Here is a 57,671-nt window from a genome sequence, read left to right on the forward strand (position 1 = left end):
TACAACTGGTAAGCTATCTACTTCATAGTACACCATCATTTTAGCTGCGTCATAAACACTCTTATCTGCTGTAATAGTGTATACCTTGGGTTGCCTTGTCATTACAAGCTGGACCGGCATTGATGTCGCTTGTGAATTCCCTAAAGTTACCTTTAGCAAGTCTTTCCGAGAGACGATCCCTTGCAAATAGTGGTTTTCATCGACAACGATTAATGATCCTACATCATCTAAAAAAAGAGAGATCACCGCGTCATTAACTGTTGTGGTCCTTTGAATCGTGACTGCAAGCCCCTGAACATCTTTCACCAAAGTTTGCTTCCATACATTTTGATTATTTGTTTCATCCTTTGTTTTCGATAAAAAATAACCGACTTTAGGTTTTGCCTCGATATGTCCGGTCATTACTAATACTGCTAGATCAGAACGAAGGGTACCCTTACTTACCCCAAGCATCTCAGCAATTTGTTCAGCAGTAATTGGTTCGTGTTTTTTTAAAATTGTCATAATTTCTGATTGCCGTTTCGTGAACTCGATCATTTTCTTCCTCCTGATATAAAACCAAAACCTACCTGTTAATAATTCAATCATAACACATTTTTGAACAGTACAAATAAAATATTATGTTAACTCATTGTATCTTTTAATTAATAATGCCTAAGCTACACATCAAATAGGAGTGTAGCTTAGGCATTACGTCCCATTGATAGGAAATAATAACATCTTTTGCTAAATCTATTTTACTTTTCCAAAAATCATCTGTTATTATTTGCACTTGTTTTAGTGGTATGGTTTTCATCTGTGTCTGATTCATATTATAACCCCTTGTCGAAATCGCTTCCTCTTGAGTTTAATATATTCATATTTTTGAATCTATTATTTCGAATCACAAAGCATTACAAAAGTATACTTTTACGGTATGATGATAAATAACGTTTTCACAAGGAGAATCATACATATGAATTTAAAACCAAAAACGAATTATTTCTTACTTTTATTTGTTATCTTTGGGGGCTTTCTAATCTTTGGAGTTTCTGAAAATATTAAAGGGCCAGCGATACCTGATATGCAAAATGAATTATCCCTTAGTGATGGGACGCTTGGTGTATTATTAGCTATCAATGCATTCGGGTTTTTACTGGCATGTACGTATACATCTTGGTTGATCTCAAAAATCGGAGCCAAAGCAACGAGTATATTAACTTTTTTATTAATGGCGGTATCTGGAGTATTTATCTATTTTTCTACTAATTTTGCTTCCTTAGTTGGGGCTTACTTTTTATTATACATTGGGAATGGAATGCTCGAAATAGGCTTAGCTATTATTGCAGCTCGATTATTTACAAAAAATACTGGAACAATGCTTAATTTATCCCATTTCTTTTACGGACTTGGTTCAACGGTTGCACCAATTGTTGCGGCTCAAATGATGGGGTGGGAAATCTCATCAACTGTACTTGGCTGGCGTGGAATGTATATGATTATGCTATCATTATCGATCTTACCAATTATTCCTGTTGTATTAAGTCGTTTTCCAAAAGATGAAGGTGCGGAAGAGGAAGACCGAACTTCTATAAAAAAATTGACGCGAGATCCGATTGCATGGCTCGTTGTATTTGCATTAACAATGGGTGTAACAGCGGAGCTTGGAATCGCAGCATGGCTCGTGAACTATCTGGTAAAAGTAAGTGAATGGTCGATTGCTGAAGCTTCTGGAATGTTATCGATCTTTTTCTTTTCATTTATGTTAGCAAGACTTTTATTAGGCCCTGTCACAGATAAATTTGGCTATGCTATCTCAATTATAGTATTTTCAATATTTGCCGGGGTATTAAGTATGATTCCAATTTTCACAGGTGATCAATATGCCATTCTATTTGCCATCGCTGGTTTTGGAATTGGTCCGATTTATCCAACAATGATGGCGCTAATTGCTAAAAAGTACACCAAAGGTACAGATACAGCGATTACCTTTACAGTAGTGTTAATTGGGATTGGTGGTGTGGTAACGAATTTATTAATTGGATATATTATCGAATGGGTTACCAATCTATCTTTTGGCACTACATTTGAAGAAAGTAATAGAATCGGTATGCAAGCTGGTTATTTCTTTATCGCACTTACCGCTATTCTATGTGCCATTGCTACCTGGGAGATATATCGGAGATTAAAAAAAGAGGGAAATATCTTATAGTAATCAGAAACGGCGAACTTGTAACCAGTTGGAGAGTCCCTTCACTGGATATGTAGTTTTGTAGACAGGATAATCGATTGTCTTAACAGGATATAGTTATCTCTTCACGGGATAAGTCAACTTATCCTGCCAAGATAACCAAGTATCCCGTTAAGAACAGGAGATATCCTGTGAAGAACATCTTCATAGGCTTGAATAACTGCTCACTTCATTCCCTTTAAAAAAGCATGGAATTATCCATGCTTTTTCATTATTGTGTTAACCCTTCAATTTTTATTTCTTCGACTGTAGCTGTACCGTTGTCTAAAGTTTGAACTTCTGCTCTGATGGTATCTCCTTTTTCTAAAAAGATCGATAGTGGTGATGTGCTAGCATTAACCGTATAAATAGTTGAATCACCAGTTAATAAGAACTGGACAACTTGCCCTTGTTCAGTTGATGTTACCAACACTCGATCAATATTACCAGACTTTGTCTCTAAATCTGCATCATCCGTAGCACCAACATTACCAGGTCTTTGCAATAATGCCATTCGGTACGCGTCTAATGTCTGGTTTGCAGTGTCTCCAAATACGACAAAGTCAGAATCATTTGCTTTAATGTATGCATATTGTTTGTGTAATCCATTTGGATCTAACACATTTACGACCCAAGTCGGGTTGCCATCAATATTGTATAATACAGGCATGTATCCTTCCCATTTCTTCTCAGGAAACTCTTTATTTACAATCTGCTTAGCACCCTCACTATCCATGATTCCATTATTTTTTTCTCCACTGTAATAGGTTAGTTCTCCAGTACGGGCGTGGATTAAGGTGTAACCTAGGGCAGAATCAATATTTTCTTTAGGTGATGTCAAATCTGTAAAATAGAACATCTCGCCATTCTCATCAAAAATTGGAGTAACTTCGGACTCTGAACCAGATGCATTTGGAATTTTTACATCTCTTTTTCCAAAAACACTGTTTAACCAACCATGTATATACTTACCAAAATAATTATTTTCTGTTGTAGCCATTTCTGAACTTACCGATCCTTCGATAAAATCTGGCGCTTGATCGGTTTCAAACATCTCCATTTCACCTGAAGTTGGATCGATTACAACAACTTTTAAAGCTTCTAGATTTGGTTTATTCGTTACATGCATAGGGCGATAAATGGTTTGGACATACCATGGCTTTCCATCATCGTCAATTTCAATTTGGGCTTCACCACTTTGAATGTATTGTGGATATTCATTATAGATCACCCGTTTTACATATTTATGAAAATAGCTGGAGTTAGTATATTGCATTGCACTCTCATGAAATTCAGGTTGTGCATTTACATTTGTTGCAGAAATCGTAAAGTATCCTGGTGTTTCTTTTCCACGAACAAACTTCCAGAAACCTGCAAATTCCACTGGTGCTACGTAAACAATTTCTTGATCGACTTTTTGTACTTGCAACTTACCTAAATCATAAAATTGTGGATTTGGTACAACACTCATTGCTTTCTGAATTTTATTTCGTGCAAACTCTGGTGCCACTGTAATTGGTGTTTCATCTTTCGTTAATGGTTTTGCTTCTTCTTCCTCTGTCACTGAAATCGATCGATGTGCTTCATCTAAGGTAGTAAAACCTAACACAATTACGACGATTACTGCGATAAGAGCAAGACTAAAAAAGCCAGTGACTGGTTTCATTACCCTTGTCTCTACTTTTTTCCCTGGCTGAATCACATAAAGAAATAGCGGTAAAAAGATTACAGATACGATCAGATTAGCAATTAACATGTTCGGTACCGTTATTGCTGGTAAAGCAAAATAAAATATAATTCCAGTCATTATGTAACCAATTAAAAATATAAACAAACCATGCTTCATTACGCGATTAGCATTTAGTTTAGAAATGCTTACGGTTAAAATTACACCTACTACATATAAAATCATTGCGATTAATGTTGCAATTAATACACCTAACATATTTTATCCCCCTTGTATTCTCTACTAATGCTTACGGATGAAGATTAAAAAGGTTTCAATTATTTGATTTCATCTTCTGTTAAACGAGTAATATGTACCTTATTTCCACCACCTGAACCTGATCCGTTACCTGAAGTACGGTTGTCAATGGATAACATTTGATCTTGCTTGTCATAAGGAACCCATCCAACATTTAATTCTTGTGGTTGTGACTGAAAATCAAACATTTCATTTGTACTCGTTGGTTCATGTGATTGGAATTGAAGAATTACTTGATCCCAAACGGAAGGTAATGGCTCCATACCATATACTTCTTTTGATACATTAAGTTTTTTTCGTCATATCAATTTCTGGATGATAAAAATCATTTCCATTTGTGATGCCATATTCTCTCTGCCGTTATCCTAATAACTCTTCATATTCCAAACTATCTTCCGGCTTACTGAAGATAATTTTGATCTATGAAGGATGGATACTAATGCGATAAGATCTATGTGAAACTGCACGCTTATCACTCCTCTTATAACGGTGTCGATCACTTGAATGACACATATCCGGTGCGATCCACTATTTCTTGACCTTGTTTTGTTTGAATCCAATTGATTAACTTTTCAACATTTTCGCTTGTTGTACTTCTAGTTACTGCGTAAAACTCCGCTATCACTGGATATTTTTCATTTTGGATATTTTCTTTTGTTGGTTCAATCCCATTAATCGCAATATGTTTAATCTCACCATTCTCCACCATCTCTTGTGAGAAAAAGCGAAACGAAAAACCTATCGCGTTTTTATGATTTTGGTAATTAGAAGTTTCTCTAATAATTCCACCCATGCCAGAAACAATTTCGTCAGCAGGTGGTTCCATTAATTCTCTGTTATCCATAAATCGAATTAATGCCGATTGGCTACCGCTACCTTCTGGACGCTGAAAAGCACGAATTTCTTCATTATTTCCTCCAACATCTTGCCAATTTGTAACTTCACCCGAATAAATTGCTTGAATTTGCTCTATTGTTAAAGATTCTACTGGATTGTTTTTGTTAACAAAAAAGACAAAAGCTTCCTTCCCAATCGGGGTTAATTCTATATCCACGTTTAGCGAGTCAGCAAATTCATATTGTTTTTCTGAAGGTTCTGCCATAAAAGCTATATCGGCATCACTATGTATTACATTTTTAAATGCATTGGATGTTTGACTTGAAATTACTTCACTCTCATCTAAATTATAAGTTTTTTCAGGATAGACAGCCTGAGCAAATCCTGCATATACTGGATATAAAGCCGTAGCACCATCTAATTGTGGTAAGTCATCTGTTAATTGTAGTGTCGACTCTTCTTCTAAGCTAATTGCCCTCGTATCTTTTTGAAAAGGTTGGTATTCGGACAAGTCGACGTCTTGAGTGCTTACAATTTCAAGACTTTTCAAATAATATTGATAGCCTTCATAAGTAGCTACTGTTACGGTTGCCACTACTAAAAAAGATATACTGACTACCTTGACAGCCTTCTTTTTCCATTTATCGTAGATTGCTAGAATGATGATCACGATTAGTCCTAAGCTCAAAATCGGAATATATGTACCGTAAAATTGCTGATCTTTTCCAAATAGTGTAATAATCCATAAAAATAGTCCCGCAAAGCCAATCCCTAAAACTATGAGTATACTTGCCAATAACCTCATTTATTTCACCTCAATAATTGGAATAGTTCTAATGACATATTACCACAAACAAAGAATATGTTTGAAGTTATTTCCATATGAAAAACTCGTCAATTGCCTAGTAAGACCATCCAAATAAATCCTTGCATCGTGAACCCTAAACCTAACACTCCACCTAATCACATGCTTGCCGAGAAGAACGTAAAACCTAACATAACGACAAACATTTTCCAAAAACCATTTCTGTGTGTTTTAGGTACTGCCTGTAATGAAAATTCTTTATTTCTCTTTTGTCTGTTTGACTGGCATCTGTTGAGCAAGTCACTTTATTGTATGTAGATCTGACCGAATCTCCTACTTAGATTGTAAGAATATCTATTAACCAATATTCTAAGCAATAAAAAAACTCCTTGCCCAACTGTGACAAGAAGTTTCAGACAAAAGGGTACAAATCATCCATAGACGTATCCCTTTTGCAAATCCGTTGTCCTTGTCAGCCTCACGGGACTGAATTAAATGTACTGATATTTAATAGAAATTATTATCTCAAGATTGAAAGAGTTTAGTCTATATTTCTTATGTTGTTTAAAAGTAATTCACTTTTCATGCAATTACTGCTTTTTCCATGAATTCGCCTCGTGTCTCTGTTCACTTTTCATGCTATTTCTTCTTTATCCATGAAATCTCCTCTTGCTCCTGTCCACTTTTCATGCAATCACTACTTTTTCCATGAAATCTTCTCGTGCTTCTGTCCACTTTTCATGCAATCACTACTTTTTCCATGAAATCTTCTCGTGCTCCTGTCCACTTTTCATGCAATCTCTGCTTTTTCTATGAAAAGAATATTATTCTATCGGTATATAATAAGCTCCCTTTGTATTGCCTTCTAAACTAAGATACTTTTTTAAAATGTAACGCATCCTTTGGTTGGATATAGGTAAATTACACCATTCCTGCATCTTCTCTATTGTTATTCGTTCTTTCGGAAAAAGAAGCATGTATTCTTTAAGATTACGTAACACACTATCATTAACGAATTCACGATTGTTACAAGAATGACAAAATGTTTGCTTTCCTTTCACTACATTTAAAAATTGGCGACATAAAATATAGGGTATACCTTTTTTCAGCTGACTATAATTATAATTAATGATATTCCTATATGGTGATTGTTTTAATTGGATGGATGTTAGCTTTTTTGCTAATTGGGGAAATTTATGATTTAGAGAAACATGTGGTTGAAACTGTTTGAAATAGCGATTTATTTGTGTAGGTAAAAGAATATTGGTATTTCTGGGAGCCTGATAAATAGTACATTCGGAATTGATGAAGACAACCTTAGATTCAAGATGATAGTGGTAGCCTAGAGACTTTAGTAATTGTCTTAAAAGTGACTCGCTTCTTTTCAGTTGGATTAGAGGATCATCGATCTCCTGTCCTGTTTCCTTATATAACTTTTCGTTTTCGTAATAGAAATCTCCAGAATAGTTTTTCACTTCGAACATATATATGCAGTCTTTGTAAAACAATAGATGATCCAGTTGGAATATTCGGTTGTTTTTAGAGAGCCAAACATCGCGGAGGACTATAGAATCGCATGATAATTCCTCAAGATATGAGTCAAACAGAACTTCACCTTGATAACCCCGCCATAAATTTTTATAGGTAAGCAATTCTTGTTGCGTAAGGGTTTTGCGGTTTAATAAATACTCAAACAAGAGCAGTTCAGTTGGCTTTTTTCGTTTATTCAAATACATCACTCCTTTTTTTACAACTATATTTTACCCTACTAAAAGTAACTTGGCTAGAAAAGGCTTCCATCCTTGTGCTGAAAGCCTAATATATTTCTTTCAACCAATTTTGTAAAGAATTAATCTTCCTTATATCTTCAACTTCTTTTTGCTCAATAACTTGACCATCTTTCAAAACGATAACCTCATCCAAGATAGCTTCTACTTCTAGTAGTTCATGGGTTGTAATGATTAAAGATTGTTTATCTAAATCAACAAATCGAATAAGCCCATTAATGATTTTTTCTTTTACTAAAGGATCAAGACCTGCTAAAGGTTCATCCAATACTAAAAAAGGTGTATTTCTTGCAATTGTAACTGCGATTTTCACTCTAGTCTTTTGCCCTTTGGATAAGTATGTTATTTTCTGTTTAGGATCTAATTCGAAAAAGTCTATTAGGGCTTTAGCACGTTCAAGATCAAAATCATTGAATTGAGAGTTATAAAAATCAATTAACTGTTCGATTTTAAAATAGTCATAAAAGTACTCTTGATCAGGACTATAAGAGATTTGATGACTTCGATTCTTTTCAAGATTGATATCGCCCTTGCTAGGATGTAATACTCCAGCCAAAATTTTTAAAAGCGTTGTTTTTCCACTTCCATTTTCACCAATGATTCCTACTATTTTCCCAGTTTCAATCGAAAAGGAACAATCTTTTAACATGGTTCGTAACATTCGCTTTTTACTTATATGTTTTACTTCAAGCATCTTGATCTCCCTCTCTCAAACTCTTGATAATTTCATCTTGCGAAAAACCTAAAGCAGCCATGTCTTCTATAAATGTAGTAAGATATTGCTTTTTTAACGATTCTCTTACTTCAGCTATTAACTTTTTATCTTCGGTCACGAATGTACCCTGGCCTCTTTTGGTCACGGTTATTTGCCTTTGGTCCAGCTCACGATATACCCGTTGAATGGTATTAGGGTTTACTCCTGATTCAACCGCTAAATCACGTACAGAAGGTAATTTCTCTCCCTTTTGTCTAGTCTCACTTACGATTTCCTGGATGATTTGATCGGCAACCTGGAGATATATTGGTTTATCTCTCTCGAATTGTAGGGGCATATCCTACACCTCTACTTTCTTTTTAAAGAGCCAAGATGTCAGCCAAAAGACAAGCGAGTATAACAAAGTAAAAAAAAGTAGCATACTAATCGATAACTGATCATTTACAAAAAACGCATCCAATAATGGCACATACATCCTCTCGCTAATATTCCAAACCCACCAAGATTTCATAAATGTAACATTAGCCATTATTATTCCTATACCACCCAAAAATACCCAATAAAGAATAATCAAAGTACTGATTATGGACAAAGCAAAACCTAATTTTGGTTTCAGCCATTGATGGAAAACCCATCCAATATACACTGTTATTGATAAAGCTAACCCGATTGGCAAGACCGTAATAAATAAACTAAAAATTAATTTGACTATTTCACTCCAGCCCGTTGTCCAAAATTTCATCAGTGCTAATAAGGTACCAAACAAAAACGTATATAAATAAAACCCCACCATTAACATGAGCCCATGCAGTATTTTGATAATCATTTGTTTAATAAATACATTTTTGTTAAATAAAATTTGATTTAGTTGCAACGTTTCCATATTTAGGCTGAATAATAGCGTTGCTGGAATGATAATAAAGCCAATGCTTGCTACATCAATTATATATGAATAAACTTGCCCTCCTTCCTTTAGAATCGCATAAAGAGAGTAAAACATTAAACAAAAGATAACGACGACAAAACTAATCTGAAATCCCCGCATCATCGACATTTCCTTTTTCCATAGCCCTCTATAAATTGACATACAATCGCTCCTTGTATTAGTGTACTATTTATATAGTACACTAATACATAAAAAGTTACAATAAAAAAACTACCTCGGTTTGAGGTAGCTTCCCTATTCATATCTCGTTACATCCACTTGATCCAATATCATGTCGTTCAATTTTTCATTAACAACTAATTGAAACCTATGCAGTTGTTCCCGTTGTTGTGCATTGGCACTATGCATGACTCGATCAATACTCTGTGATAACTTTTCCAATTCTAAATGGGCATTTGTATAGTCTTCATTTAGTGTAAACTGACTACGATTGGACATATCTAACTGCTCTTCTGCTTGTTGAATAATATGTTGACCTTCGATAAGTAAGTTTTCAATCGAATCTCTAGTGGTCATAATCATCACCTCATGCATAGTGTGAAACAAGCAAAGAAATTCATACACATTCGCATAATAATTTGCTAAAATAATTTTTGATTATAAGCTATTTAAGGAGCCATACTGAAATGAAATCAATTATTGCATTTTCACATCAATTATTAAAAGATATAATTCAAAATGGTGATGTTGTCATAGATGCAACCTGTGGAAATGGAAATGATACGACCTTTTTAAGTAGATTAGTTGGAAAAACCGGAAAAGTATATGCCTTTGATATTCAAAAACAGGCCATTGAAAAGACACAAGTATTATTAGAGAAAAGTAACATAGAAAATGTCGAATTGATCCATGATGGCCATGAAAAGGTTCCACATTATTTACAAGATCAGAAGGTCGCAGGTGCGATATTTAATTTAGGGTATTTACCACATGGTGATCCTTCGATCATTACTGTGCCGGAAACAACGATTCATGCTATTTCATCCATGTTAGCTTTATTAAAAAAACGTGGACGCATTGTTATCGTCATTTATCATGGTCATACAGGTGGGACAACAGAGAAAAATGAAGTATTAACTTATTGTGCACGGTTAAATCAAGACACGTATCAGGTGTTACAATATCAATATATCAATAAAACCAATAAGCCACCGTTTGTTGTAGCTATTGAAAAGAAATAACGACCAGATCGACAGTTTGTTATTTCTTTTCAATCAGAGTTTTCTTTGATTATGTGATATTGTCAAACTGAATTCACCTGTTTATCCCTCTACCATAGCCTGATAAACGAGTATTTCACCATCTTTTTCTACTAAAACTATAAATGGTGTAGCATCTTTTTCGTATTCTTGTCTTTCTCTTATATATATTGCTGTTCCCTTTGGTAAGATCGTAGCAAAATAATCACGATAGAACCATTTCCGCTTTGTTTGTTTTTTTATTTCGCCTATTTTATCACCTAATAGATACTCTTGCTCTTTTATCCACTCATTATCTGTCACATTGGAGTAAATTAAACCATCTAATTGTATAATATCAGCATCTGTATTAGCTTTTAGTACTTCTCTTGCAGTTGGATTACCTATCGCACTGGAATTTGCCGACGCGATTAGTACAATGTCCAAATATACAATGGACGAAAAGATAAATAGCTTTACTTTCATAGTTCACTCTCTCCTGTAATTTAGTTAATCTCTATAATGTAGACGTGTATCCATTCTAAAAGTTACAGTACACCTATTTAGACTGAATCATTTATTAATGATAAGCTAAGTACATAACCTTTATGGGAGGGTGAAAAGCGATGAGCAATGTTACTTCAACACTTTCAATGCAAAAAGCTTACTTCGCTACCGGAGCAACGAAAGATATTTCTTTTCGAAAACAAGCATTAACAAATGTAAGAAAAGCGATCCAGAAAAACGAGAAAAAGATTATAGATGCTCTTCACCATGATTTAAACAAATCTGAGGCTGAGGCTTTCTCAACAGAGATAGGCATCTTATATAGTGAAATTGATTTTATTCTTAAACATATAGATGAATGGGCAAAAAAGAAAAAAGTGAAAACTGCGGTGACACATGTCGGTTCCAGCAGCTATATTTATCCACAACCGTATGGAGTAGCTCTGATCATTTCCCCATGGAATTATCCTTTTCAACTAGCGATTGCACCATTGATTGGAGCAATTGCTGCAGGTAATTGTGCAGTCATTAAACCATCTGAACTTACACCGGAAACATCTGCAACAGTAAAACAATTAATATCAGAAACCTTTGATGAAGATTATATAACTGTAATCGAAGGTGCAGTTGAAACAAACCAAGCACTGCTAGCGGAAAACTTTGATTATATTTTTTTCACTGGAAGTGTACCGGTCGGCAAGATAGTCATGGAAGCAGCTGCAAAACATCTTACCCCTGTTACATTAGAACTCGGCGGTAAAAGCCCAGCGATCGTTGACAAAGATGCCAATTTAGAATTAGCAGCTAAGCGGATTGCTTGGGGAAAATTTACGAATGCAGGACAAACCTGTGTAGCGCCTGACTATTTATATGTTCACAGTGATATTAAAGCAAGCTTTCTCTCTGCACTAAAACAAGAGGTTCAGACCATGTATGGGGAACATCCTATAGAGAATAAGGACTTTGTAAAAATTGTGAATGAAAAACATTTTGACAGGTTATCGCCATTCTTATCAAATGGCGATACAAAATCAGGTGGTAAATTAGATCGACAACTATTAAAAATAGAGCCGACTTTACTTACTAACATAAGTTGGAATGACCCTGTCATGGAAGGCGAAATCTTCGGACCAATTTTGCCAATCTTGGAATATCAAGACATAGAAGAAGTCATAACAGGTATTCAAAATCATCCTAATCCATTGGCATTTTACTTTTTCTCTGAAAATGATCATTTAGCAGAAAAGATGATCGAAGAACTTTCTTTTGGTGGCGGGTGTATTAATGACACCTTATATCACTTGGCCTCTCCTTATTTACCTTTTGGTGGTGTTGGAAACAGTGGAATGGGTGCCTATCATGGCAAAGATAGCTTTCTTACCTTTTCTCATCAAGAGAGTGTTTTAAAACAAACAACTAAATTTGATATTCCTATCCGCTATCCTCATGTGAAAAATGCCTTAAAATTAATGAAACGTTTTTTGAAGTAACTACAAACCCCCGATCGAATCTTAACTTAGATTCAATCGGGGGTGTCTTTATTCTAGGAGTATTCGTAACTTTCTCCTTGGTTACTATCAACTTTTTTATTTTACTGGCAACTCCCTGCGTTTTACTGGCAACTCCACCGTAAATCAATAGCGACCGGCTAATCGGTTGTAGACCTTGATGTTCCAATGGAAAAATTGCGCTTTTCGACCACTTGCTTTAATCAACCTTTTAACAGTTGATTTGAATTGGCGCATTTTTCGCACTTTAGGATCGGCCAAATATAATCCGATTAAACCATGCTGAATCATCTCATGGAATTTTCTATTCGGTAATGTTTGGACATGCTTATTTGTTTGCTCGACAAAATAAAGCAGACGTTTTTCTAATACTAGTTCATCTTGATAATAGTTACAGAAATTCAAGTCGCCTTCTGTTTCATCCTCATCTTGATCAATAAAGTAATCCAGCATAATATGTAAGCCCTGCAAGAAAGGAAAATAGCTTTCAAATACGTTATCTGCTAGTTCGGTAGTCATCTGATTATTTAATCCATAGGAAACCATGCAAAAAATACCTAGCGTCGAACCAGTACAAGCAGAAAATTCATACCATTCAAGCATTGGCCATTGTCGATGATGTTCTTTAAACCATTTTTCTAATCTTGGTATCCGTTCACTATGTGTGACATGTTTGTGTACTTGTAAATCACTATACAAGTTCTCTAATTGAATCATATGTTCTTGGAAAAGGGAGTAATTTGTAATATCACGAAGCACGTCTTGACATGTTCGGACTAGGTCTGTTAAATATCTTTCATCAGCCTGTTCTTCCCGATATTGATAATAGTTTTTCACTTCATTTTCAGGCGATAACGCATCCTCCATAGATTGATGAAGCATGCTAAAATCAGTCGGATCCAAAGAGGTACTGCGGTCACATAAATTATCCAAATAATCACTGATGGTCTGATAGGCAACAATGAAACGAATCGCCTTTTTCCATTCTTCACCGGCTAAGAGACTATATACACTGCCACCTTGACAGTGAAATTTTTTATCTTGAATACTAGCTAAGGCTTGAGTACGTAATTCTTCATTCGTAATCTGTGATGCACGTTTTTTCCAATAATTCAGCTCTATCTTCACTTGTGGAAATATTTTTTGGTATACATTTTTCATTAATAATGGTGCATTTGTTGGGACTTGTAGTGTCACCTTTTTTCCCTCACTTTATTTTCTTATGGTATCATAAAGATAACTAGATACTAGGAGGTTAACATAGATGATATATGAATATAAAGGAAAAACCCCTGCGATTGATCAAGCTGCTTTTATCGCACCAGATACTGTGATCACAGGCGATGTCGAAATTGGTGCTTATAGCAGTGTCTGGTTTAAAACGGTAATTCGTGGTGATGTCGCTCCAGTTAAAATTGGTTCTTACTCGAATATTCAGGATTTATCACTTTTACATCAAAGCCCTAATTTACCATTAATCGTTGAGGATTATGTTACAGTGGGACACCAAGTCACGCTTCATTCAGCGATCATTCGCAAAAATTCCTTAGTTGGCATGGGTTCCATTATTCTAGATGGAGCAGAAGTTGGCGAAGGTGCTTTCGTTGGTGCAGGAAGCCTAGTACCTCCAGGAAAAAAAATCCCCCCACACACACTTGCTTTCGGGCGTCCTGCAAAAGTAGTTCGCGATTTAACAGAAGAAGATATAGCAGAAATGAAACGAATCCAACAAGACTATGTTGATAAAGGACAAGCATACAAAGCAAGACTATGATCGGTGGGTATCTTCCCCCACCGACCATTAGCATATTAAAAAATACATACAAACTTAGAAAATCTATTATATTTAGAATTATAGTATTAGTGAATATAAGCAGGATTAAGCGACACTATTGCAGTGGTAATTATGAGATATTATATGTGTGTAGCAACCGCTCCGGATTGGCCGCTTCCCTTTCCGCGGGTTTTCCCTGAAGATCCACTTTTTCATGCGGTTTTTGCTTGAAAAAGTTAGCTGAAGGGAAAACCCCACTGCATAGAAAACACTACGAAAGCTTGCTTGAGTAGATGTTGCACTTGTGCCCGTGGAAAAGGGAAGTGGGCAAGCCGAAGCGGATACTACCCACATTTAATATCCCATAATGACCACCAGAGTTATGTCGTATAATCCTTCTTTTGTTCAGTAAAAGATTTATTTCTTATCAACACATTTCAGTACCAATCTTTCTAAAATATAGTGAAAAAGCAAGCTTGTTAGGAAACATCTACAAGCTTGCTTTCTGTCTTATCTTCTGACTGAAGTTCCGCAATATCAAACTTATTTTCCATGTATATTTGATGCCATAGCATAAACATGAGAACGGTCCATAACTTCCGACTGTTATCCCTTTTGTCCATACAGTGATCCTCTAACAGATCAAAAACTACCTCTTTATCCAATATATGCGCAGTTTGACTTTCCTGAATTAAGTTCAATGCCCAACTGTATAATTCATTTTTCAGCCAATGTCGGATAGGAACCGGAAATCCCAGTTTTTTACGATTTAAAACATGATCAGGTACGATTCCTTGAGCAGCCTGGCGTAAAATGTGTTTCGTAGTTCCATTTGCTATTTTTTTGTTTACTGGGATTTCTCTAGCCAGTTGAAACACTTCTTTATCTAAAAAAGGTACGCGCAATTCTAATGAATGTGCCATTGACATTTTATCTGCTTTTAATAAAATGTCCCCACGAAGCCATGTGTGTAAATCGATATATTGCATTTGATGAACAGCAGGCTCATTTCCTATCTTATCATAAAGCGGTGCTGTTACATTTTGATAGTAATAATCTTGATGATACGTTTTTAATAAACTATTTTTCTCTTTTTCTTCAAACATTTTCGCATTTCCGATATACCGTTGCCTTAATGGTGTAGTTCCTCTAGTTAAAAAACTTTTTCCTTTGACACCTTCAGGTAACACACTTGCTACTCGTGCTAATAAATTTTTTACCGGTGTTGGAATCGATTCAAAAACGCGTAATGAATCTGGTTCGTGATATATATTATAGCCACCGAATAACTCATCTGCGCCTTCACCTGATAGTACAACAGTGACATGTTTTTTTGCTTCTTTTGCAACAAAATATAGGGGTACACATGCAGGATCTGCAAGTGGATCATCTAGATGCCAGATGATTTTGGGCAGCTTTTCCACAAAATCCTCTGGTGAAATGATATAGGAATAGTTTTCAACCCCTAATTTATCCGCCGTTTCTTTTGCTACGTCTATTTCTGAATAGCCATCTTGTTCAAATCCCACGGAAAAAGTTTTTAGATTTGGATGATACTGTTTGGCTAATGCCACAATGAAGGAAGAATCGATTCCACCTGACAAAAGGGAACCGATAGGTACATCACTACGCATATGCATCTGAACCGATTGATCTAAAGTAGATTGAATTTTATCTACCCACTGGTTATCGGTATTTTCTTTGCTATGAAAGCTTAGCTGAAAATAACGAAAATGTGTTATCGGTCTGTTATATTGTTTGATAAAATAACTTCCAGGTTCTAAACGATGAACTTTTTGATTCATCGTCATTGGTTCTGGTACATATTGAAAAGTGAAATAATGTTGTAAACCTTGTTGGTCTATTTGTTCAGAATCGGATAATAAGCTTTTCTTCTCCGAAGCAAAAAAGGTGCCTTGTTCTGTTTCTTTATAATAGAATGGCTTAATCCCAAAAGGATCTCTTGCCCCATATAAACATTGTGCTTGTTTATCCCAAATTAAAATGGAAAACATACCACGAAGTTGCTTGAAACAATCGACACCTTGTTTAGAAAACAGCGCAATAATCACTTCTGTATCCGATTCAGTCATAAAGTCGATACCCTCTCGTTGTAAATATTCTTTTAATTCAAGGTAATTATAAATCTCACCATTAAACACCATCCAATAACGATCATCTTCATAAGCAAATGGCTGATGACCGCTCACTTCATCTATAATACTTAGTCTTTTAAATCCAAATATTATAGTTTCATCTTCATAATAACCTTGATCGACTGGACCTCTGTAATCAATGATGTTAAGCCGGTTTTCGAATTCTTTTCGCTCTGTAGCGCCTAACATTTCTGTTTCTGCTTTTAATAGTCCAATAAAACCGCACATCATGCTTCCTCTTTTCTATTCAAAAATTTTTATTCGCTTATTTGACGATGAGTTTCACTTATTGTTACACTTTTTTAAGATTTCAAGCACAAAAAAAGCCAAGTACCTAGTTTAGTACTTGACTTCTGTATTACTTATTTCTTTTTTATTTTAAGCTTTTGACAAAAACTTTTTTAATTCATCCACTTTATCTGTATTTTCCCAAGAGAAGTTGGTGTCAGTACGACCAAAGTGACCGTATGCCGCTGTATTACGATAGATTGGTCTTCTTAAATCTAACATTTTTATAATTCCCGCTGGACGCAGATCAAAGTTGACTCTCACCGCGTTTACTAAATCTTCCTCTGAATATTTTCCAGTACCGAACGTATTAATAGAAATGGAAACAGGCTGAGCTACACCGATCGCATAGGCAAATTGCACTTCACAAGCCTCTGCTAATTCAGCTGCTACAATGTTTTTTGCTACATAACGTGCGGCATATGCAGCAGATCGGTCTACTTTTGTAGCGTCTTTACCACTAAACGCACCGCCACCATGACGCGCGTATCCTCCGTACGTATCCACAATAATTTTACGTCCTGTTAGGCCAGCATCGCCTTGAGGCCCACCAATCACAAATCTTCCGGTTGGATTGATGAAATACTTTGTCTCCGCATCTAATAATTCAGTAGGAACCACAGGTTTAATTACATGCTCTTTTAGATCCTCTTGAATTTGTTCTAACGTAATATCTTGATGGTGTTGAGTAGAAATAACGATTGTATCGATTCGCACAGGCTTATCATTTTCATCATACTCTACAGTCACTTGAGTTTTACCATCAGGGCGCAGGTATGCTAATGTTTTATTGTTTCTTACATCTGACAACTGTTTAGCTAGTTTATGCGCTAGACTAATCGGAAGTGGCATTAATTCTGGTGTTTCATTATTGGCATAGCCAAACATAAGTCCTTGATCGCCAGCTCCAATTGCTTCAATTTCATCATCTGTCATTTGTCCTTCTCTTGCTTCTAATGCTTCATCCACACCACCTGCAATATCTGCTGATTGTTCATCGATGGCAGTTATTACACCGCATGTTTCTGCATCAAATCCATATTTAGCTCTCGTATAACCAATTTCTTTGATTGTATTTCTAACGATTTTTGGAATATCTACATATGTAGAAGTAGTGATTTCACCAGACACCAGTACTAATCCTGTTGTAACTGTTGTCTCACAAGCAACTCTTGCATTAGGATCTTTTGATAATATTTCATCTAATATCGCATCAGAAATTTGATCACATATTTTATCAGGATGTCCTTCCGTAACAGATTCTGATGTAAATAAACGTCTATTTTTAGCCATGTTTTTAAAAATCCTCCCTCTTCGTTTCTATCAAGACTTTCCTCACTATCTTTTTTGATAGAAAACTGGAATTCCTCTTTTTACGTCTATCTATCTTAGTGTTAAAAGTCTATATTTGTTTATATTTGTTTCATTTTCTACATGTTCCACTATACAACGTTTCGGACAAAAATGCACGGATCATTTTCACTTATTAATCCGATCTAAATACTATGGATTAATCGTAAATTTTATCGTATCGAATTGAGCCATGAAAGTCAACTTATTGATATTTGGAACACTTGGAATACTCTTCATATTTTAGTGAATATCGAGGTCTTCTTATACTATGTGTAATAGTACTTCGGAGAGCTACTCCAAACCCTTAAGTTATATGCTTTCATAATGCACAATAAAATATAGCTAACCTTCAGATTAGCTATACGATAGTTCCTCGTTATTTTTGATATAATTTAAGCTATATGTTAATACTTCATCCTTCATTATAAAACTGTAAGACCTATTAGTTTTTATATTCCTTGGTAATAGCTCTAATAAAACAGGTCCGTCTGTTTCATAATAATTATTTTTCTCCTGAAGTTTTTTTATGGTTGCGAAGTATATATTTTTTGCAAGTTGTTCTCTTTTGCCTGATACAAAATATTGTCCCAAATATTTAATTTGTTCTACCTCGCCTCCAGTCTCTTCTAATACTTCTCGAATTGCAGCTTGTTTTGGAGTTTCATTTTTTTCTACTTTTCCGCCGGGAAATTCTAGTCCTCGATTTTTATGTTTGGTGAGTAGCCACTTTTGTTTGTATCTGCAAATTACCCAAACATGCTTTGGATCAGGATCAAATGGCTGACTATCAAAAGATAATTGTACTTTGTTATTATAGTAATCATAAAAAGTTTTCATAATACTATACTACCTTTTATTTTTACTCATGGCTAATATTTACTATCTTCCATGTTTCATCAACTTTTTCGAATGTGAGAACAATTGTATATTTACCATAAAGTGCATTTTCATTTGTTTGGGTGACTTCTATTTTTCTATCTTTTTGTTCCTTCTCATATTCAGCATCCTTTACAAACCATGCTGGTGTTTCGGTTGGAACAATATATAGACCATCTTCTTTTTCTTGATAATAAAATTCAATGTACGGTTGTACTGCTTCTTTTTTTACGTATGGTTCAAATGCTTGTATAAGTTCTTGTTTTGTATTAAATTTTTCTACTTTATAATGATCATCAATATCCTGTACTAATAATTCCATAAACTTATCAGTTAAAGCTACAATTTGCTCATGTGATAGGTCTGCTTCTTGTTGTGTCACCTGTTTAATATCATCAAAGTTCAATAACTTTTCTGTATTATTTTTACTTGCATGTACTTTAGTTGTTTCTTGTGCCTGTGTTTGATCCATTTGTGGTTGACTAACCATCATAATTGCAAATAAAAAAAGGACTATAACTGTTGCCGTCGTGATGATTTTTTTCATGATTTTATACCTCCTATTGTCCCTTTATCTATCTATTCCTTTTTTATGTCTTCTTAAACACGTATTTATAAAATTAGACGTATTTTCCTATTCATTTGTTTCATTATTCTTCATTTTTTTTCTGTCCAATATTAGCTTCCTCCATTGCTAACTTAGTTTCTGGACTAGCTAATTGATAGATCATTTGAAACGCATCTTGTAGGTCTCTATCGTATTCGTCATTGTCACGGTCGTCATGATATTGGACAAAAGGGATATGTGCTCGAATATAAGTACCGAAATCATCATCATGTATTTCACTGAATTTTTCCCTCAATAAAAATACTTCCTCATCTGTCGCCTCAATCGTATATTCCGTATTTGTTCCATAAGGAATCTGAGAAATTTCCTGTGACGCTATATTTACATAGTATGTTCTCTTTTCCATGTTCACTCACCTCTTCACACATATTGTATGTAAAACAGATGGAAACATGCATCGTTATCCTTCCGATAAAAATCCCAACATTCCTTTGCCATGCGCATAAGAAGGACAATGCGACATAATCTGATGGTAATTTTGACATTATATATGAGTGTGGTATCCGCTCCGGCTTGCCCACTTCGCTTTCCAGGGGGCGCGTCTTCAGCTAACTTTTTAAGCGACCTTTGCTTAAAAAGTTAGCTGAAGAGAAAAACCCGCGGAAAGGGAAGCGGACAAGCTGGAGCGATTGCGAAGCACATATAATATCTCATAATTACCACCAAGGTTATGTCGCGTAATCCTTCTTATGTGCCGCTGTATTCATTATTATTGCAGAGTTTTATAAGTTGTTTTATGCTATCGTGACAAGGGGTATGCTTTGCTCAAGTATACAAAAAACCCTGTATTCTTTATCGAATACAGGGTTTTTCTTAACTGCTTAATTGTTGTTGTTTTGACTCTTCTACGGCTTCTTTTATGAGACATCGACCTCTGCCGTGTGGGATACACATTGGGGTACCGAACATTGGGTCATACATCACATCTGCCTTCATCTGGAAGACATCGTGGACAAGGCCACAGCTGATAATTTCTTCCGGTTTACCTTGTGCATATACTTTCTTATCTTTAATGGCTACAATGTGATGCGCATAGCGACAAGCTAAATTCAAATCATGTAACACCATCACAATTGTGCTTCCACGTCGTTCGTTTAATTCAAAAAGTAAATCAAGGATTTCTATTTGATGTGTCATATCTAAATAGGTAGTCGGTTCGTCTAAAAGAATCGTGTCCGTTCCCTGTGCTAACGTCATCGCAATCCATGCTCGCTGACGCTGACCACCTGATAAAGAATCAACCGCACGATCTTTTAACGCGGTCATATTTGTTGCATCCAATGCTTCATTAACAGCCTTTTCGTCATCTGTAGACCACCGTTTAAACATTGTTTTATAGGGATGTCTACCTTGCTTTACTAAGTCTTCTACTGTTAAACCTTCTGGACTAATCGGACTTTGAGGCAAAATCGCTAATTGTTTAGCAACATCCTTTGTCGGAACCTTGGCAATATCTTCACCATTCAACACGACATCCCCTTGTTTTGGTTTCAATAAACGCGCTAAGGAACGTAACAATGTCGATTTCCCACAACCATTTCCACCAATAAATACCGTGATTTCACCTTTTGGAATAGTAATATCTAGATCATCTATAATTATCTCATCGCCATAACCTAGCGTTAAGTCTTTCGTTACTAGTGTTTCCATTCGGAACATCTCCCTTATGTGCGCTATGTAAAAGCTGGGCATTTTTTATCTTTTATTCGAACTATTTCTCTTCCTCTAGTTTATTAGCTTTCGTAAAGAAAGTCAATGAGTTTGATAATCCTTCTCATTTATTTACTATATTTTAACACTTTTCTTTTTTTGTTTTCTCGGCTATAATAAATACATAAGAACAAACGTTCGTTAGAGAGGTTAAACTGATGGATTATCGAACTTTTCCCAGACATAATGTACTTTGTATCGATATGCGTTCCTTTTATGCTAGCATCGAGTGTGTTAAACGTGGATTAAATCCAATGACATCCATGTTAGCGGTAGTTGGTGATAAAAATCGTTCAGGTAGTATTATTCTCGCTGCCTCTCCTGCACTAAAGCAGCGACATGGTGTTAAAAATGTAAGCAGATATTTCGAATTGCCGAATGATCCGGCGATTCATGTCGTAGAAGCTAAAATGGGAGACTATGTAAATGTATCTGTTGCCATTACACGCTTATTGCACCACTATGTACCAAAAGAAGCAATACACCCCTACTCTGTCGATGAAATGTGGATTACAGTCGATGGGTTAGAACCTTTATATGGAAATGCAGAACAAATAGCACAAATGATAAAAGAAGAAATATATGAGACCATGGGATTGACTTGCGCAATTGGAATTGGAGACAATAAATTTTTAGCTAAAGTTGTAATGGATTTATATGCTAAAAAAACAGGTATTGCCACATGCCGCTATCAAGATGTTGAACGATTATTATGGCCTGTCTCTATTGAAAAGATATGGGGAATTGGCCGGCGTTTAACGGTTCATTTAAATCGGATGGGAATTATTTATTTAGGACAATTGGCGAATTACCGTCTAGACCGGCTAAAGAAACGTTTTGGTGTGATTGGTGAACAATTATATTGGCATGCATGGGGTGTGGACCTAAGTCCAGTATATGATTCTTATGGCAAAAAAGAAGAACAAAAGGGATTCGGCCATGGCATTACCTTGTTAAGAGATTACACAGCTGAAGAGACATTAACGTGTATTCTTGATTTAACGGAAGAAGTCTGTCGTCGAGCACGAGCCCACAAAAGAGCAGGGAGAACGATCCACCTGGGTATAGCTTACGCTGATCATAGTGGAGGATTTCATCGCTCTTCTTCTCTCCATTTACCCACTAATGTAACGATGGATATTTATCGTGTATGTTTACAGTTATTTCATCAATTTTATAATCATCACAGTAAAATCAGGCGTGTATCGGTATCTTTAAACAATCTTTATGATGATGTGGAAACCCAATTAAATTTATTTGATGATCAACCAAAGAAAAAAGATGTCGGCTATGTAATGGATGCTATTCGCACTAAATATGGTTCTACCTCTCTTTTACGTGCGAGTAGTTATACAGAAGCTGGGATCACAAGAGAAAGAAGTAAAAAAATCGGCGGACATTACGCTTAAAACGGGCAATTTTTCGACAATATTGAGATAAGGTTGACGTGAAAGACATTTGGAGCTAGACTGGAGCATAACATTCTCTCCGCTTCCAAAACGCACGATGCAATTATATAGTGTTGCGCAATAGCAAGGAGCTACACTATATAATGAATGATGTGTTATCGTCTTCTTGACCTCTTAAAAATAAATTAACTCAGGGAACCATACAAATATGAAACATATAATAAAACATGAACCTAAAACTATCATAGTGTACCTTTTTATCCTTTTATCGAGCGAATCAATATCATATCTAAATAAAATGGGTATGAAAGCCGTTCCTATAATAGAAGAAAGCAGGATACCAAAGCTTATAATTCCATATGTCATTCCTTCCCAACCGTTACTGGTAAACCACAAACCATAACCGGTAAAAAGTATCGCTAACAAAAAGACAATTATGGGTGGTATGAAAAGAAACTTTGATATATTAATTTTCACATAGCTATAGAAAAGAATATTTAACCCTAGAAAAAAACCGAATAGAATATAAATAAATAGCATTCAAGTAACCTCCTTACGTTAATTATGTTACAAAATGACTCGTTTCTCTTTGATGAGAATGAGGAAACATTGGTACCAGTAGGGTGGAGTTACACCGTTAAATCAAGAAGAATCTCACTAAATGTGAGATTTTTTGATTGCAGAATGTATCTATTTTCAAATAGACTTAGCAAAAGAAACCATAGAAAAAAGTAATATTGTCACAGCTAAATAAATATATGCAGCACCTTCAAAACCTCTAACAACATAAATAGCTACTACTATTAGAACTACACAAGCGATCAAACCAATCAATGCAGGAATTTTTGAAAAAGAAGCATGTGCATTCTTAAGCCATTTGGTTAAAATTAACATGACACTGCCAATTCCAACCCCTATTGCAACTGGAACAAATACTAACACGCAATCACCCCTGTTTTTAGTAACGTAACGATATTCTACTTTATGTTATTTACTAAACTACCACTTTTTCTATATATGTAAATAAAACTAAAACTCCTTTTCATAAAAAGAATTGCATCGCATAAAATTCACAGATTTGGTAGGTGTACACCAAAGAAACTATGAGCAGAAACGAACCCAATATCAACTGGATTTTATCCATTTTATTTTTGGTATATCTATATAGAAGCCCATACCACATCAAAAGCAACACAGAAGGTGTTCCCAAAAACATCCATGATGGAGCATCATTTATGGGGGCAGGGATCAAGGTTGTTAGAAATAGACTATATATTATCAAAATACCAGAAAGGAATAAAATGGTAAAGGTCCAATTTTTAGCAGGGTGAATTAACTGTATTTTATCTGTATCCGATTTTAAACTTAGAAATCGCCAAGTGTAATCACTAAGCCATAGCGTACTCAAAACAAAAGGAATCACTAATATAAACAGATTAATATTTCCAACGAATCCTACGCCAAATATTATAAAAAAAGACATGAAAGAAAGGACAATAAGTGCAACAAAATAACTTATGTGAAAATATTTCACCTTCAAAATATTCATCCTCCTTTTATGAAAGATGGGAAACGCACCTGTTAAAGGAGCTTCTGTTAGGGTTCATTATACTCCTAATACACAGATATTTTATCATAAAATAGAAATAGCAAAAGCTTTGAACGTCTATTTCTTTATAAGTGTCGTTCAAAAACTACCGTCTAACACCTTTACAATCTCATAACTTATGTCAGACTACGAAGATCATCGCACTAATTGCTGTCGTTGGCGCTATTTTAAACGCAAAAAAAATAGCCCCCTATTCTGACTAAATGGGTAAGGGCTATTTTCTGGTTTAAACTAGAATAGATAAGACAATTTCTTTTACTTGGCGACCTGATCGATTTCATGAAAAGAAAGAGTCATTCGCCAAGATTTTTATACCCTATTTTAGTTTGTGTCGTTGTAATTTATTGGTAGCATTTCTAGGAAGCTGATCGCGAAAATGAATTTGTTTAGGAACTTTAAAGTTTGCTAAACGATCTTTACAATAATCCTTTATCCGATCTGTAGTTAATTGTTTATCATTTTTTACTATATACGCTACTGGCACTTGACCCCACTGCTTATCTTCCTCCGCTGTCACTCCTGCCTCAACGATTCCATCCATCATTAACAGAACTTCTTCGATTTCAGCAGGATAAATATTCTCCCCACCAGAAATAATTAAATCACTGCGACGATCAACAACATAAAGAAAACCCTCTTCATCGAAATAACCTAAATCCCCTGTTCGCAACCATTCATTACTTTGTTTCTTATGTTGATAATATCCAGGTGAAACCATTGGACCCTTCGCAAGTATTTCTCCGATTTGATTAGGATTACATTCTTCTTTTTCATCGACAATTTTTAATGTCGCAGTGAAGAGTGGCTTGCCTGCAGAACCTAATTTTCGCAAAGCATCTTTTTCGTTCAATGTAGCGATTTGGGAGCAGGTTTCAGTCATGCCATATGTTTGAACAACAGGTGTCTGTTTCGCTTTAGCCTGCTCTAGTAATGGTTTAGGAGCTGGTCCACCGCCCAATAACATACACCGAAAAGAATCTGGATAGCGTTCTGAACCCAATCTTTCTAGTAAGCGTGAGCATGTTACTGCAACAACTGATATTAATGTCACAGCAGATTTCATGATTGCTTGATGAACTTTGTCTGCATCAAATTTTTCTAACAAATATACAGGCATACCATAAATCACACTTTTTATTAAAATCGATAGTCCACCAATATGGAATAACGGCAAACACACCAACCATTTGTCCTCAGGAAGCAATCCAAGATTTAGAGAAGAGGCAACTGCACTTGACCAATGATTGTGAAAGGTTTGCTGGACTGCTTTTGCTCTCCCAGTAGTTCCAGAGGTAAACATCATCGAACAAACTTTTTCCGCATCTATTTCATCTAAAAGCGGAACCTCATTTACAGTTAATTTTTTTACTTTAAGAAAGGATTCCACTGACACATTAAGATGTTTCGCTTTTTCCAAATAATGAGAGGATGTAAGGATAAGACCGACATCTGCATCATTACATTGTTGTTGCCATTCAGATCTTGATAATCGCGTATTTAAAAACACAACAGGTGTTTGTAGATATGTACATCCCCAAAAGGCAACCGCCATATCGATCGAATTGTCGGATAGAATCGCAATATGGCCATTCGGCTTAAGGTTATCTAATTGACGGGCAAATTGCTGTGATTTTTGTTGTAGCTGAAGAAAAGTGACAGAATGGTCTTCCATTTCAATTGCAATCTGATTAGGTGATAGGGCTGCTCTTTTATTTAACCAATGTTCCATAACGCACCTCCACGATGGATACTAGTAAAGAAACTGGGACATAATTCTTTTAATTCATTATACGACATAACTTTTTGCTGCGAATAGCCTTTGAGAACGGATAACTGAGTAGCAACCGCTTCGGCTTGCCCACTTCCCTTTCCATGGGGTTTTCCCTTCAGCTAACTTTTCCTAGCAAAAACCGCTTGAAAAAGTGTATCTTCAGGAAAAACGAGTCCCATAGGAGTTGGAGTGGCCGCCTCCGCTGAATAAAACTCTACAAAGGTTGTAATATTTTGAGTCAATGCTAGGTAATCCATTAGCAAAATTGTTTACTTTTATTAATAATATTTTGGAATTTATTGATAAAAAGCACAACATGTTTATACTAACTTGAGTTGTAAAGCAATATAAAGCGCAGGCGTCCGTTTTCACTCCTGCGGGATATTTTTATCCGAAGATCCACTTTTTGAGCGAACTTTGCTTAAAAAGTTAGCTTCGGGTAAAAACCCGCGGAAAGGTAAACGGACAAGCCGGAGCGGTTGCAAAGCACATATAAAATTTCAAGATTACCAAATAGAGTTTATGTCGCAAATTCCTTCTAATACACATGAAAATCCAAACGATTTCAAAATCTATACTGATAATCGTTTGGATTTATTAAATCGGATATTAAGGGAAACGCGGGAATTGTTTAAAGTCCGGCTTACGCTTTTCTTTAAACGCATCTCGACCTTCTTTTGCTTCATCTGTTGTATAGTAAAGCAATGTAGCATCTCCACCCATTTGTTGCAGACCAGCCAAGCCATCTGTATCAGCATTAAAGGATGCTTTCAAGAAACGTAGCGCTGTTGGAGATTTTTCTAACATTTCCTCACACCATTGCACCGTCTCTTCTTCCAGTTTGTCTAGCGGAACTACCGTGTTAACTAAGCCCATGTCTAACGCTTCTTGGGCATTATATTGTCGACATAAATACCAGATTTCACGAGCTTTCTTATGTCCTACAATTCGAGCTAGTAAACCAGCACCGTAACCAGCATCAAAGCTTCCTACTTTAGGTCCTGTTTGACCAAAAATAGCATTATCCGCTGCAATGGTTAAATCACATACAACATGAAGGACATGTCCACCACCAATTGCAAAACCTGACACCATTGCGACAACTGGTTTAGGTATTACCCGAATTAACCGCTGTAAATCTAGAACATTTAGACGTGGTATTTCATCTTCACCAACATAACCACCATGACCACGTACTTTTTGATCTCCACCAGAACAGAATGCTTTTTCTCCAGCCCCAGCCAGCACGATCACACCAATTTTGGAGTCATCACGCGCATATGTAAAAGCGTCGATTAGTTCATTTACCGTTTGAGGACGAAAAGCATTTCTCACCTCTGGACGGTTTATCGTTATTTTAGCAATACCATTATATGTTTCATACAAAACATCTTCATAGCTTCGTTCACTTACCCATTCTACTGTCATTGTTTGACCTCCTCTAATTTATACATTGTTGTCTTCTAGATGACGAAACTTATCTGGAAGTTTGCGTCATAATAAAGTCTTCTACTATTGTACCAAATTTTTTTGATTGTTCCACATGAATTGCATGACCAGCTTCTTCAATAACGACAATTTTACTATTTGGCAAGCATTCATTCATTTTTCGATTCACCGTGACAAACTTATAATCCCATTCACCGACGATTAATAATACAGGAAAAGTTAAATCAAAAAGCTTGTTCCACCATGAAGACATCACACCTGTTCCCATTACTTCCAAAGATAAAGCTAAACCTTTTCTATCTTGTGTTAATCGTTCTTCTCTAATAGCCAGACGTTTTTCAATAGGGAGTTGCTTTTGGGAATCAAATAAAGGAAGATTCTCCCATTTATCGACAAAGTCTTCGATTTTATGATGTAAAATAAAATCAGCTAATTGTTGATCTTTTTCCTGTCGTTCTTGTCGATCTTGCTTTTCTTTTAATCCTGGAGAAGCACTTTCTAAAGATAATGTGCGAATCATTTCTGGGTAGTAACAAGCAAAAGAAAGTGCTGTCCTCCCTCCCATCGAATACCCTACTAAATCTATCTGATCTAATTGTAAATGAGCCATAAGTGTTTTAAGATCTGCACAACATTCTTCCATCGAATGCACGCTTGCTTTTGTCTGCCCGTGTCCTGGAAGATCAATCAAAATGCATTCATATTCGGGGAAAAATGCGAGTATTGACTGCCATGTTCGAGTGGAGGCGGTAAAACCATGTAAAAAAACAATTGGCTTACCTTTTCCATATCGTTCTACCCAATACGAGTTATCTCTAACCTTGACTTGCATCACTATTTTCCTCCAAAACAGATAACGTGTTCTCTTCAATCTCTTGCCATTTGGTCCGATGCCAATCAACATTTTCTTTACGAATCGTCTGAACCTCTATCAGTGACACCGCGCCATTCTTGTAACTTTTGTTTAAGGCATCTAGATATTGTTTCCAATCTTCAACAGCATGGTAGCTAATATCGTATAAAGCTGCCACCTTCTCCATTGAAATATGTTGGGGAGTACCAAATAACATTTCATAATGGACATTTTCCGCCTGTGCTTGTGGTAAAAAGGAAAAAATTCCTCCACCTTGATTGTTTATTAAGACAATAGTGAGATTAAACGTATAGTTTTTCGTCAATAGTAAACCGTTCATACTGTGCAGAAAAGAAATATCCCCAACTAAAAGCGTGACATGTTTCCCAGTTATCGCTGTTCCTATAGCAGTAGACAGAATACCATCGATTCCATTTGCACCACGATTAGCATAAATCGTTATTTCTTTATCACTAGCAAACCAGAATGTGTCTACGTCCCGAATTGGCATACTATTTCCAACAAAAAGTGTACTCTTACTTGGAATAGTTGATTGAATCCCTTGTACAGCTGTACCCTCGGTCAAAAGTTGTTGTTGTTTTCCAAGAGTTTCCTTCGTCTGTTTGTTTAGAGTTTGCCATAAGGATGACCAGTTCGAATCCATCGAAACCGAAAGCTGAGCTAGTTGTCTGGCAATCTCTCTTGGCTGACCATAAATATAGTGCGCCTTTTTGATGGACGGGTTCCGGTAACTGACCTCTTCATCAATAATAAACTGCATAATGTCATTTTCCTGTAATAGTTGCAAGAAGGCTTTGGATACAGGCATGGCCCCAAATCGAATAACAATGTCTACATTAAGTCGTTCACGAACCTGCTTTGATTTCAAGATACTATCATAACTTTCGACAAGTAAATCTTCGCACTTTACATTTCTTAAGGATGATAATGGATCAGCGAGAATGGGTGCCTGCCAAGCTTGTGCCAATTGCAAAACAGACTCCTTTAACATTGGATCATCTTGTGGTCCACAAACAATTAACACTCGCTTATTTCCTGCTAACTTATTCTTAATCACAGATAATGCAGTCTGATCCAACTGAGTTTCTATCGAATGAAAGTGTTTTAATTCCTGAGAAGCTTCTCCCCACACATCATCCACAGTAAAATCCGGTATGAGTGGTTCGCGAAAAGGAAAATTAAGGTGGACCGGACCTTTTACAGGATATAAGGATTTTTGTACGGCACGATCCGCATTATTTCTTGTGTACTGTAAAATATTATTAGTTGTTTCCGGCAACGCCATTTCATGAAACCATTTAACGTAGTTACCATACATCTTGATTTGATCAATCGCCTGTGGAGCGCCAACATCACGTAATTCATGAGGTCGATCAGCAGTTAATACAATTAAAGGAATCCGACTATAATAAGCTTCAATAATAGCTGGAAAGTAATTAGCAGCAGCCGTACCAGAAGAACATACCAGTACGACTGCTTGGTTTGTTTCTTTCGCAATTCCTAAACCAAAAAATCCTGCCGAGCGTTCGTCAATATCTACCCATATTTTGAATGCTCCATATTCTGCAAATGTTAAAGCAAGTGGCGTCGATCGTGAGCCAGGTGAAACTACAATATGCCGCACCCCACTTTGGTAGAGTTGATCAACAAAATTGCCGACATACTTTGTTAAAGATGTAATATGACTCATAATGATCCTCCAAGCGCCTGCAACATAGGTGTAAACTTTATGTTTGTTTCTTGATATTCGATTTCAGGATCGGACCCCTTCACTACACCACAGCCAGCAAACAAGGAAGCTTTATCCTGATCAATTAATGCCGAACGAATAGCAACTGCGAATTCACCATTAAAATGTTGATCAAACCAACCGATAGGTGCTCCATACCAACCACGTTCCAACAACTCAAACTTTCGGATAAACGCTAATGAACTTTCACGTGGAAAACCACATAAAGCAGGTGTTGGGTGTAGTTTTTCCACAACATCTAATAATGTATATCCTTTTTTTAGTTCTGCTTTTACAGGAGTGTACAAGTGTTGCAAATTTTTCAACCGATATAATGATGGTTGATCAGGAATTTCTACATACTTAGCACATGAATGTACCGCGCTTTTAATCATATCAACGACAAATTGGTGTTCTTCCCTATTCTTTTGATCGTTTAATAATTGTTGACCATACCAATTATCTTCTTTCAACGACTTTCCTCTTGGCGAAGTACCCGCCAAACAAGTCGAAAATAATTGTTGATTATCTACTTTCACTAATCTTTCCGGTGTAGCTCCTACAAAACAAACATCATCTTTTTCCCATGCGAAAACAAAACTATGCTCTTGAGTGTTTTTAAGAGTGTTCAAAACTTGTCCAATATCACATATATCCTCAAATTCGATTTGGAGTTCCCTTGCTAATACAATTTTATCTACATCGTCCTGTTCAATCGTGTCCGTAACTTTGACAACCAATTCTCTCCACTGTACAGGATCTACCTCATGTTTTAATACAATGGCATTTTTCTGAAATATTGGTTCCGGTGCATGAATAAGCTGATTTCTTTTGGTAACTAAATCTGCTGAAAGTTCATCAATGTTACTTTCTTCTTTCACATAAACAGTTGTTGTTAAAAAAGCAGAATCGTTTTCCACCGTCAACAAGAATGTTGGCACACGAAATTGACTCCCCTCGAAACCTTTCCAAAGTTCGTTCACTTTTTCATCAGAATCAAAAGGAAAGCCTCCAAACGCAATCGGGCCTGTTTTATATTGATCATATGGATTATCCACCCAACTATTTTTCAATACTTGTTCCCATTCATTGGTTAATTGGTGATAAGAGCCGTCTTGATTTTGTAAAAGCACAGCATCTCCAATACCGACAAATTGTGTAGATTGATCTGCACTTGACCAAAACATTCTATTCTCTTGCAGTCCTTTACCAGCCTGGAAAAATTGGATGGGATCGATCCATGCTATTTGTTCCGTAATACTTACAAAGGTTGGTGCAGCCTTGCCTATTGATTGCTTCTGTGCTGCTTGCAACACACCATCTATATCTAAGTCCTTTGTTTCAATCATTGGTAACCCTCCAATATAATAGGGCATTTATCATAAACGCTATTCATTATAGTATAATTTGTTATATTTTAAAAGGTTATAACTTCTGCTACTAGTTATATACCCTTTATTAGTATAACAAAAAACTTATCTTTGGTGCTGAATAATGTTTCAAACAATAGATTGACACATATTTAAGTATTCACTAAACTTATGATGTTACTTATTTTTTTTAAGGAGATTATTTACATATGGGAAACAAATCACATACTAACGCAAACCACTTAAATGAGAAACCCGGATTTCATGTATGGTGGAGACTGTTAAGACCGCACACATTAACTGCTTCTTTCATTCCTGTTTTTGTCGGAACGATGCTTGCTGTTTTAGATGGTAGCTTTCGTCCTTTAGTATTTATTGCCATGTTAATTGCAGCAATGTTAATTCAGTCTGCTACAAATATGTTTAATGAATATTATGATTTCATAAGAGGTTTAGATAACGAAGATTCTGTAGGCATAGGTGGCACCATTGTTAGAGATGGTATTAAACCTAACGTTGTAAAAAGGTTAGCCTTTTCCTTTTTGGGAGTAGCCGCATTACTCGGTGTCTATATTTGTTTGATTTCCAATTGGTGGATCGCGGTCATTGGACTTGCCTGTATGTTAATCGGTTATTTATACACTGGCGGACCAGTTCCGATTGCATATACACCACTAGGAGAAGTTGTTTCAGGTCTTTTGATGGGCACAGTAATTATTGGGATAAGCTATTATATCCAAACTTTCGCTATTTCTTGGCAGATACTTGTCATCTCTATTCCGATCGCGATATTTATTGGTTGTATTATGCTTTCTAATAATATTCGCGACCTTGAAGGAGATAAAGAAAACGGACGTAAAACCATTGCGATTCTAATTGGTCGAAACAAGGCAATATTTTTGTTGTCAAGCTTGATGTTAACCAGTTATGCCTTGACGGCAGCTTTTATAATTGCTGGACTATTACCTATTTACAGTATTATTAGTTTGTTAAGTATTACAAAAGCAAGAGAAGCGATTAAAACTTTCCAAGCAAATACAACAAATGTCGGAATGATCCCGGCAATGGTAGCAACGGCCAAGACAAATACATTCTATGGTGGACTTATCGGTTTGTCTCTACTTCTGCAAATCCTTTTTCCTTTGCCGTTATAAAGAGGCTTCTATCCGTATACGTGGATAGATTAATAGCAAAACGTATCTGGAGGTTATGTTTGGGATATAGATTTGGAGGAAATTTACATGGCACATCAAACTTTAATGGAAGCATTGCATATGAATATTAGAAGGCAATCAACTGAACTTGTTTCAGTTGAAATGCCTGTTACAGGATCAGTTAAACAACCAATGGGTTTTTTGCACGGTGGGGCAACTGTTTCGTTAGCAGAAACTGCTGCAAGTATTGGTGGTATGCAATATGTTGATCCCTCATCACAAGCAATTGTTGGGATCGAAATTAACTGCAATCATCTCCAGGCCAAGAAAGACGGAATAGTAACTGCAGAAGCAACTCCGATTCATATTGGTAAAAAAACAATGGTATGGAATATCAATGTAGTGGATGAAGACAACCAATTAATAGCAATATCACGATGTACCTTAGGGATTATAAACACAAACCCAAAAGAGGACTAACTAATTCTTAACGACTAGAGCGCATCAACTATATCTTCATTTATTTCAGATTCAATCTGGAATTGGATACCGAAATACTGTAATACCAGTAGTTATATACTTGCATTGCTTACAAAAATCGAGCAGATGACTGCTCGATTTTTATATGACGACATTCTAATTCCTCTTTATCCATTTTTGCAATTTGGTAAATATAATTGCAAAAACAATTCCTACTATCACACCTTTTATTAGATTAAAAGGCAAAATCCCCACCAATACCGTACTGAGTTTGACGGTCTCTGACATTTCCTCCCATCCCATAAACCAACTGTAAGCTGGGATAAACAGAAAATAATTCAAGATACTTAAACCTACTGTCATAAAAACCGTACCAAGTACTAATCCATTTAAAACACTTTTCATGGTACCGTGTTTTAAATAAAGAAAGCTTACCGGTACTATATAAAACATACCAGCAAAGAAATTTGCCATTACTCCTATTGGATCTGATATAGCTGTTAAAAGCAAATAAAGAATATTTTTTATACCTACTACAAGGACCCCCGCAAGTGGGGAAAACATAATACTTGCAATAAGCGCAGGTATATCGCTGACATCTATTCGAAGATATGCTGGCAGAAATGGTAATGGAAAATTTAAAAACATTAATAAGACCGAAATAGTTCCCATGATGGAAATAACAATCAAACGATAAAGTTTATTCGTTTGGGTAATTGATGACTTCAATATGTTAGCCTCCCAATACAACATAAAAGGTTTTTCAAAATTGGTCAGATAAACAATCTGCCACAAATTATCGTATGGTTTTTAACATATTATGTCAACCTTTATTTTAATCCTCTAACGGGTTTAAGCTTTCCGTTCCCTTCATGTTTGTAATCAGTTCTACTAACAGTTCAATTTCTTCTTCGATATCTTTTAAACTTGCTGTTTCAACCGGAGAATGCATATACCGTAGTGGTAAGGACACTAAACTGACAGGTACACCGTTGCCAGTCAAACGCATTTTGTCGGCATCTGTTCCGGTATGTCTTGGCGTTAATTCATATTGTACGTTCATTTCTAATTTTTTTGCTGTTCTTTCTAAGATCTGATTTAACTTTCTGTTTATTGGTGCACCTTTTGCTAGCACAGGTCCTCCATCTAGTCGGATATCACCATGTTTACGTCTATCTACAGACGGATAATCTGTAGCAAATGTCACGTCTAATGCTAACGCTGCATCTGGTTTCAGTCCGGCTGCCGCAAAATAGGCTCCACCCATGTTCGTTTCCTCATTTACTGTACTAACTCCGTAAATTCCGATATTGAGTTTTTGATCCTTTATTCGCTTGATCACTTCTGCAACAATAAAAGCACCCGTACGGTTATCGAGACCTCTCCCAGAAATATATCGATCGTTTAATATTTCTGAAGTACGACGGTACACTACAAGATCTCCAATTTGAATATCGCGTTCCAGTTCTTCTTTAGAAGTGGCTCCACAGTCGATAAATAAATCTTCTATACCAAAATCACCTTTTAAACCACCATGGTGTTGTGCGTTCACTCCTATAACACCTTTTACACTCTTTTCCGATCCTAATAACTCTACTTTCATTCCAATTGCTGACTTCGGGTTAATACCACCCATTTTTTCCACATAAACAAATCCATTATCATCAATACGGTTAACTATAAAAGCAACTTCATCACAATGACCAGCCAAGAGTAAATGAAAATCCGCCTTTTCATTCACTACTGCAATCACATTTCCTGCATGATCTGTACGAATTTCATCAGCATAAGGTGCAACATATTTCATCCACTTTTTCTGAATGGTCATCTCCATACTTGATGGTGACGGGGTATGTAATAATTCTTGCAAAAAATCTTTTTCCATTTAAAATCACTCCTAAAATAGATTGAATAAGCAATTGTATGTGGTGAACACTAATACTAAAAAAGGTGATGACATGCTCTGGAATAAATGGATTCAATTTTATTTCCATCTTCCTATTATCGTTCGATTGCTATTCAGCGTTAGCCTCTTAATGCTATTATTTGGTTATTTAATACATTTAATAGAGCCTAGTCATTTCCCAACCATTTTTGATGGTGTCTGGTGGTCCTTTGTCACTGGATCAACGGTAGGTTACGGTGATTACGTGCCTTTGAGTTTTTTAGGCAAGTTAATAGGAATAATATTAATTCTGGCGGGTGGTGGCTTAGTTACTTTCTATATGGCTACTTTATCTGCTGGTACTATAAAACATGAAAAAGATCTAACCGATGGGAAAGTGTCGTTTAAAGGTGCAAATCACACAATCCTGATTGGGTGGAATGAACGTACTAAGCAATTAATTCAAATGTTCAAAGAGCAACATTTTAAGACAGATACTGTATTAATTGACCATACATTAAATAAGATCTCCTATCAAGATCATCACATACATTTTATACATGGACAACCTACATCAGACGAAACATTGAAAAAAGCGAACATCGAACAAGCAAATTTTGTGGTCATCACTGCAGATCCTTCCATGACGGAGGAAGAAGCGGATCGGCAAACCATTCTTAATATCATTGCTGCGCGAGGAAATCATCCAACAGTGCACATTATTTCAGAAATTCTTACTGAAGTACAAAGAATAAATGCTATTAGAGCAGGGAGCAATGTTGTGCTCCGCTCCAATAATTTTATGAGTTCGTTGTTTTATCAGTCCTTATTTCAAAAAGATGTCCAAGTTACAGATATTATAGCAAAGACACTGGAAGAACAACAATTCTGTTCTCATTTGATTGAAGGAGCGTTAACAGATCATGAATTTTATTATTGTGCCCAAACATACCTGCAAGAAAAAAAATGGTTAATTGGACTGATTCGAAATGATGAGATGATACTACATCCCTCCTTTTCATTAATTATGCAAAAAGGAGACAGACTTATTTATTTGAAAGGGATGGATCTAAATAAAAGAAGATGAAGGCAACAATCAGTGGAAGCTTTAAACTCCCACTGATTGAAGACTCACCTTATCAGCAACGTTCCACAGTACTAGTATTTGCACTCATTGAGCGCACTTCAACTCCTGTAGACTGTTTTGGAGAGAAGATCTTCCTAAACATTTTTCAAACTATTATTCTTACTATAACTGTTCAAGCAATACTTCTAGGTTCTGCAATACTATTTTTCCTTTTTCAATATATGGAGTTGGTATATCTGCATCTTTTTCTACTGGTGTTTGAAACTGGTTAAAGGAAGCTTGAATAACACTACTCTCTGCATAAGCATCTACATCGTCCTGATAACGATGGGTTAAGATATAGGGCTTATCCATTTGAATTACTGCATTATCATTTTCGATTTCCCCTTTAAGCGAATGAAATGGTACACGAAGAAAATGATAGCCCTCATCATTAGCCAATTTATAGTCAAAATATCCATGGTCATACTCCCAAGCACCGCCTAAAGCATATCCTTCTTTCTCTAGTATTCGCTTTACTTCGCGATAAAAAAACACTTTATTCTCAACGGTCGAATCTAACTCCAACAAAGCATTCACCCCTTTTATACTTAGGATGCCAAAATATACTTCTTTTATGTGAATCCAGACTATATTTATAGTAAAACTAAACTGTGAAGTAATTGACATAGGATAATTGACAAAAGTATTGAGATGAGTGCTAATCCAACGCTACGGAAAAACACTCCCTTTCCGGGGGCACGGCTTCAGCTAACTTCGGAAAGAAAACCACTTTCCAAAGTGGATGTTCAGCTCGTGCTGTTCCCCCAGGAGTGTCGCATTTTTCCTCCGCTTTGTTAGATATCTGTTCAAGTACGAGTAAATATGCTGTGATATCAACATTCTAGCTGGCTATAAATTTGTAGAACACTATTAAGCGTAGTCCATTTACGAAGACTCCAGCGGGAATAGCGCGAGCTGAAAATCCCGCAGGAAAGCGATCTTTGCTTTCCGAGGAAGTTGAAGCCGTGCCCGCGGAAAGCGAAGTAAATGGACGGAGCTTTTGCCTAGCATTCATCATACGTTCAAAATTGTCACAACTTCGCAATTTGTGTCTACTTATAAACTTCACCTATATTAAAAACCTCCCATTTTAAAATAAAATGGGAGGTTTTTACATCTTTATAGACGTTTTTCTAATTTTGCTTTTTCTTCTTCAAATCCTGGCTTACCTAACAGTGCAAACATATTTTTCTTATATGCTTCTACACCCGGCTGATCAAATGGATTTACACCTAAGAGGTATCCACTGATTGCACAGGCTTTTTCAAAGAAGTAAACAACATAACCGAAAGTATATGCGTCAAGTTTTGGTAAATGTACTAATAAGTTTGGCACTTCACCATCTGTATGAGCAAGCAATGTACCTTGGAATGCTTTTTCATTTACAAAGTCTAATGTTTCACCAACTAAATAGTTAAGACCATCTAAATCCTGGTCTTCTTTTTCAATCGTAATGTTTGATTTTGGCTCTTCTACATGCAGAACCGTTTCAAAGATATCACGACGGCCTTCCTGTACATACTGACCTAATGAATGAAGGTCTGTTGAGAAGTTGGCGGAAGATGGATAAATTCCTTTAAAGTCTTTCCCTTCACTTTCTCCATATAACTGCTTCCACCATTCAGAGAAATATTGTAGTGCTGGTTCATAATTAATTAACATTTCAATGGTTTTCCCTTTGTTGTAAAGTACATTTCGAACTGCTGCATATTGGTATGCAGGATTTTTAGCAAGATCTGCTTCACTTAATTCAACCTGTGCTTTTTGTGCACCTTGCATCATCTCATCAATATCTACACCACTTACGGCAATTGGCAATAAACCTACAGCAGTAAGAACCGAGTAACGCCCACCTACATCATCAGGGATGACAAAGCTCTCATACCCTTCTTCATTCGCCAATGTTTTTAGAGCACCTTTTGCTTTATCTGTTGTTGCATAAATACGTCCCTTTGCTTCGTCAACGCCATATTTTTCTTCTAGAAACTTACGGAAAATACGGAAGGCAATTGCAGGTTCTGTTGTTGTTCCACTTTTAGAAATAACATTTACTGAAACGTCTTTATCTTTTAATACATCAAAAAGATCATTGATATAAGCAGCACTAATACTATTCCCAACGAAGAATACTTGTGGTGTATCACGTTGATCTTTAGATAATTCGTTATAAAAAGAATGATTTAACATTTCAATTGCTGCGCGTGCTCCTAAGTATGAACCACCAATACCCACTACTAAAAGAACATCCGAATCTGATTTGATTTTTTCAGCAGACTTTTTAATGCGTGCAAACTCTTCTTTGTCGTAGTCAGTTGGAAGGTCTACCCAACCTAAAAAGTCATTTCCTGCACCAGTTTTGTTATGTACCATTTCATGCGCTAACTTTACCGGTTCTTTTAAATAATCTAATTCATGTTCACCAAAAAAAGTTAGTGCTTTCTCATAATCAAAGCGTACATGTGTCATGTTTTAGTAACCTCCAATAATTTTTATCACTATTTAAATGTACCGAATCCTGCAATGTAAATCAAGCATTGCGATATTAGAGTGTTTGAAAAATAGGCAAAATTTCTAAATCTCAAGAAATAACTGATTCATATTTTGTATATTTTTCAAAAAAGACCGCAAAATAGAAATGAACCAATGGTGTTACAGCTAATCAATAGTTGAGACAATAATCGGTTTTTTAGAAAGATTCTATTGATACACTCCATGATTCTTTGATCTTAAGTATTTTAAAAAACCGTGGTTTGACATTCTCTTATTAACAGAAAGGAGTTAACCATACATGAAAAAATTAGCATTAATTCTCATCATCGTTGGCGCTATCAATTGGGGGTTGATTGGTCTTTTTCAATTTGACTTAGTTGCTACCCTTTTCGGTGGCGGAAGTCAAGAAGGAGCCTTTGCAAGAGTTATCTATACTTTAGTTGGTATAGCAGGACTCGTCAGTATTGCATTTCTATTTGACTCCAATGAAAGATGAAAAGCATAAAAAACCAACAACCCTGGGTGGTTGTTGGTTTTTTTGTATTATTCGGATTGTTTAATCCATTCTTTTAACTTATCTTTTAAGGTATTAAAACCGTGTTCCCCTTCTTTTTCTGAAATCGCATTTTCATTTTTAGGTTCCGGTCTTTCAGGTTCTAAAGCACGTATCGATAGAGCATATTTATTTTCATTTTCATCGATTTCGAGTATCTTTACTTTTACTTTATCACCTTCATGGACATGGTCAGATATATCTTTGACAAAGCCATTTTTAACTTCTGATATATGAATTAACCCTTGTACCTCATCACTGATAGAGACAAATGCACCATATGGTTGTACACCTGTAATTACACCTTCCACTACATCTCCTACATGAAATTCTTCAGACATATTTCCAACTCCTCGTAAATTTCTTGCCATTTTATTAGTTTTGAACATTAAATAATGTTAGCATATTAGGAATAAAAATAGCAAAAGAAAGCGAAAATTTTTTTTTATAAAAGAAAGGTTTAAAAATTTTAAAAACGGGCATTATATAAACATGTAAGACTTTCTCGTATTCCCCCTGGATAGCAAAGCGATCAATCGCTTTGCTTATTTTTTTTCTAAGTGAGGTAAACACAATGAATCACATGATTACATACCAAGGTCATCATATAAATTATCAACTTATCAAAAATCCCACAAAACCTACTATTTTATTACTTCATGGTTTCTTAGCCTCTACCTATTGCTTTCGAAAATTAATACCATTATTAGAAAAAAATTATCAGTTAATCGCTATCGATCTACCACCTTTTGGAAAAAGTGAAAAATCGGATTCTTGTCTGTACTCGTATGATCATATGGTGGATGTCATTTCATTTATACTAAGAACATTAGATATAAATAAAATAACTATAATTGGACATTCAATGGGGGGACAAATCGCTTTACGATATACTTTTCAATACAAGGAACAAATTCAGCATTTGTTTTTACTTTCACCTACAAGTTTTATGAGAAAGTCTCATTTATTTTCTCGTTTTATCTGCCATAATCCATTTTCTCCATTTATTGCACATCAACTATTAAAAAGAAAAGGCGTATATGAAATGTTACGACATTCCATGTATCATGATCAGTTTATTACTGATGAAATGTTACAACAATATAAAGAACCATTCTTAGACAAAAAGATCTATCCATGTTTAATAAAAATATTAAATGATCATCAAGGCGACCTTTCGGAATATGAATTACTAAACATTCATACACCTTGTACCATTCTCTGGGGAAAAAACGATGAAATTATCCCTTTTACCATTGGATACGAATTATTACGCTTCTTACCTAATTCTTCATTGACTTTACTTGATAAGATAGGACATTTAATCCCTGAAGAAGCTCCGAATTATATTGCAAAAAAGGTAAAAAATGTGAAGCATTAAACTTTTTTTCTATCAATCAATATGGTTAGATAGAAGTATACTATGTGACTTTAACCAGAGGCGGCTTTAGTCTGTTAGCGAAACTTATCATGAAGTTAGCTTTCGTTTATCCTCACTTTACCTCTTTGTTATAACTCGAACTTTGAAGCGGGATACTTAAGACGTATACACCATGATTAAAAATACGATCGAAGGAGTGAAAAGAATGCATTTTTCTTTTGATAAACATATAGAAAGAAGAAACACAAGGGCTGTTAAGTGGGATCTTGTGAAGTCTTTATACGGAGACGAAGACGTACTACCGATGTGGGTAGCTGATATGGATTTTGAAGCTCCACCTGCGGTTACACAAGCACTTACAGAACGAGCCAAACATGGAGTTTTTGGTTATACTTTTACCGACATTGCCCTGCAAGACACAATAATTGATTGGTTAACCTATAAACATAATTGGGAAGTCAATAGAGCATCCATTCTCTACAGTCCAGGTGTGATCGCGACCTTATATATGGCCATCCAAACATTTACAGAGGTTGGAGACAAAGTATTAATCCAGACACCCGTTTATCCTCCTTTTTATGATATCGTGAAAAATCATGATCGCAAATTAGAAAAAAACCAGCTAGTGTTAGACGGTGATACTTACAAGATCGATTTTGATGACTTTGAAAATAAATTAAAACAGGGTGTCAAAGCTTTTATATTATGTAACCCTCATAATCCAGTAGGAAGAGTATGGACAAAAGGTGAATTAACAAGAATGGTAGATTTATGTAAAAAATACGATGTGCTAATTTTATCAGATGAAATCCATGCAGACCTTGTATTTTCCCCTAATCAACATTTGCCAATCGCGAATATTGATCCAGAAATGAAAGACAATATTATCACGTGTATGTCACCAACTAAAACATTTAACTTAGCCGGCTTGCAAGTATCCTATGCAATTGTTAGCAATAAACAAAAACGTGAGGCATTAGAAAAAACGTTTCACAAACAAGGTATGCATATTTTAAACACAATGGGTATTACTGCGTTAGAAGCAGCATACGAGGATGGACGAAATTGGTTAAATGGATTGATGGAACAATTACAGGTAAATCTAAATTACCTGACAAAAGCTTTTTCTAGTCATAAAGAAGTAAAGGTTTTCCAACCAGAGGGTACGTATTTAGTTTGGCTGGATTTTAGATCATTGAATCTTTCACAAGACGACTTAAAAAAGTTTCTGCAAAACGAAGCAAAAGTTGGATTGAATGACGGTGCCTCTTTTGGAGAAGAAGGCAATGGCTTTATGCGGATGAATATCGCATGCCCACTTGAAAGTGTCAAAGAAGGCACCAACCGAATAATCAGAGCCTTGAATAGGCTGTAATATATTTTCTAAAACTGAATGAATAATTTTCGCCCATTCAATTTACCTTTTAATTGAATGGGCATTTTCATTATCAATTACAGGCACAGGTCATTCATAAAACAAAAAAGTGGTCCATCATTAAATCTTTGACCATTGCGTATAAGCAGGATTATACGACACTATTGTAGTGGTAATTATGAGATTTTATATATGCTTTGCTACCGCTTCGGCTTGTCGGCTTCCCTTTCCGCGGGTTTTTCTCCTCAGCTAACTTTTTAAGCAAAGGGCACTTAAAAAGTGGATCTTCGGATAAAAACATCCCGCAAGAGTGAAAGCCGACGCCTGCGCTTTTTAATGCTTTACAACTCCAGTAAAAATAATCATATTCGCATTATTCAATATAGCCTATGAATTTTTTAGCCTACTTACGATAATTAACAAAAGCTGTTCATATCTTTAACAATCCAATATGCTAGCACTAGCTATCTTTGTAGAACTTCATTCAGCGTAGGCGGCCACTTCCACTCCTGTGGGATCGTTTTCCCTGAAGATCCACTTTTCCATGCGGTTTTTGAATGGAAAAGTTAGCTGAAGGGAAAAGCCCACTGCATAGAAAACACTACGAAAGCTTGCTTGAGTAGATGTTGCACTTGTGCCCGTGGTAAAAGGGAAGTGGGCAAGCCGAAGTGGTTACCACGCACATATACCTTTTCAAAATTGCTACCAAAGTTACGTCGTATAATCCTGCTTATATGCAGCAGCAATTTTTGTATTTCAAACGCAAAATGAAGGTTTTTCCTCGATTAATCGAGAAAAAACCTTTTACGCTTTGCTTCGCATTCCTACACAGCTTGTTATTCTTTTTCTTCATTGGATTCTGTTGGATCTGTTGGTTTTTCTGGTGTTGCTTCATCAAGAGATATTGCGCCACATACGATTCGTTCACCAGCATCACCAGCCGGTTGTGAAACCCCATCATCCTGAGCTGAATGAATGATAATAGATGTCCCGTCTTCTCGTAACAAAGATTTCTCTCCGTCCATTAATGTTACTCCAGGTAACTCGAATTCAACATCAGCTGTTCCATCTGCTTCTATTTCAAGGTTAGGCATATCACCCAAATGAGCACCATCAGGATGCATAAGGCCATGTTCTTTGCCTTCAGGATTAAAGTGGTTACCAGCAGATTGAAAGTCTGGCCCTTCACATTTTGGATATTCATGTATATGAACGCCATGCAAACCTTGTTCCATAGCCTCAACCTTAATTTGTACGGTAACTTTATCTTCTTGTTCCTTAAAGGTTGCAGTCCCGACTGCATCTTTATCAACATTAAATAAACGAACTTCTAAAGGTGATCGCTCGTCACTTTGGCAACCAATTAAAAAAGATAGAAACAAAAAACTCACTAAAAGTAATTTCCAATTCATTTGATGATCGACTCCTCTTATCTTGTCCACTACTATTATGGACAAAGATTACAGAGGATAATCATTCATTCCTGTTCTTAAACTCTTTTTCCCATTTTTCTTCTTCTTTTTTCGAAGCTTTTTTAAAAAAGTACATCGCCACTAATGCACCGGCAAAGAATATTATCAGACTTATTATGGCAGGTATATATAGTGATTTATCTTCTGGGAAATAAAGAAATTCCATCATAGTCAAAACACTTCCCTTTTTTCATTATACTAAGAGTTCATTATAACATAAAAAAAAGCTAGTATAAAAACTAGCTTTTTCCTAAAAGAAAGGGAAATTCGGATGAAGTTTTGTATTTTTGTTTGTAAAAAATCATCTGATTCGCCAATCACTTCGTTTCCTTTTATCAAGAATACATACGCTTCTTATTATTTACCCAGATGCTCTTCAATTGTTTCTGCGATTCCTTCAAGTGCTTGCTCTTCATCATTACCATCTACGGTAATGCGAATTTCTGCTCCTTTTGGAACACCTAATGACATAACACCCATGATAGATTTTAAATTTACTGTTTTACCATTATAATGTAATTCCACATGTGATTCATATTGCCCAGCTTTATTTACTAACAAGGTAGCTGGTCGTGCGTGAATTCCTGTGTCACTTTGGATAGTAAAAGATTGTTCTTTCATAAAAAAATTCCTCCTCATCAATCGATCATCATTAAACAGTCAACTTTTTTCCAAACTTGTGAAATGACTAACTAATTCTATTATATACGATAAAGACAATTTAAGAAACTAAAAAATAAAATTTTCCCTTTACAGTGTAAAGGATACCATTTGTATTTCAATTTTTTATATGATATTTTCTTACTATAACGATTTGCCTTTAAGGAGGGCTATAACATGAGTGTACATATTGGAGCAAAAAAAGGTGAAATAGCAGATACTATTTTACTTCCTGGTGATCCATTAAGAGCTAAATATATTGCTGAAAACTTTTTAGAGAATGTTACTTGTTATAATGAAGTACGAGGGATGTTAGGTTTTACTGGTACTTATAAAGGGAAAGATATTTCTGTGCAAGGTACTGGAATGGGAGTCCCTTCTATATCAATTTATGTAAATGAATTAATTCAGAGTTATGATGTTCAAAATCTAATTCGAGTAGGTACATGTGGTGCCATTCAAAAGGATGTAAAAGTCCGTGACGTTATTCTAGCAAGTACATCGTCAACTGATTCTCAAATGAATCGCATGGTATTTGGTGGCATTGATTATGCACCAACAGCCAGTTTTGAGTTACTGAAGAACGCTTATGATACTGGAGTAAATAAGGGACTTTCATTAAGAGTGGGAAATGTCTTCACAAGTGATAGCTTTTACCGTGATAAAATGAAGGAGCTTTTGGAACTTCTTGATCAATATAATGTATTAGCAATTGAAATGGAGACTACTGCATTATATTCATTAGCAGCGAAATTTAATCGCAATGCTTTATCAGTCCTGACTGTTTCTGATCATATTATTACTGGTGAAGAAACCACTTCCGAAGAACGTCAAACAACCTTCAATGACATGATAGAAGTTTCACTTGATGCAGCAATAAAGTAAAAGTAGGAATGAGTGTAAAACTTCCGCGGATCTTAGCAAAAGGAAGTTTACATTATGAGAAGGAAATGGTGAGATAACATTCTCACCATTTTCTTTATTAAATGCTTGTTAATTGCTTGGTGAATCCATATAAAATATTAAAAAGCTATGCTATAATGTTAAAGAAAAAGTGAGAGATCTATGATTCATATTAAAGAATACATAAATTGTCTGATTATTCCTACTTTACTTTTTAGCGAATATTTTAAGTACGAGCATGAAGGACGATTACACTGTGATAAACTAATTCATCTAAGAGTCAGAGAGGATGTTACTAATTGGAACTTTTAGGAAATTTCCCGCTATGGGCGGCATTATTTGCCATTACTTTTGCTCAGATTGTTAAAGTTCCCCTACACCTTGTTGCCACCAAAGAATTTAAACCTGGTCTAGCATTTAGTACAGGTGGAATGCCAAGTAGTCACTCTGCTGCAGTAACTGCACTATCTACAGGTATTGGAATTGAACACGGGGTTTCTTCAGGATTATTTGCTGTATCCTGTGTGTTTGCCATAATTATTATGTTTGATGCCACGGGAATTCGCAGACAAGCAGGGGAACAAGCAATATTATTAAATATGTTAGCAAAGGATTTTCATCATTTTGTTTCAGAGGCAAAGGGATGGTCCAAAAAAGGGGAATACGAGAAACAAAAAGAGCTAAAGGAATTGTTAGGACATCAGCCGATCGAAGTATTTTTCGGTGGTTTAACCGGAATTATCCTAGCCTTTTTACTATTTCCCCTATTCTAACTTTATTGGAGAGAAACTGGGAACTTCATTAAGAGTTGATTCTCTTTATCGGAAATGTAGTATTGTAGACAGGATAATTCATGGTCTTCACGGGATAAAGTGATCTCTTCACAGGATAAGTCAACTTATCCTGCCAAGAAAACTTATTATCCCGTTAAGCGCAGGAGATATCCCGTCAAGAGAAGTCCTTATCCTGTGAAGAACATTTTTACGTGTTTTAATAAGTATAAAAAAAACAGCCTGATTGGCTGTTTTTTTATTCAGCTTTGTATTGATGGCGGAATACCTGTAGTGCTTCTGTGTTATTTAAGTTTGATAGAGCTTCCTCAGTTAATTTACCATCACCATACTCAACTACATAAACGTCTACTGATTTCTTCCCCCACTGATCATATACATCTTTTACTGAAGGGTAATATAGATCAATTTTATTGCCTTTTATCGCCCCACCCTTATCTGCAACTATTCCATAACCATAGTCTGGAATATATAAAATCGTACCTAGCGGAAAAATAGTAAGATCAGCAGCAATAGTAGAATATAAATCTCTGGTGACTTTTACTCCGGAATAGGTAATACCATATGCAGGATGGTCTGGTGTTTTCCCAGTTGACTCTACACCTGCAGTATAACCAGTTGCTACCACATTTCTTTTTTCATATTCATTGAAATCTATTGTCTCTTCTAGCGTTGCTGGACCAGTAACTTGCTCACTCGAAATATATGTCACTCGATCAGTTAAATGTTTCATATATTTCTTTTTTTCGATAATTTCGCGATCTCTTTGACGTTGTATATCGAATGATTGTTCATTATCCTCTGTTAAACTAGTGAAGACTTCCTTAGCAGATACATTAGATACCATGGTAAAACTAGACATCAGGGCATACATAAATAGCAATAGTAACAACACTTTTTTTGCTATTTTCCATAAAAACATGAAAAGATCACACCTTTCTATGTGTCATCTTTTCCAGTTACAAAAGTTTTTATACATGTATGCTTTTCTTAAAACATCTGATAACCATTTTTTCGCAAGAACTTAATGACCATTCCAGCAACTATTGTTCCGATAAAACCAGATAATAAAATAATTGCATCCTGTATACCTAATGTGATGAACTCATTCCCTAATGTACTAAAAGCATATCCTGGATCTGTAAAATATGTAGAAAAAGGAAATGTATCTATAATTAACATTACGATAAGTGGAAAAACAAAGGCCATTAACCAAGTTTGTCTTAAGATCATATTTAAAATAAAACTAATTCCAAAAAATAAAACAAAGAATAATAGTACTGAAATAAAAAGTTGAATCATTTGTCTACTCCTCTTCCATTATCTCCAAACTAATGAACTTCTCCTATTTTATAACGGAGTTCGAATCGATGCAATAATGTTCAATGTTTTGTAAATATATAGACAGTATTTTAAGGCTCTGTTAAAAAAGCAGAGGAATTATCCTCTGCTTTTATTTCTATTATAAGATATTAAATTTTCCTTTTTTCAACACTAATCCAACTCCACCGATTTTGTACAATGCACGGTTGTCGATTACTTTCTTCATAAACGAAGCAGTCCAGCCATAGATTTTCTTACCACCGAAGATTGAACCCATTGCATCGTCTTCACCTAAAGAGCAAACAGTCCCACGGTTAATGAATTCAAAGTGCTCTAATTCTCCACCTTTTACAAGTGCAACTAAATTATGAGCACAAACCTCCGCTTCTTGCATAGCAATTTGAGCAGTTGGTGGATATGGACGATCGATTTCTTTATTCCACACTAATGCACAATCACCAACAACAAACACATCTTCATGCGATGGTGCACGTAATTCTGGCGTTACTTCCACTTTACCGCGATTATCCTCTAATGAAGATTCTTCTACTAAATGATTGGCACGAACACCCGCTGCCCATACAGTAGTCATTGTGGCGATATCTTCTTTCTCACCATTTTGTTCTACCGTAATACCGTCAGCACGTACTTCTTTCAAAAACGCACCTAACTTGAATTCAACACCACGTGCTTCTAAAGAATTCATCGCATATTCGATTAAGTCCGGATCAAAGCCTGGCATAATGGTATCCATTGCTTCGACGACAATTAAGCGAACTTTACTGCGGTCAATATCATACTCTTCACATAATTCAGGAATGCGATTTGCTAATTCCCCAACAAATTCGATACCGGTAAAACCACCACCACCGACAATGAGGTTAAGACGTTCTTGTTTTGCCTCTGGCTCATTGTTATATTGAGCAAATTGATGTTCTATGTGTTGACGAATTAAACGTGCTTTATTAATACTTCCAATCGTAAACGCATTTTCTAAAAGTCCAGGAATACCGAATGTTGCTGCTTCAAAGCCTAATCCAACGACAAGATAATCATATTCTAATTCACCATCTTGTAATTCAACTTTCTTCTCATCTGGTTTGATCGCAGTTACGGTGTCTTGAACAAAGTTAACCTTTGCCGAATTAATTAAATCCGTGATTTTAACACGACTTCGATCATGGTGTAACGTTCCTGCAGCAGCTTCATGCAACCAAGTAGATTCATAGTGGTAATCGTTCTTGTTTACAAGTGTAATATGTGCATCGTTTACCCCTAATTTTTTTTGTAGCTTTGCTACTGTTGTAAGTCCACCATAGCCTGCTCCAAGAATTACTATTTTGGGTTGATTCATCTTTCTCACATCCATTTAAAGTATTTTTTTGTTACATTTCGTGATATTCTTCACGTACTACCATATAAAGGTATGAGTGAATAATAATTAGTCCATATTATATGTTAGACTTTTTTACGACATTTTTCAACCCTAGATTTACTTTTTTGTATTTTTTATTAAAAACTAAATTTCGTATTTAGATGATCTCATAAAATTTAGATTTATAACTTGTTATAATGACATCATAGTAACGATTATGTTAAAATATATTGCATTGATGTAAGCATTAGGGGGAATCTAAATATGTCAAATCAAGTTTACGATATAACAATAATCGGGGCTGGTCCAGTCGGATTATTCACTGCATTTTATGGTGGGTTAAGACAATCATCGGTTAAAATTATCGAGAGTTTACCGCAAATCGGTGGACAGCTCAGTGCACTATATCCAGAAAAATATATTTATGATATAGCTGGCTTTCCGAAAGTTCGTGCACAGGAACTCGTAGATAATTTAAAAGAACAAACCGATTTATTCAAGCCGGAAATTGTTTTAAATCAATCGGTAGATCGAGTAGAACGACTGGAAGATGATACCTTCCGTATTACAACTTCTTCTGAGGTACATTACTCAAAAGTAATTATTATTACAGGTGGTAATGGCGCATTCCAACCGAGAAAATTAGCAATTACGAACGCTGAAAATTTTGAAGATAAAAACTTGCACTACTTCGTAGATAATATGGATAAGTTCCGTGATAAAAAAGTGGTACTGTTTGGTGGTGGTGACTCAGCAGTTGATTGGGCATTGATGCTTGAACCTATTGCAGAAGAAGTGACCTTAGTACACCGTCGTGACAAATTCCGTGCCCACGAGGCAAGCGTAGAAAATTTAATGAATTCCAATGTGAATCTTTTAACACCATATGTTCCCGAGAGTTTAATTGGACAGGAAAAAATTGATCAAGTTCGCCTAAAAGAAGTGAAGGGCGATAAGGAAATAGTACTTGATGTAGATGATGTTCTCGTGAATTATGGATTTATATCTTCATTGGGGCCTATTAAAAATTGGGGACTAGAAATTGATAAAAACAGTATAGTCGTCAACTCCAAAATGGAAACAAATGTACCAGGTATTTATGCTGCAGGTGATATCTGTACGTATGATGGAAAGGTTAATTTAATTGCTGCTGGTTTTGGGGAAGGTCCAACTGCCGTGAATAATGCAAAAGCATATATGGATCCCAAAGCGAGAATTCAGCCTAAACACTCTACCAGTATGTTTTAAGAGTGCAAAAGAAAGCACCGAGCTAAAATGCTCGGTGCTTATTTTTACATTAACAATTTTCTGGGGTTCCTTCTCTTTCCTTCGCCTTAAACGATGATCCACAACCACATGAGACAATGGCATTCGGATTATCGATTGTAAAACCGCCACCCATCATGTTTTGTTTGAAATCAATCGTTGTTCCTTCAATTACGTCAATATCAAACCTTTTAATTGTTAGTGGAATACCATTTGATTCTTCCGTATAATCCAGTTCTTCATTCACATCATAATCAAATCCTAATGAATATGACAGGCCACTGCATCCGCCACCTTTGACACCGAAACGTAAACGTACAGTTTCAGCATCTTCTTCTTTCATCATTTCTTCTATTTGAGATTTAGCATTTTCGGTAACATTAATAACCATAGAAAAAAACTCCTTTTTCTAAGTAACTTTTATATATTGTATCAACAAGTATACTAACTCATGCCTTGTACTTCAATATTTTTGTTTTTAGTTTCTCGAAATTCTACCAGATATATGTTCCTTGAATTGTAGTTTCAGCCGCTCCTCGCATCCATACATGGTTATCTTCTGACCAAGTAATATATAAGTCACCACCAGCAAGATGCACCGTAATTTCTTTTCCTTTTTCCAATTTATTATTAAGAATTGTCGCGACTACAGAGGCACATGCGCCTGTTCCGCACGCTTGTGTTACACCTGAGCCACGTTCCCATACACGAAAGTGAATCTCTTGATCATTAGCTATCTCAATAAATTCTACATTTACTCCCTCAGGAAAACGATTATCCTTTTCGATCACTGGTCCTAATGTTGTTAATGGTGCTTTTTCAATATCATCTACAAAGAAAACTGCATGAGGATTTCCCATGGATACTGTTGTTACTTCTAGACTATCATTATCGATCGCAAAAGGTTCTGCTACCACTTGATCAATTTGCCCTCCAACCATCGGAATTTCGCTTCTTTTTAATAATGGCAGTCCCATATCAACCGTAACTTCTTTCACCTGACTGCGATCACCATGTACTTCAGCACTGACATTCCCTGCTTTTGTTTCAATAGTAAAACGTCTATAATCAACAAGTTGATGTTCATAGGCATACTTTGCAACGCAACGCAGACCATTCCCACAGTTTTTACCTTCTGACCCATCTTTGTTGAAGATTCTCATACCAACATCCGCTTGATCTGTTGGATGAATTAAAATAAGACCATCTGAACCGATGCCTGTATCTTTATTTGCTACCGCTACAGCTAAATCAGCTAAAAGATGTTCTTCTATAGGAAAATCGAAAACATTTATAAATATATAACTATTGCCTAATCCGTGCATTTTAGTAAATGGTATTCTCATTTTAATATCACCTCAATTATAATTGATCCAATAATTCATTATCTATATATTCATCAATATTTGTTAATAATTCCTCGGGTGTTTCCGCTGTGATTGGTTTTCCATTAACAATTGCTACATGATAGTTGCGACAAATACCGCAATAACTGGTACAACCATATTCAACCACATCTAAATCAGGGTCTTTCAATAATTTTTGTCTCGCTGCTTCTGTACCTCTAGCTAGATTTTTGACACAAAAAGCAACTCTAATTCTTAGCATTATTATACCACACCTTTAACTTGTCTAAAGAGAACTATACACTACATTATATTTTTAACACACTTTTATTTACAAATAAATCGATAAGATATAAAATAGTATTGAAAATGTTTATCATTCGTGTGATTTAGCGCATAGATTTTTATGTGTTTCACTTTTATATTGAGAGTAGTAGTTAGAGGAAAGGAGTTCTTTTGTATGGAAGAACAATCAGAACAAGTACAAGAAGTATTAAATAAATTGCGTCCTTTTTTATTACGTGATGGTGGCGATGTTGAGTTAGTTGATGTAGAAGATGGTATTGTGAGATTACGTTTAATGGGAGCGTGCGGAAACTGCCCAAGCTCGACAATTACCCTTAAAGCAGGTATTGAACGCGCTCTAATGGCAGAAGTACCCGGAGTAACAGAAATCGAACAAGTATTTTAAATTTATTATCTAAAGAGAAACGAATCAACCATTCGTTTCTCTTATTTATTTTCAATAACAAAATAGATTATTATGTAATATTAGGAATGCTGTGCAATAAGTGATGTAGTCATTATGACATTTTATATAAGCATGCCAACCGCTCCGGCTTGCCCACTTCGCTTTCCGGGGGGCATGCTCTTCAGCTAACTTTGACAAGAAGAGCACTTATCAAAGTGGACTTCAGATCATGCTAATCCCCCAGGAGTCGAAGTGGACGCCTACGCTAATTTGATATTCTACAACGTTAGCATGAGGAAACATTACGTTTATTTCTATCAGGTGAAAAATGAATGATTTAAGAAACAGAACAAACTGTTCCCTGTCCCAATAGTTGTAGAATCATTATATTAGCGGAGGCCGCCCACTTTCACTCCTATGGCAACTTTTTACCTGAAGATCCACTTTTTCAAGCGATCTTTGCTTGGAAAAGTTAGCTGAAGGGAAAAAGCCACTGCATAGAAAACACTACGAAAGCTTGCTTGAGTAGATGTTGCACTTGTGCCCGTGGTAAAAGGGAAGTGGGCAGCCGTAGCGGGGGTTAACCAATTTAAAGTATTTCAAAACTACCACATCAGTTATTGCGGAGTATCTTCTTATTACACGATAAAAATATCCGAGCTATAACGAATTCCATGATTGAAATTTGTTATCGCTCGGATTATTTATAGCTATTCACTTTTTAGTTAACTAATTTCTTCAACGGTTTTATATGCTGTGGCTCCTGAGTTCTCTACTTGAAGTGGTAACCACTGATAATCAGGATACTTGTTTTGCCATTCTTTTATGACTGTGAAAACTTTTTTATCATCAACAACCGCAATCATGGTTGGTCCTGCTCCGCTTAAGAAAACACCATATGCTTCTTGGTTTAAGAAGTGATAGAGCTCATCGTAATGCGGAATCAATGATTTTCGATAAGGCTGATGAAAATGATCCTTCTCCATCATTTCACCTAAAACATCCCAATCTCCTTTACAAATAGCTGCTACGCTTACATTAGCTACACTACTAGCTTGTACACTCTCTTTGAAAGAAAACTCTTTTGGTAAGACCGCTCTTGCATCTTTTGTTTTCAATTCAAAGCCAGGGATAACCGCAACAAATGTAACACCTTTTATTGGGATTTGGGTATAGGTTACTTTTCCATCATAATGACCGATGACACAACCACCTAAAAGTGATGGTGCGACATTATCTGGATGTCCTTCAACCTCTGTAGCAATTTGTACTTTATCATCGCGAGACAAGCCCAATTCCAATAAAATGTTTGCAAGCTCAATTCCCGCAATAATTGCTGTTGCACTACTTCCTAACCCACGAGCAAGCGGGATTTCACTTTTCATTACTACTCGGCAGGCGGGGAGTTGATCCGTTTTTCCGTATTTGGCTGCCACTTGCTCGACAATTTCATATACCAAGTTATCTTTACCAGCTGGAATACCTTCAAGACAATCGGAACCGGCAATAAATTCCCATTCGTTCGCTCTTGTTACTTGTAATTCCAAATATAGATTCAAAGCCAAACCGATCGAGTCAAAACCAGCACCTAAATTGGATGTACTTGAAGGGACTTTGATCGACCAGCTCATGCTTTGACACTACCTAGAATTTCATTCATGATTACTTCTTCGTCGTTTGGCAGGACAGTTGGTTTTATTTCACTATAATTAATGGCAGTATCAGGATCTTTTAGTCCATTACCAGTTAACACCGTGACAACTGTTGACCCCTTTTCTACCTTTCCTTCTTTTAATTTTTTCAATAAACCAGCAACAGATGCACAAGAAGCCGGTTCTGCAAATACACCTTCATTTTGTGCAATCCATTGATATGCTTCAATCATCTCTTCATCTGTAATTTCATCAATTTCACCATTCGATTCGTCACGAGCATTAACAGCACCCGTCCAGCTAGCCGGGTTACCAATACGAATCGCAGTACCTACTGTTTCAGGATCTTCAAACACGCGATTATGTACAATCGCTGCAGCACCACTTGCTTCAAATCCCATCATTTTAGGTAATCCTGTTTGTTTTTTCTCGTTAAATTCTTTAAAACCTTTCCAGTATGCCGTTATATTACCGGCATTTCCAACTGGAATAAATAGATATTCAGGTGCTTTACCTAATTCATCGACTACTTCAAATGCAGCCGTTTTTTGACCTTCAATACGGTATGGATTTACTGAATTCACCAAAGCGACTTTACCTGTTTCTGCCATTTTTCGCACATAACGCAGGGCATCATCAAAGTTACCCTTAATGGAATAGATTTCAGCACCATACATAACAGCTTGTGCTAATTTTCCTTGTGCAATTTTGCCATCAGGAATGACCACAATACATTTTAACCCTGCACGTGCCGCAAATGCTGCTGCAGATGCAGAAGTATTACCAGTAGAAGCACAAATAACCGCTTTTGCACCATCTTCCACTGCTTTTGCCATTGCCATAACCATTCCTCTATCTTTAAAAGAGCCGGTTGGGTTAAGACCATCAAATTTCGCATATGCATTTATTCCATATTTTTCTGACAGTTTTTCTAATTTATATAAAGGGGTATTTCCTTCATATAATGTGATAAGTGGTGTACTTTCTTCTACAGGTAAAAATTCTTTATACTCTTTCAAGAGACCTTGCCAAGCCATAATAATTAATCCTCCCCATCGACGCGATAACAACTGATAATTTCATTAACAACGTCTAATCCTTTTAAATTTTCTCTACTATTTAATAATTGCTGCTTACTAATTTTATGTGTGACCATCACAATTTCAGCCATCTTGTCTTTATCTGAAGGTAATTGCAAGATTTTTTGGAAACTTACTTTTTCATCTGTAAAGACATTCGTAATTTTTTGGAATGTACCTGCTTCATCATCTACTTCCATACGAATAAAATATTGCATATATTTCTCATGATTTTCTTTTAATTGTTTATCATATTGTGGAACAATGTATTCATTTCCGGTGATACCAAGTCGAATATTTTTCACTACGTCCATTAAGTCGGAAACAACGGCTGTTGCTGTTGGCATACTTCCTGCCCCTGGACCATAGAACATCGTCTCTCCAACTGCTTCCCCGTATACATATACCGCATTGAATTCGTTTTTCACTAATGCTAATGGGTGATCTTTTGGTAGAAGCGTTGGTTCCACACTTACTTCGACTTTTCCATTATGAATCGATGCAATCCCTATCAACTTAATAGTATACCCTAAACTCGTTGCAAAAGTAATATCTTCTTGAGAAATAGTTCGAATTCCTGTAATTTCTACATCCTCTAATCCAATTTCCATTTTAAATGCTAAATTAGCGAGTAATGTCATTTTTCTTGCAGCATCTAAACCATCTACGTCTGAAGTAGGATCAGCTTCGGCAAATCCTAGTTCTTGCGCTTCTTGAAGCACTGGTTCAAATGCTAATTCATCATCTGTCATTTTAGTTAAGATATAGTTCGTTGTTCCATTAACAATACCCATGATTTTTTGAATTTTATCAGATGCCAGTCCCTCTGTTAACGAACGAATAATCGGGATACCACCTGCAACACTTGCATCATACAAGATATCACAGTTATTTTCTTTAGCTAATCGCAATAATTTTTGACCATGAACCGCCATTAAATCCTTATTCGCCGTTACGATATGTTTTTTATTACGGATTGCTTGTTCCAGTAATAGGTTTGTATCTTCAATCCCGCCCATTACTTCAATGATGATATCTATATCAGGATTACTTACTAAATCTTCTGCATTATCTGTTAACCATTCCGATTGAATGGCTACATCACGCTTCTTATCCATATCATGAACAAGAATTTTTTTAATCTGTATTTCACTACCTACTTTATATTTAATCTCTTCGGCGTGGCTTTGCAATAATTTAACGACACCAGTTCCAACCGTTCCTAAGCCACATAAACCTACGTTAACCTGATCCATTTAGACGTCCTCCCTTTGTTTGCGCTTCGAATACATTTGTTTGTATATAGTGGACATTATACATGTGTCTCACTGGTTAATCAAGACACAAAAGCCTAAAAAAATAAAAAATAATACACCCCTTCTTTCCAAAGGAGGGGCGCATTATTCACAATTTTATGCATCCAATAACCAATCTAATTGTAAATTATTTATTTGTCTTTCATCAATACCTAACTGGTAAAAGAACGTCCTTAAATTTTCTTCATAATTAGCTTGGTTTTCAATAATTTGATTAATCGTTAATTTTTGCTCTGATGAGTGGCGAACAAGATCCATAAAGTCTAGTAAATGAATTGGAAATAATAAACGTGCATATAATAGTTTCCACCCAAAAATAGATAAAGGTAAATCAGATGCATATTCTTGTAAAAAAGAACGACATTCTTCGGAAGATAAACCATTATTGTTCATCATAAAAGGTCTAATCTTTTCAGCAATATCCCGGACTGGATGATCATAAACTAATTGATTACACCATATGAAAGGCTCACTAAGTTGATCCACAAACCTCCCAAATGTTATCGTCGGTTGATCATGTTGATGAAATTGCGTTTCTTGTTCCACATGATTCATATACTGGATAGCATTCTCTGCTATGCCAACTATATAAGGAAACAGATTAATAAAATCACGAATATAAATGGAAGCAGGTCGTTCGTGGTAAAGCTGCTGATAAATAGCTTCATATTGGTCTATTTTAGTTATCCATAACTCTTTCCAATTGCCATAATTAGTAATTGAATCGGGCTGGTAGGGGTACTGAAAACCAGCTTTATGAAAGGAGCTCAATTTATTTTTATCTGTGCTTTTCTTTGCATAACACAACATAAATTTTTCCTTGCCAATCATTGTGACAAATTGATTATGTACACTGGGTATAGGACAAGTAATTTGAGGAAATCCTTGTTGATGAAGATGGACTGCAATGGTATATAATTCTAGCGCATATCTTTCAGACACGTTTGTAGGGACCACAAAATAATAATACGATTGGTCCATAAAAGTCGGATATGGTTGTTCTGAGACTTGTTTAGTCGGCACTTGAATAGGGTAATGTAAGAATATCGGATGCAACAGCTTCTCCCCCTTTAGTTATCTTTAGCATGATATGGACATTAACACCTTAATAAATTCCGCTTTATATTATGATATATATGTATACTTTTATGGTAAAATGATGAATATAGGATGTGATTATATGACAAATGAACGTAAACAAACTGCATTGGAGTTAAAAGCACGGAACTGGTTAGAAGAACGTGGTGTCACTTTAAAGGATATCGCTGACTTAGTATATTATTTACAACATAAATACCAGGAAAACTTAACTGTAGAGCATTGCTTAGAAAATGTCGATCGTGTGTTAATGAAAAGAGAAGTACAAAATGCAATTATTACTGGCATACAGTTAGATGTTCTGGCTGAGGAAAACAAACTAGATTCTCCATTACAGGAAATTTTAGAGACGGATGAAAGTTTATATGGAATAGATGAAGTAATCGCGTTATCCATTGTAAATGTCTATGGATCCATTGGTTTCACGAATTATGGATACATCGATAAGCAGAAGCCTGGTATATTGGAAAAGCTAAATGACAAATCCAATGGCTGTCATACATTCTTGGACGATATAGTCGGTGCAATAGCAGCAGCAGCTTCTTCAAGACTTGCCCACAGCGCAGCAAATGACGAAACAATAGACGACGAATAAATTTGACCAAACAGACACAGAGCATGCGCTTCTCATTTTAGACGATACATACTTTTATCGGACAAATGAGTGAGTGCGTGCTTCTTCTTTTGAGCGATATATGTTTTATCGGACTGTTCAGCAGGTGGAGCGTTGCACTGCAATCAACTCGATACGTTTGCCAGGAAATATTTTCGGAGCATTTA

At 35.9% G+C, this 57,671-nt stretch carries 59 protein-coding genes and 2 pseudogenes (2 of these 61 cut by a window edge); 16 read left to right on the forward strand and 45 right to left on the reverse strand.

From position 1 onward, the window contains the following. Together BUC25_RS06050 and BUC25_RS19300 are read right to left on the reverse strand one after the other, a co-directional pair. Positions 1 to 537, reverse strand: the 5' portion of a protein-coding gene (locus tag BUC25_RS06050; protein ID WP_073200757.1) for a helix-turn-helix transcriptional regulator. It extends 93 nt beyond the left edge of the window; the window shows 537 of its 630 coding nt (coding positions 1-537); the start codon lies at positions 535 to 537; its stop codon lies off the left edge, out of view. 103 nt (positions 538 to 640) lie between these two features. Then, positions 641 to 811 (reverse strand): hypothetical protein, encoded by a 171-nt coding sequence (locus tag BUC25_RS19300; RefSeq protein ID WP_170862654.1) that lies wholly within the window; start codon positions 809 to 811, stop codon positions 641 to 643. A 144-nt stretch (positions 812 to 955) separates the two neighbouring features. Here BUC25_RS19300 and BUC25_RS06055 point away from each other — a divergent pair, with 144 nt between their 5' ends. Continuing rightward, positions 956 to 2,191 (forward strand): MFS transporter, encoded by a 1,236-nt coding sequence (locus BUC25_RS06055; RefSeq protein ID WP_084543392.1) that lies wholly within the window; start codon positions 956 to 958, stop codon positions 2,189 to 2,191. Between the two features lie 250 nt (positions 2,192 to 2,441). Here the strand turns inward: BUC25_RS06055 and BUC25_RS06060 are convergent, their stop codons facing one another. The 9 genes and pseudogenes from BUC25_RS06060 to BUC25_RS06095 all read right to left on the reverse strand — a co-directional run bounded on the left by BUC25_RS06060 (position 2,442) and on the right by BUC25_RS06095 (position 9,799). Then, positions 2,442 to 4,154, reverse strand: a complete 1,713-nt coding sequence (locus BUC25_RS06060; RefSeq protein WP_073200759.1) for a US12 family protein — start codon at positions 4,152 to 4,154, stop codon at positions 2,442 to 2,444. A 59-nt stretch (positions 4,155 to 4,213) separates the two neighbouring features. Further along, on the reverse strand, positions 4,214 to 4,456 hold the full coding sequence (locus BUC25_RS06065; RefSeq protein ID WP_073200761.1) for a hypothetical protein: 243 nt from the start codon (positions 4,454 to 4,456) through the stop codon (positions 4,214 to 4,216). Positions 4,457 to 4,689: 233 nt separating this feature from the next. Further along, a complete protein-coding gene (locus BUC25_RS06070; protein ID WP_073200762.1) occupies positions 4,690 to 5,835 on the reverse strand; it encodes a PstS family phosphate ABC transporter substrate-binding protein in 1,146 nt (381 codons plus the stop codon). A gap of 92 nt (positions 5,836 to 5,927) precedes the next feature. Further along, a pseudogene (locus BUC25_RS19555) lies at positions 5,928 to 6,134 on the reverse strand (hypothetical protein); the annotation flags it as partial. Between the two features lie 525 nt (positions 6,135 to 6,659). Continuing rightward, positions 6,660 to 7,565, reverse strand: a complete 906-nt coding sequence (locus BUC25_RS06075) for a nuclease-related domain-containing protein (protein ID WP_139251785.1) — start codon at positions 7,563 to 7,565, stop codon at positions 6,660 to 6,662. 85 nt (positions 7,566 to 7,650) lie between these two features. Then, positions 7,651 to 8,316 (reverse strand): ATP-binding cassette domain-containing protein, encoded by a 666-nt coding sequence (locus BUC25_RS06080; RefSeq protein ID WP_073200767.1) that lies wholly within the window; start codon positions 8,314 to 8,316, stop codon positions 7,651 to 7,653. After that, complete coding sequence (locus tag BUC25_RS06085) at positions 8,309 to 8,674, reverse strand: GntR family transcriptional regulator (RefSeq protein ID WP_073200769.1); 366 nt, start codon at positions 8,672 to 8,674, stop codon at positions 8,309 to 8,311. The genes BUC25_RS06080 and BUC25_RS06085 overlap by 8 nt, the downstream gene beginning before the upstream one ends. 3 nt (positions 8,675 to 8,677) lie before the next feature. Then, positions 8,678 to 9,424, reverse strand: coding sequence for a hypothetical protein (locus BUC25_RS06090; RefSeq protein WP_073200771.1), 747 nt, complete (start codon positions 9,422 to 9,424; stop codon positions 8,678 to 8,680). 93 nt (positions 9,425 to 9,517) lie between these two features. Continuing rightward, positions 9,518 to 9,799, reverse strand: a complete 282-nt coding sequence (locus BUC25_RS06095) for a DUF2524 family protein (protein ID WP_073200773.1) — start codon at positions 9,797 to 9,799, stop codon at positions 9,518 to 9,520. Between the two features lie 110 nt (positions 9,800 to 9,909). On the opposite strand from BUC25_RS06095, the gene mnmM reads away from it, so the two are divergent. Further along, the gene (gene mnmM, locus BUC25_RS06100; RefSeq protein WP_073200776.1) at positions 9,910 to 10,464 is read left to right on the forward strand and encodes a tRNA 5-(aminomethyl)-2-thiouridylate-methyltransferase MnmM; all 555 of its coding nucleotides are present in this window, start codon (positions 9,910 to 9,912) and stop codon (positions 10,462 to 10,464) included. An 81-nt stretch (positions 10,465 to 10,545) separates the two neighbouring features. Here mnmM and BUC25_RS06105 read toward each other — a convergent pair whose 3' ends face one another. After that, entirely contained in the window at positions 10,546 to 10,947 is a 402-nt protein-coding gene (locus tag BUC25_RS06105; RefSeq protein WP_073200778.1) for a hypothetical protein, read from the reverse strand. Between the two features lie 140 nt (positions 10,948 to 11,087). Here BUC25_RS06105 and BUC25_RS06110 point away from each other — a divergent pair, with 140 nt between their 5' ends. After that, positions 11,088 to 12,458, forward strand: a complete 1,371-nt coding sequence (locus tag BUC25_RS06110; protein ID WP_073200780.1) for an aldehyde dehydrogenase — start codon at positions 11,088 to 11,090, stop codon at positions 12,456 to 12,458. 144 nt (positions 12,459 to 12,602) lie between these two features. Here BUC25_RS06110 and BUC25_RS06115 read toward each other — a convergent pair whose 3' ends face one another. Beyond that, the gene (locus BUC25_RS06115; RefSeq protein ID WP_280174045.1) at positions 12,603 to 13,673 is read right to left on the reverse strand and encodes a tetraprenyl-beta-curcumene synthase family protein; all 1,071 of its coding nucleotides are present in this window, start codon (positions 13,671 to 13,673) and stop codon (positions 12,603 to 12,605) included. A gap of 67 nt (positions 13,674 to 13,740) precedes the next feature. Between BUC25_RS06115 and BUC25_RS06120 the strand changes: the two genes are divergently transcribed. Next, positions 13,741 to 14,250, forward strand: a complete 510-nt coding sequence (locus tag BUC25_RS06120; RefSeq protein WP_073200782.1) for a gamma carbonic anhydrase — start codon at positions 13,741 to 13,743, stop codon at positions 14,248 to 14,250. Positions 14,251 to 14,729: 479 nt separating this feature from the next. Here BUC25_RS06120 and asnB read toward each other — a convergent pair whose 3' ends face one another. The 6 genes from asnB to BUC25_RS06150 form a co-directional block, all read right to left on the reverse strand. Continuing rightward, entirely contained in the window at positions 14,730 to 16,634 is a 1,905-nt protein-coding gene (gene asnB, locus BUC25_RS06125; protein ID WP_073200784.1) for an asparagine synthase (glutamine-hydrolyzing), read from the reverse strand. Between the two features lie 150 nt (positions 16,635 to 16,784). Further along, positions 16,785 to 17,987: a methionine adenosyltransferase gene (metK, locus tag BUC25_RS06130; RefSeq protein ID WP_073200786.1), complete on the reverse strand. Its 1,203-nt coding sequence runs from the start codon at positions 17,985 to 17,987 to the stop codon at positions 16,785 to 16,787. A 414-nt stretch (positions 17,988 to 18,401) separates the two neighbouring features. Continuing rightward, a complete protein-coding gene (gene ytkD, locus BUC25_RS06135) occupies positions 18,402 to 18,884 on the reverse strand; it encodes an RNA deprotection pyrophosphohydrolase (protein WP_073200788.1) in 483 nt (160 codons plus the stop codon). A gap of 22 nt (positions 18,885 to 18,906) precedes the next feature. Next, positions 18,907 to 19,470, reverse strand: a complete 564-nt coding sequence (locus tag BUC25_RS06140) for a hypothetical protein (RefSeq protein WP_073200790.1) — start codon at positions 19,468 to 19,470, stop codon at positions 18,907 to 18,909. A 103-nt stretch (positions 19,471 to 19,573) separates the two neighbouring features. Further along, a complete protein-coding gene (locus tag BUC25_RS06145) occupies positions 19,574 to 19,897 on the reverse strand; it encodes a hydrolase (protein ID WP_073200792.1) in 324 nt (107 codons plus the stop codon). 467 nt (positions 19,898 to 20,364) lie between these two features. Next, positions 20,365 to 21,201: an ABC transporter ATP-binding protein gene (locus BUC25_RS06150; RefSeq protein ID WP_073200793.1), complete on the reverse strand. Its 837-nt coding sequence runs from the start codon at positions 21,199 to 21,201 to the stop codon at positions 20,365 to 20,367. A gap of 218 nt (positions 21,202 to 21,419) precedes the next feature. On the opposite strand from BUC25_RS06150, the gene BUC25_RS06155 reads away from it, so the two are divergent. After that, positions 21,420 to 22,670, forward strand: a complete 1,251-nt coding sequence (locus tag BUC25_RS06155; protein WP_073200795.1) for a DNA polymerase IV — start codon at positions 21,420 to 21,422, stop codon at positions 22,668 to 22,670. Positions 22,671 to 23,366: 696 nt separating this feature from the next. Here BUC25_RS06155 and BUC25_RS06165 read toward each other — a convergent pair. The 7 genes from BUC25_RS06165 to BUC25_RS06195 form a co-directional block, all read right to left on the reverse strand. Continuing rightward, the gene (locus BUC25_RS06165; RefSeq protein WP_244535147.1) at positions 23,367 to 23,612 is read right to left on the reverse strand and encodes a hypothetical protein; all 246 of its coding nucleotides are present in this window, start codon (positions 23,610 to 23,612) and stop codon (positions 23,367 to 23,369) included. Between the two features lie 100 nt (positions 23,613 to 23,712). After that, positions 23,713 to 24,210: a hypothetical protein gene (locus tag BUC25_RS06170; RefSeq protein ID WP_073200799.1), complete on the reverse strand. Its 498-nt coding sequence runs from the start codon at positions 24,208 to 24,210 to the stop codon at positions 23,713 to 23,715. Between the two features lie 385 nt (positions 24,211 to 24,595). Beyond that, positions 24,596 to 26,008, reverse strand: a complete 1,413-nt coding sequence (locus BUC25_RS06175; protein ID WP_073200802.1) for an o-succinylbenzoate--CoA ligase — start codon at positions 26,006 to 26,008, stop codon at positions 24,596 to 24,598. Positions 26,009 to 26,659: 651 nt separating this feature from the next. Beyond that, positions 26,660 to 27,478 carry a 1,4-dihydroxy-2-naphthoyl-CoA synthase gene (gene menB / locus BUC25_RS06180; protein ID WP_073200804.1) on the reverse strand — a complete coding sequence of 273 codons (819 nt, stop codon included), beginning with the start codon at positions 27,476 to 27,478 and terminating at the stop codon, positions 26,660 to 26,662. A gap of 49 nt (positions 27,479 to 27,527) precedes the next feature. Next, entirely contained in the window at positions 27,528 to 28,331 is an 804-nt protein-coding gene (gene menH, locus BUC25_RS06185) for a 2-succinyl-6-hydroxy-2,4-cyclohexadiene-1-carboxylate synthase (RefSeq protein ID WP_073200806.1), read from the reverse strand. Then, the gene (gene menD / locus BUC25_RS06190; protein WP_073200809.1) at positions 28,315 to 30,063 is read right to left on the reverse strand and encodes a 2-succinyl-5-enolpyruvyl-6-hydroxy-3-cyclohexene-1-carboxylic-acid synthase; all 1,749 of its coding nucleotides are present in this window, start codon (positions 30,061 to 30,063) and stop codon (positions 28,315 to 28,317) included. The genes menH and menD overlap by 17 nt, the downstream gene beginning before the upstream one ends. Beyond that, positions 30,060 to 31,451 (reverse strand): isochorismate synthase, encoded by a 1,392-nt coding sequence (locus BUC25_RS06195; RefSeq protein ID WP_073200810.1) that lies wholly within the window; start codon positions 31,449 to 31,451, stop codon positions 30,060 to 30,062. Before BUC25_RS06195 ends, menD begins: the two co-directional genes overlap by 4 nt. A gap of 230 nt (positions 31,452 to 31,681) precedes the next feature. Between BUC25_RS06195 and BUC25_RS06200 the strand changes: the two genes are divergently transcribed. Both BUC25_RS06200 and BUC25_RS06205 read left to right on the forward strand, forming a co-directional pair. Continuing rightward, complete coding sequence (locus BUC25_RS06200; RefSeq protein WP_073200813.1) at positions 31,682 to 32,626, forward strand: 1,4-dihydroxy-2-naphthoate polyprenyltransferase; 945 nt, start codon at positions 31,682 to 31,684, stop codon at positions 32,624 to 32,626. 87 nt (positions 32,627 to 32,713) lie between these two features. Then, positions 32,714 to 33,106, forward strand: coding sequence for a hotdog fold thioesterase (locus BUC25_RS06205; RefSeq protein ID WP_073200815.1), 393 nt, complete (start codon positions 32,714 to 32,716; stop codon positions 33,104 to 33,106). A 156-nt stretch (positions 33,107 to 33,262) separates the two neighbouring features. On the opposite strand, the gene BUC25_RS06210 is transcribed toward BUC25_RS06205, so the two are convergent. Next, the gene (locus tag BUC25_RS06210; protein WP_244535148.1) at positions 33,263 to 33,835 is read right to left on the reverse strand and encodes an ECF transporter S component; all 573 of its coding nucleotides are present in this window, start codon (positions 33,833 to 33,835) and stop codon (positions 33,263 to 33,265) included. A 106-nt stretch (positions 33,836 to 33,941) separates the two neighbouring features. Further along, positions 33,942 to 34,991, reverse strand: a complete 1,050-nt coding sequence (locus tag BUC25_RS06215; RefSeq protein ID WP_073200817.1) for a M20/M25/M40 family metallo-hydrolase — start codon at positions 34,989 to 34,991, stop codon at positions 33,942 to 33,944. 73 nt (positions 34,992 to 35,064) lie between these two features. On the opposite strand from BUC25_RS06215, the gene BUC25_RS06220 reads away from it, so the two are divergent. Then, entirely contained in the window at positions 35,065 to 36,078 is a 1,014-nt protein-coding gene (locus tag BUC25_RS06220; RefSeq protein ID WP_073200819.1) for a potassium channel family protein, read from the forward strand. A gap of 162 nt (positions 36,079 to 36,240) precedes the next feature. On the opposite strand, the gene BUC25_RS06225 is transcribed toward BUC25_RS06220, so the two are convergent. Together BUC25_RS06225 and BUC25_RS06235 are read right to left on the reverse strand one after the other, a co-directional pair. Further along, complete coding sequence (locus BUC25_RS06225) at positions 36,241 to 36,657, reverse strand: YugN family protein (RefSeq protein WP_244535149.1); 417 nt, start codon at positions 36,655 to 36,657, stop codon at positions 36,241 to 36,243. A gap of 582 nt (positions 36,658 to 37,239) precedes the next feature. Next, positions 37,240 to 38,586 carry a glucose-6-phosphate isomerase gene (locus BUC25_RS06235; protein ID WP_073200825.1) on the reverse strand — a complete coding sequence of 449 codons (1,347 nt, stop codon included), beginning with the start codon at positions 38,584 to 38,586 and terminating at the stop codon, positions 37,240 to 37,242. Positions 38,587 to 38,908: 322 nt separating this feature from the next. Here BUC25_RS06235 and BUC25_RS06240 point away from each other — a divergent pair, with 322 nt between their 5' ends. Further along, positions 38,909 to 39,106: a DUF378 domain-containing protein gene (locus BUC25_RS06240; RefSeq protein WP_073200827.1), complete on the forward strand. Its 198-nt coding sequence runs from the start codon at positions 38,909 to 38,911 to the stop codon at positions 39,104 to 39,106. 47 nt (positions 39,107 to 39,153) lie between these two features. On the opposite strand, the gene yugI is transcribed toward BUC25_RS06240, so the two are convergent. Next, positions 39,154 to 39,504 (reverse strand): S1 domain-containing post-transcriptional regulator GSP13, encoded by a 351-nt coding sequence (gene yugI / locus BUC25_RS06245; RefSeq protein ID WP_073200829.1) that lies wholly within the window; start codon positions 39,502 to 39,504, stop codon positions 39,154 to 39,156. Positions 39,505 to 39,737: 233 nt separating this feature from the next. Here yugI and BUC25_RS06255 point away from each other — a divergent pair, with 233 nt between their 5' ends. Both BUC25_RS06255 and BUC25_RS06260 read left to right on the forward strand, forming a co-directional pair. Further along, on the forward strand, positions 39,738 to 40,544 hold the full coding sequence (locus tag BUC25_RS06255; RefSeq protein ID WP_073200834.1) for an alpha/beta fold hydrolase: 807 nt from the start codon (positions 39,738 to 39,740) through the stop codon (positions 40,542 to 40,544). 205 nt (positions 40,545 to 40,749) lie between these two features. Further along, the gene (locus BUC25_RS06260) at positions 40,750 to 41,919 is read left to right on the forward strand and encodes a MalY/PatB family protein (RefSeq protein WP_073200835.1); all 1,170 of its coding nucleotides are present in this window, start codon (positions 40,750 to 40,752) and stop codon (positions 41,917 to 41,919) included. A gap of 836 nt (positions 41,920 to 42,755) precedes the next feature. Here the strand turns inward: BUC25_RS06260 and BUC25_RS06265 are convergent. The 3 genes from BUC25_RS06265 to BUC25_RS06270 all read right to left on the reverse strand — a co-directional run bounded on the left by BUC25_RS06265 (position 42,756) and on the right by BUC25_RS06270 (position 44,012). Then, positions 42,756 to 43,331, reverse strand: coding sequence for a superoxide dismutase family protein (locus tag BUC25_RS06265; protein ID WP_073200837.1), 576 nt, complete (start codon positions 43,329 to 43,331; stop codon positions 42,756 to 42,758). 61 nt (positions 43,332 to 43,392) lie between these two features. Then, positions 43,393 to 43,560, reverse strand: a complete 168-nt coding sequence (locus BUC25_RS19305) for a hypothetical protein (protein WP_170862655.1) — start codon at positions 43,558 to 43,560, stop codon at positions 43,393 to 43,395. 188 nt (positions 43,561 to 43,748) lie between these two features. Further along, the gene (locus tag BUC25_RS06270) at positions 43,749 to 44,012 is read right to left on the reverse strand and encodes a phosphocarrier protein HPr (protein WP_073200839.1); all 264 of its coding nucleotides are present in this window, start codon (positions 44,010 to 44,012) and stop codon (positions 43,749 to 43,751) included. A gap of 216 nt (positions 44,013 to 44,228) precedes the next feature. Here BUC25_RS06270 and deoD point away from each other — a divergent pair, with 216 nt between their 5' ends. Then, positions 44,229 to 44,936, forward strand: coding sequence for a purine-nucleoside phosphorylase (gene deoD / locus BUC25_RS06275; protein WP_073200842.1), 708 nt, complete (start codon positions 44,229 to 44,231; stop codon positions 44,934 to 44,936). Between the two features lie 317 nt (positions 44,937 to 45,253). Further along, positions 45,254 to 45,727, forward strand: coding sequence for a divergent PAP2 family protein (locus BUC25_RS06280; protein WP_073200845.1), 474 nt, complete (start codon positions 45,254 to 45,256; stop codon positions 45,725 to 45,727). Between the two features lie 256 nt (positions 45,728 to 45,983). Here BUC25_RS06280 and BUC25_RS06285 read toward each other — a convergent pair whose 3' ends face one another. The 3 genes from BUC25_RS06285 to BUC25_RS06295 form a co-directional block, all read right to left on the reverse strand. Beyond that, positions 45,984 to 46,667, reverse strand: coding sequence for a 3D domain-containing protein (locus tag BUC25_RS06285; protein ID WP_073200847.1), 684 nt, complete (start codon positions 46,665 to 46,667; stop codon positions 45,984 to 45,986). Between the two features lie 68 nt (positions 46,668 to 46,735). Next, a complete protein-coding gene (locus tag BUC25_RS06290; protein ID WP_073200849.1) occupies positions 46,736 to 47,047 on the reverse strand; it encodes a YuiB family protein in 312 nt (103 codons plus the stop codon). A 160-nt stretch (positions 47,048 to 47,207) separates the two neighbouring features. Continuing rightward, complete coding sequence (locus BUC25_RS06295; RefSeq protein WP_073200851.1) at positions 47,208 to 48,422, reverse strand: NAD(P)/FAD-dependent oxidoreductase; 1,215 nt, start codon at positions 48,420 to 48,422, stop codon at positions 47,208 to 47,210. Between the two features lie 285 nt (positions 48,423 to 48,707). Here BUC25_RS06295 and BUC25_RS06300 point away from each other — a divergent pair, with 285 nt between their 5' ends. Next, complete coding sequence (locus tag BUC25_RS06300) at positions 48,708 to 49,691, forward strand: NAD(P)/FAD-dependent oxidoreductase (protein ID WP_073200853.1); 984 nt, start codon at positions 48,708 to 48,710, stop codon at positions 49,689 to 49,691. A 49-nt stretch (positions 49,692 to 49,740) separates the two neighbouring features. Here BUC25_RS06300 and BUC25_RS06305 read toward each other — a convergent pair whose 3' ends face one another. The 3 genes from BUC25_RS06305 to BUC25_RS06315 all read right to left on the reverse strand — a co-directional run bounded on the left by BUC25_RS06305 (position 49,741) and on the right by BUC25_RS06315 (position 51,317). Next, positions 49,741 to 50,100 carry a HesB/IscA family protein gene (locus tag BUC25_RS06305; protein ID WP_058306849.1) on the reverse strand — a complete coding sequence of 120 codons (360 nt, stop codon included), beginning with the start codon at positions 50,098 to 50,100 and terminating at the stop codon, positions 49,741 to 49,743. A gap of 103 nt (positions 50,101 to 50,203) precedes the next feature. Next, a complete protein-coding gene (gene dapF / locus BUC25_RS06310) occupies positions 50,204 to 51,055 on the reverse strand; it encodes a diaminopimelate epimerase (RefSeq protein WP_073200855.1) in 852 nt (283 codons plus the stop codon). A 16-nt stretch (positions 51,056 to 51,071) separates the two neighbouring features. After that, positions 51,072 to 51,317, reverse strand: coding sequence for a DUF1450 domain-containing protein (locus BUC25_RS06315; protein WP_073200857.1), 246 nt, complete (start codon positions 51,315 to 51,317; stop codon positions 51,072 to 51,074). A gap of 204 nt (positions 51,318 to 51,521) precedes the next feature. Here BUC25_RS06315 and BUC25_RS06320 point away from each other — a divergent pair. Further along, positions 51,522 to 51,746: pseudogene (locus BUC25_RS06320) on the forward strand (NifU family protein); the annotation flags it as partial. Between the two features lie 725 nt (positions 51,747 to 52,471). Here BUC25_RS06320 and thrB read toward each other — a convergent pair. From thrB to BUC25_RS06340, 4 genes are all read right to left on the reverse strand, one after another. Then, positions 52,472 to 53,377 (reverse strand): homoserine kinase, encoded by a 906-nt coding sequence (thrB, locus tag BUC25_RS06325; RefSeq protein ID WP_073200861.1) that lies wholly within the window; start codon positions 53,375 to 53,377, stop codon positions 52,472 to 52,474. Beyond that, a complete protein-coding gene (gene thrC, locus BUC25_RS06330; RefSeq protein ID WP_073200863.1) occupies positions 53,374 to 54,435 on the reverse strand; it encodes a threonine synthase in 1,062 nt (353 codons plus the stop codon). The genes thrB and thrC overlap by 4 nt, the downstream gene beginning before the upstream one ends. Positions 54,436 to 54,440: 5 nt before the next feature. Further along, positions 54,441 to 55,733, reverse strand: a complete 1,293-nt coding sequence (locus tag BUC25_RS06335) for a homoserine dehydrogenase (RefSeq protein ID WP_073200864.1) — start codon at positions 55,731 to 55,733, stop codon at positions 54,441 to 54,443. Between the two features lie 156 nt (positions 55,734 to 55,889). Continuing rightward, positions 55,890 to 56,849 carry a protein kinase family protein gene (locus BUC25_RS06340; protein WP_073200866.1) on the reverse strand — a complete coding sequence of 320 codons (960 nt, stop codon included), beginning with the start codon at positions 56,847 to 56,849 and terminating at the stop codon, positions 55,890 to 55,892. A 124-nt stretch (positions 56,850 to 56,973) separates the two neighbouring features. On the opposite strand from BUC25_RS06340, the gene BUC25_RS06345 reads away from it, so the two are divergent. Beyond that, entirely contained in the window at positions 56,974 to 57,486 is a 513-nt protein-coding gene (locus tag BUC25_RS06345; protein ID WP_073200868.1) for a phosphatidylglycerophosphatase A family protein, read from the forward strand. A 182-nt stretch (positions 57,487 to 57,668) separates the two neighbouring features. Here the strand turns inward: BUC25_RS06345 and BUC25_RS06350 are convergent, their stop codons facing one another. After that, positions 57,669 to 57,671: the final stretch of a YbaN family protein gene (locus BUC25_RS06350; RefSeq protein WP_073200870.1), read on the reverse strand. It continues 411 nt past the right edge of the window; only the last 3 of its 414 coding nucleotides appear in the window; its start codon lies beyond the right edge, outside the window; the stop codon is at positions 57,669 to 57,671.

Origin of the sequence: Gracilibacillus kekensis (assembly GCF_900143085.1) — a bacterium.
Classification (GTDB): domain Bacteria; phylum Bacillota; class Bacilli; order Bacillales; family Amphibacillaceae; genus Gracilibacillus; species Gracilibacillus kekensis.

What these genes read in the sequence shown, in the direction of transcription:
- thrB (WP_073200861.1), bottom strand. Translation starts at nt 53,377, where the DNA reads ATGAGCTGGTCGATCAAAGTCCCTTCAAGTACATCCAATTTAGGTGCT.
- metK (WP_073200786.1), bottom strand. Translation starts at nt 17,987, where the DNA reads ATGGCTAAAAATAGACGTTTATTTACATCAGAATCTGTTACGGAAGGA.
- BUC25_RS19305 (WP_170862655.1), bottom strand. Translation starts at nt 43,560, where the DNA reads ATGATGGAATTTCTTTATTTCCCAGAAGATAAATCACTATATATACCT.
- BUC25_RS06300 (WP_073200853.1), top strand. Translation starts at nt 48,708, where the DNA reads ATGTCAAATCAAGTTTACGATATAACAATAATCGGGGCTGGTCCAGTC.
- BUC25_RS06295 (WP_073200851.1), bottom strand. Translation starts at nt 48,422, where the DNA reads ATGAATCAACCCAAAATAGTAATTCTTGGAGCAGGCTATGGTGGACTT.
- BUC25_RS06140 (WP_073200790.1), bottom strand. Translation starts at nt 19,470, where the DNA reads ATGAAAAAAATCATCACGACGGCAACAGTTATAGTCCTTTTTTTATTT.
- BUC25_RS06110 (WP_073200780.1), top strand. Translation starts at nt 11,088, where the DNA reads ATGAGCAATGTTACTTCAACACTTTCAATGCAAAAAGCTTACTTCGCT.
- BUC25_RS06055 (WP_084543392.1), top strand. Translation starts at nt 956, where the DNA reads ATGAATTTAAAACCAAAAACGAATTATTTCTTACTTTTATTTGTTATC.
- BUC25_RS06220 (WP_073200819.1), top strand. Translation starts at nt 35,065, where the DNA reads ATGCTCTGGAATAAATGGATTCAATTTTATTTCCATCTTCCTATTATC.
- BUC25_RS06315 (WP_073200857.1), bottom strand. Translation starts at nt 51,317, where the DNA reads ATGCTAAGAATTAGAGTTGCTTTTTGTGTCAAAAATCTAGCTAGAGGT.
- BUC25_RS06090 (WP_073200771.1), bottom strand. Translation starts at nt 9,424, where the DNA reads ATGTCAATTTATAGAGGGCTATGGAAAAAGGAAATGTCGATGATGCGG.
- BUC25_RS06095 (WP_073200773.1), bottom strand. Translation starts at nt 9,799, where the DNA reads ATGACCACTAGAGATTCGATTGAAAACTTACTTATCGAAGGTCAACAT.
- BUC25_RS06260 (WP_073200835.1), top strand. Translation starts at nt 40,750, where the DNA reads ATGCATTTTTCTTTTGATAAACATATAGAAAGAAGAAACACAAGGGCT.
- BUC25_RS06290 (WP_073200849.1), bottom strand. Translation starts at nt 47,047, where the DNA reads ATGATTCAACTTTTTATTTCAGTACTATTATTCTTTGTTTTATTTTTT.
- menD (WP_073200809.1), bottom strand. Translation starts at nt 30,063, where the DNA reads ATGAGTCATATTACATCTTTAACAAAGTATGTCGGCAATTTTGTTGAT.
- ytkD (WP_073200788.1), bottom strand. Translation starts at nt 18,884, where the DNA reads ATGAAAACTTTTTATGATTACTATAATAACAAAGTACAATTATCTTTT.
- menH (WP_073200806.1), bottom strand. Translation starts at nt 28,331, where the DNA reads ATGCAAGTCAAGGTTAGAGATAACTCGTATTGGGTAGAACGATATGGA.
- BUC25_RS06070 (WP_073200762.1), bottom strand. Translation starts at nt 5,835, where the DNA reads ATGAGGTTATTGGCAAGTATACTCATAGTTTTAGGGATTGGCTTTGCG.
- BUC25_RS06060 (WP_073200759.1), bottom strand. Translation starts at nt 4,154, where the DNA reads ATGTTAGGTGTATTAATTGCAACATTAATCGCAATGATTTTATATGTA.
- dapF (WP_073200855.1), bottom strand. Translation starts at nt 51,055, where the DNA reads ATGAGAATACCATTTACTAAAATGCACGGATTAGGCAATAGTTATATA.
- BUC25_RS06155 (WP_073200795.1), top strand. Translation starts at nt 21,420, where the DNA reads ATGGATTATCGAACTTTTCCCAGACATAATGTACTTTGTATCGATATG.
- BUC25_RS06265 (WP_073200837.1), bottom strand. Translation starts at nt 43,331, where the DNA reads ATGAATTGGAAATTACTTTTAGTGAGTTTTTTGTTTCTATCTTTTTTA.
- thrC (WP_073200863.1), bottom strand. Translation starts at nt 54,435, where the DNA reads ATGGCTTGGCAAGGTCTCTTGAAAGAGTATAAAGAATTTTTACCTGTA.
- deoD (WP_073200842.1), top strand. Translation starts at nt 44,229, where the DNA reads ATGAGTGTACATATTGGAGCAAAAAAAGGTGAAATAGCAGATACTATT.
- BUC25_RS06145 (WP_073200792.1), bottom strand. Translation starts at nt 19,897, where the DNA reads ATGGAAAAGAGAACATACTATGTAAATATAGCGTCACAGGAAATTTCT.
- BUC25_RS06335 (WP_073200864.1), bottom strand. Translation starts at nt 55,733, where the DNA reads ATGGATCAGGTTAACGTAGGTTTATGTGGCTTAGGAACGGTTGGAACT.
- BUC25_RS06105 (WP_073200778.1), bottom strand. Translation starts at nt 10,947, where the DNA reads ATGAAAGTAAAGCTATTTATCTTTTCGTCCATTGTATATTTGGACATT.
- BUC25_RS06120 (WP_073200782.1), top strand. Translation starts at nt 13,741, where the DNA reads ATGATATATGAATATAAAGGAAAAACCCCTGCGATTGATCAAGCTGCT.
- BUC25_RS06200 (WP_073200813.1), top strand. Translation starts at nt 31,682, where the DNA reads ATGGGAAACAAATCACATACTAACGCAAACCACTTAAATGAGAAACCC.
- BUC25_RS06255 (WP_073200834.1), top strand. Translation starts at nt 39,738, where the DNA reads ATGAATCACATGATTACATACCAAGGTCATCATATAAATTATCAACTT.
- asnB (WP_073200784.1), bottom strand. Translation starts at nt 16,634, where the DNA reads ATGTGCGGTTTTATTGGACTATTAAAAGCAGAAACAGAAATGTTAGGC.
- BUC25_RS06240 (WP_073200827.1), top strand. Translation starts at nt 38,909, where the DNA reads ATGAAAAAATTAGCATTAATTCTCATCATCGTTGGCGCTATCAATTGG.
- BUC25_RS06175 (WP_073200802.1), bottom strand. Translation starts at nt 26,008, where the DNA reads ATGGAACATTGGTTAAATAAAAGAGCAGCCCTATCACCTAATCAGATT.
- BUC25_RS06195 (WP_073200810.1), bottom strand. Translation starts at nt 31,451, where the DNA reads ATGATTGAAACAAAGGACTTAGATATAGATGGTGTGTTGCAAGCAGCA.
- BUC25_RS06270 (WP_073200839.1), bottom strand. Translation starts at nt 44,012, where the DNA reads ATGAAAGAACAATCTTTTACTATCCAAAGTGACACAGGAATTCACGCA.
- BUC25_RS06150 (WP_073200793.1), bottom strand. Translation starts at nt 21,201, where the DNA reads ATGGAAACACTAGTAACGAAAGACTTAACGCTAGGTTATGGCGATGAG.
- BUC25_RS06345 (WP_073200868.1), top strand. Translation starts at nt 56,974, where the DNA reads ATGACAAATGAACGTAAACAAACTGCATTGGAGTTAAAAGCACGGAAC.
- BUC25_RS19300 (WP_170862654.1), bottom strand. Translation starts at nt 811, where the DNA reads ATGAATCAGACACAGATGAAAACCATACCACTAAAACAAGTGCAAATA.
- BUC25_RS06285 (WP_073200847.1), bottom strand. Translation starts at nt 46,667, where the DNA reads ATGTTTTTATGGAAAATAGCAAAAAAAGTGTTGTTACTATTGCTATTT.
- BUC25_RS06305 (WP_058306849.1), bottom strand. Translation starts at nt 50,100, where the DNA reads ATGGTTATTAATGTTACCGAAAATGCTAAATCTCAAATAGAAGAAATG.
- BUC25_RS06215 (WP_073200817.1), bottom strand. Translation starts at nt 34,991, where the DNA reads ATGGAAAAAGATTTTTTGCAAGAATTATTACATACCCCGTCACCATCA.
- menB (WP_073200804.1), bottom strand. Translation starts at nt 27,478, where the DNA reads ATGACAGTAGAATGGGTAAGTGAACGAAGCTATGAAGATGTTTTGTAT.
- BUC25_RS06080 (WP_073200767.1), bottom strand. Translation starts at nt 8,316, where the DNA reads ATGCTTGAAGTAAAACATATAAGTAAAAAGCGAATGTTACGAACCATG.
- BUC25_RS06205 (WP_073200815.1), top strand. Translation starts at nt 32,714, where the DNA reads ATGGCACATCAAACTTTAATGGAAGCATTGCATATGAATATTAGAAGG.
- BUC25_RS06235 (WP_073200825.1), bottom strand. Translation starts at nt 38,586, where the DNA reads ATGACACATGTACGCTTTGATTATGAGAAAGCACTAACTTTTTTTGGT.
- mnmM (WP_073200776.1), top strand. Translation starts at nt 9,910, where the DNA reads ATGAAATCAATTATTGCATTTTCACATCAATTATTAAAAGATATAATT.
- BUC25_RS06085 (WP_073200769.1), bottom strand. Translation starts at nt 8,674, where the DNA reads ATGCCCCTACAATTCGAGAGAGATAAACCAATATATCTCCAGGTTGCC.
- yugI (WP_073200829.1), bottom strand. Translation starts at nt 39,504, where the DNA reads ATGTCTGAAGAATTTCATGTAGGAGATGTAGTGGAAGGTGTAATTACA.
- BUC25_RS06065 (WP_073200761.1), bottom strand. Translation starts at nt 4,456, where the DNA reads ATGGAGCCATTACCTTCCGTTTGGGATCAAGTAATTCTTCAATTCCAA.